This is a genomic window from Klebsiella sp. 141162 (assembly GCF_050600755.1).
GTDB classification, from domain to species: domain Bacteria; phylum Pseudomonadota; class Gammaproteobacteria; order Enterobacterales; family Enterobacteriaceae; genus Klebsiella; species Klebsiella aerogenes.
Map to the genome: position 1 here is coordinate 1 of NZ_JAQIRI010000014.1, position 56,841 is coordinate 56,841.

The 56,841-nt window shown below is 56.0% G+C and carries 53 protein-coding genes and 6 tRNA genes (1 of these 59 only partly in view); 42 read left to right on the top strand and 17 right to left on the bottom strand.

Features of this window, described 5'->3' with window-relative positions; all coding sequences use genetic code 11:
- The first annotated feature begins 12 nt into the window (after positions 1–12).
- Positions 13–89, top strand: a tRNA-Asp gene (locus tag PGR23_RS23245).
- A gap of 52 nt (positions 90–141) precedes the next feature.
- A tRNA-Trp gene (locus PGR23_RS23250) sits at positions 142–217 on the top strand.
- 102 nt (positions 218–319) lie between these two features.
- On the opposite strand, the gene hdfR is transcribed toward PGR23_RS23250, so the two are convergent.
- On the bottom strand, positions 320–1,141 hold the full coding sequence (hdfR, locus tag PGR23_RS23255) for an HTH-type transcriptional regulator HdfR (RefSeq protein WP_045395539.1): 822 nt from the start codon (positions 1,139–1,141) through the stop codon (positions 320–322).
- Positions 1,142–1,259: 118 nt separating this feature from the next.
- Here hdfR and PGR23_RS23260 point away from each other — a divergent pair, with 118 nt between their 5' ends.
- Entirely contained in the window at positions 1,260–1,598 is a 339-nt protein-coding gene (locus tag PGR23_RS23260; RefSeq protein WP_045362345.1) for a DUF413 domain-containing protein, read from the top strand.
- 23 nt (positions 1,599–1,621) lie between these two features.
- Here PGR23_RS23260 and PGR23_RS23265 read toward each other — a convergent pair whose 3' ends face one another.
- Positions 1,622–3,142 carry a YifB family Mg chelatase-like AAA ATPase gene (locus tag PGR23_RS23265; RefSeq protein ID WP_396280075.1) on the bottom strand — a complete coding sequence of 507 codons (1,521 nt, stop codon included), beginning with the start codon at positions 3,140–3,142 and terminating at the stop codon, positions 1,622–1,624.
- A 354-nt stretch (positions 3,143–3,496) separates the two neighbouring features.
- On the opposite strand from PGR23_RS23265, the gene ilvL reads away from it, so the two are divergent.
- The 6 genes from ilvL (at position 3,497) to ilvA (ending at position 10,043) form a co-directional block, all read left to right on the top strand.
- Positions 3,497–3,595: an ilv operon leader peptide gene (gene ilvL / locus PGR23_RS23270; RefSeq protein WP_001311244.1), complete on the top strand. Its 99-nt coding sequence runs from the start codon at positions 3,497–3,499 to the stop codon at positions 3,593–3,595.
- Positions 3,596–3,735: 140 nt separating this feature from the next.
- Positions 3,736–5,382, top strand: a complete 1,647-nt coding sequence (ilvG, locus tag PGR23_RS23275) for an acetolactate synthase 2 catalytic subunit (RefSeq protein WP_049056423.1) — start codon at positions 3,736–3,738, stop codon at positions 5,380–5,382.
- Positions 5,379–5,636 carry an acetolactate synthase 2 small subunit gene (gene ilvM / locus PGR23_RS23280; protein WP_015368897.1) on the top strand — a complete coding sequence of 86 codons (258 nt, stop codon included), beginning with the start codon at positions 5,379–5,381 and terminating at the stop codon, positions 5,634–5,636. The genes ilvG and ilvM overlap by 4 nt, the downstream gene beginning before the upstream one ends.
- Positions 5,637–5,655: 19 nt before the next feature.
- Positions 5,656–6,585: a branched-chain amino acid transaminase gene (locus PGR23_RS23285; RefSeq protein ID WP_008807980.1), complete on the top strand. Its 930-nt coding sequence runs from the start codon at positions 5,656–5,658 to the stop codon at positions 6,583–6,585.
- A 60-nt stretch (positions 6,586–6,645) separates the two neighbouring features.
- A complete protein-coding gene (gene ilvD / locus PGR23_RS23290) occupies positions 6,646–8,496 on the top strand; it encodes a dihydroxy-acid dehydratase (RefSeq protein ID WP_047045666.1) in 1,851 nt (616 codons plus the stop codon).
- Between the two features lie 2 nt (positions 8,497–8,498).
- The gene (gene ilvA / locus PGR23_RS23295; protein WP_015368895.1) at positions 8,499–10,043 is read left to right on the top strand and encodes a threonine ammonia-lyase, biosynthetic; all 1,545 of its coding nucleotides are present in this window, start codon (positions 8,499–8,501) and stop codon (positions 10,041–10,043) included.
- Here the strand turns inward: ilvA and ilvY are convergent.
- The gene (gene ilvY, locus PGR23_RS23300) at positions 10,040–10,930 is read right to left on the bottom strand and encodes an HTH-type transcriptional activator IlvY (RefSeq protein ID WP_015703964.1); all 891 of its coding nucleotides are present in this window, start codon (positions 10,928–10,930) and stop codon (positions 10,040–10,042) included. The two genes, ilvA and ilvY, sit on opposite strands and share 4 nt — an antisense overlap.
- Positions 10,931–11,085: 155 nt before the next feature.
- Here ilvY and ilvC point away from each other — a divergent pair, with 155 nt between their 5' ends.
- Positions 11,086–12,561 (top strand): ketol-acid reductoisomerase, encoded by a 1,476-nt coding sequence (gene ilvC / locus PGR23_RS23305; protein WP_015703965.1) that lies wholly within the window; start codon positions 11,086–11,088, stop codon positions 12,559–12,561.
- Between the two features lie 98 nt (positions 12,562–12,659).
- On the opposite strand, the gene ppiC (PGR23_RS23310) is transcribed toward ilvC, so the two are convergent.
- Entirely contained in the window at positions 12,660–12,941 is a 282-nt protein-coding gene (ppiC, locus tag PGR23_RS23310; RefSeq protein ID WP_002883180.1) for a peptidylprolyl isomerase PpiC, read from the bottom strand.
- A gap of 51 nt (positions 12,942–12,992) precedes the next feature.
- Positions 12,993–13,274: a peptidylprolyl isomerase PpiC gene (ppiC, locus tag PGR23_RS23315; RefSeq protein WP_032709514.1), complete on the bottom strand. Its 282-nt coding sequence runs from the start codon at positions 13,272–13,274 to the stop codon at positions 12,993–12,995.
- A gap of 112 nt (positions 13,275–13,386) precedes the next feature.
- Here ppiC (PGR23_RS23315) and rep point away from each other — a divergent pair, with 112 nt between their 5' ends.
- Positions 13,387–15,408, top strand: coding sequence for a DNA helicase Rep (gene rep, locus PGR23_RS23320; protein ID WP_015368891.1), 2,022 nt, complete (start codon positions 13,387–13,389; stop codon positions 15,406–15,408).
- Positions 15,409–15,412: 4 nt separating this feature from the next.
- On the opposite strand, the gene PGR23_RS23325 is transcribed toward rep, so the two are convergent.
- From PGR23_RS23325 to rhlB, 5 genes are all read right to left on the bottom strand, one after another.
- Positions 15,413–16,135 (bottom strand): DUF554 domain-containing protein, encoded by a 723-nt coding sequence (locus tag PGR23_RS23325; RefSeq protein ID WP_063414949.1) that lies wholly within the window; start codon positions 16,133–16,135, stop codon positions 15,413–15,415.
- A gap of 61 nt (positions 16,136–16,196) precedes the next feature.
- Positions 16,197–17,195 (bottom strand): amidohydrolase family protein, encoded by a 999-nt coding sequence (locus tag PGR23_RS23330; RefSeq protein ID WP_047045675.1) that lies wholly within the window; start codon positions 17,193–17,195, stop codon positions 16,197–16,199.
- 131 nt (positions 17,196–17,326) lie between these two features.
- Positions 17,327–18,244 (bottom strand): LysR family transcriptional regulator, encoded by a 918-nt coding sequence (locus PGR23_RS23335; RefSeq protein ID WP_047066620.1) that lies wholly within the window; start codon positions 18,242–18,244, stop codon positions 17,327–17,329.
- Between the two features lie 19 nt (positions 18,245–18,263).
- Positions 18,264–19,769 (bottom strand): guanosine-5'-triphosphate,3'-diphosphate diphosphatase, encoded by a 1,506-nt coding sequence (gene gppA, locus PGR23_RS23340; protein ID WP_396280074.1) that lies wholly within the window; start codon positions 19,767–19,769, stop codon positions 18,264–18,266.
- Between the two features lie 115 nt (positions 19,770–19,884).
- On the bottom strand, positions 19,885–21,150 hold the full coding sequence (rhlB, locus tag PGR23_RS23345) for an ATP-dependent RNA helicase RhlB (RefSeq protein WP_015368886.1): 1,266 nt from the start codon (positions 21,148–21,150) through the stop codon (positions 19,885–19,887).
- A 343-nt stretch (positions 21,151–21,493) separates the two neighbouring features.
- Between rhlB and trxA the strand changes: the two genes are divergently transcribed.
- The 20 genes from trxA (at position 21,494) to PGR23_RS23445 (ending at position 38,564) form a co-directional block, all read left to right on the top strand.
- Positions 21,494–21,823, top strand: coding sequence for a thioredoxin TrxA (gene trxA / locus PGR23_RS23350; protein WP_002883224.1), 330 nt, complete (start codon positions 21,494–21,496; stop codon positions 21,821–21,823).
- Between the two features lie 143 nt (positions 21,824–21,966).
- Complete coding sequence (locus tag PGR23_RS23355) at positions 21,967–22,068, top strand: rho operon leader peptide (RefSeq protein ID WP_131631697.1); 102 nt, start codon at positions 21,967–21,969, stop codon at positions 22,066–22,068.
- An 86-nt stretch (positions 22,069–22,154) separates the two neighbouring features.
- Positions 22,155–23,414: a transcription termination factor Rho gene (gene rho / locus PGR23_RS23360; RefSeq protein ID WP_002883293.1), complete on the top strand. Its 1,260-nt coding sequence runs from the start codon at positions 22,155–22,157 to the stop codon at positions 23,412–23,414.
- A 241-nt stretch (positions 23,415–23,655) separates the two neighbouring features.
- A complete protein-coding gene (wecA, locus tag PGR23_RS23365) occupies positions 23,656–24,759 on the top strand; it encodes a UDP-N-acetylglucosamine--undecaprenyl-phosphate N-acetylglucosaminephosphotransferase (protein ID WP_015368885.1) in 1,104 nt (367 codons plus the stop codon).
- A 13-nt stretch (positions 24,760–24,772) separates the two neighbouring features.
- Positions 24,773–25,819, top strand: a complete 1,047-nt coding sequence (gene wzzE / locus PGR23_RS23370) for an ECA polysaccharide chain length modulation protein (RefSeq protein WP_047045682.1) — start codon at positions 24,773–24,775, stop codon at positions 25,817–25,819.
- A gap of 55 nt (positions 25,820–25,874) precedes the next feature.
- The gene (gene wecB / locus PGR23_RS23375) at positions 25,875–27,005 is read left to right on the top strand and encodes a non-hydrolyzing UDP-N-acetylglucosamine 2-epimerase (RefSeq protein WP_072048022.1); all 1,131 of its coding nucleotides are present in this window, start codon (positions 25,875–25,877) and stop codon (positions 27,003–27,005) included.
- Positions 27,002–28,264: a UDP-N-acetyl-D-mannosamine dehydrogenase gene (gene wecC, locus PGR23_RS23380; protein WP_047066626.1), complete on the top strand. Its 1,263-nt coding sequence runs from the start codon at positions 27,002–27,004 to the stop codon at positions 28,262–28,264. The genes wecB and wecC overlap by 4 nt, the downstream gene beginning before the upstream one ends.
- The gene (gene rffG, locus PGR23_RS23385; protein ID WP_396280073.1) at positions 28,261–29,328 is read left to right on the top strand and encodes a dTDP-glucose 4,6-dehydratase; all 1,068 of its coding nucleotides are present in this window, start codon (positions 28,261–28,263) and stop codon (positions 29,326–29,328) included. Before wecC ends, rffG begins: the two co-directional genes overlap by 4 nt.
- 18 nt (positions 29,329–29,346) lie before the next feature.
- Positions 29,347–30,228 (top strand): glucose-1-phosphate thymidylyltransferase RfbA, encoded by an 882-nt coding sequence (gene rfbA / locus PGR23_RS23390; protein ID WP_087858709.1) that lies wholly within the window; start codon positions 29,347–29,349, stop codon positions 30,226–30,228.
- On the top strand, positions 30,206–30,880 hold the full coding sequence (gene rffC, locus PGR23_RS23395; protein ID WP_047078522.1) for a dTDP-4-amino-4,6-dideoxy-D-galactose acyltransferase: 675 nt from the start codon (positions 30,206–30,208) through the stop codon (positions 30,878–30,880). The genes rfbA and rffC overlap by 23 nt, the downstream gene beginning before the upstream one ends.
- 4 nt (positions 30,881–30,884) lie before the next feature.
- On the top strand, positions 30,885–32,015 hold the full coding sequence (rffA, locus tag PGR23_RS23400) for a dTDP-4-amino-4,6-dideoxygalactose transaminase (protein WP_045395563.1): 1,131 nt from the start codon (positions 30,885–30,887) through the stop codon (positions 32,013–32,015).
- A 1-nt stretch (position 32,016) separates the two neighbouring features.
- Positions 32,017–33,267, top strand: coding sequence for a lipid III flippase WzxE (gene wzxE / locus PGR23_RS23405; RefSeq protein ID WP_045378694.1), 1,251 nt, complete (start codon positions 32,017–32,019; stop codon positions 33,265–33,267).
- A complete protein-coding gene (locus tag PGR23_RS23410; protein WP_047045691.1) occupies positions 33,264–34,340 on the top strand; it encodes a TDP-N-acetylfucosamine:lipid II N-acetylfucosaminyltransferase in 1,077 nt (358 codons plus the stop codon). The genes wzxE and PGR23_RS23410 overlap by 4 nt, the downstream gene beginning before the upstream one ends.
- Positions 34,337–35,683: an ECA oligosaccharide polymerase gene (gene wzyE, locus PGR23_RS23415; RefSeq protein WP_396280072.1), complete on the top strand. Its 1,347-nt coding sequence runs from the start codon at positions 34,337–34,339 to the stop codon at positions 35,681–35,683. The genes PGR23_RS23410 and wzyE overlap by 4 nt, the downstream gene beginning before the upstream one ends.
- An 11-nt stretch (positions 35,684–35,694) precedes the next feature.
- Positions 35,695–36,435: a lipopolysaccharide N-acetylmannosaminouronosyltransferase gene (gene wecG / locus PGR23_RS23420; RefSeq protein ID WP_045395568.1), complete on the top strand. Its 741-nt coding sequence runs from the start codon at positions 35,695–35,697 to the stop codon at positions 36,433–36,435.
- Positions 36,436–36,640: 205 nt separating this feature from the next.
- Positions 36,641–38,026 carry a bifunctional threonine/serine APC transporter ThrP gene (gene thrP, locus PGR23_RS23425; protein ID WP_396280071.1) on the top strand — a complete coding sequence of 462 codons (1,386 nt, stop codon included), beginning with the start codon at positions 36,641–36,643 and terminating at the stop codon, positions 38,024–38,026.
- A gap of 102 nt (positions 38,027–38,128) precedes the next feature.
- Positions 38,129–38,205: transfer RNA gene (locus PGR23_RS23430), tRNA-Arg, on the top strand.
- A 55-nt stretch (positions 38,206–38,260) separates the two neighbouring features.
- Positions 38,261–38,336, top strand: a tRNA-His gene (locus PGR23_RS23435).
- A gap of 22 nt (positions 38,337–38,358) precedes the next feature.
- A tRNA-Leu gene (locus PGR23_RS23440) sits at positions 38,359–38,445 on the top strand.
- A 42-nt stretch (positions 38,446–38,487) separates the two neighbouring features.
- Positions 38,488–38,564: transfer RNA gene (locus tag PGR23_RS23445), tRNA-Pro, on the top strand.
- A gap of 466 nt (positions 38,565–39,030) precedes the next feature.
- On the opposite strand, the gene hemY is transcribed toward PGR23_RS23445, so the two are convergent.
- From hemY to hemC, 4 genes are read right to left on the bottom strand one after another with little or no spacing between them, the layout of a single operon-like run.
- Positions 39,031–40,227 (bottom strand): protoheme IX biogenesis protein HemY, encoded by a 1,197-nt coding sequence (gene hemY, locus PGR23_RS23450; RefSeq protein ID WP_042894676.1) that lies wholly within the window; start codon positions 40,225–40,227, stop codon positions 39,031–39,033.
- A 3-nt stretch (positions 40,228–40,230) separates the two neighbouring features.
- Positions 40,231–41,403 (bottom strand): uroporphyrinogen-III C-methyltransferase, encoded by a 1,173-nt coding sequence (hemX, locus tag PGR23_RS23455; protein ID WP_045395572.1) that lies wholly within the window; start codon positions 41,401–41,403, stop codon positions 40,231–40,233.
- Positions 41,404–41,424: 21 nt separating this feature from the next.
- Positions 41,425–42,165: a uroporphyrinogen-III synthase gene (gene hemD / locus PGR23_RS23460; RefSeq protein WP_045395574.1), complete on the bottom strand. Its 741-nt coding sequence runs from the start codon at positions 42,163–42,165 to the stop codon at positions 41,425–41,427.
- Positions 42,162–43,103, bottom strand: coding sequence for a hydroxymethylbilane synthase (gene hemC / locus PGR23_RS23465; RefSeq protein WP_396280070.1), 942 nt, complete (start codon positions 43,101–43,103; stop codon positions 42,162–42,164). The genes hemD and hemC overlap by 4 nt, the downstream gene beginning before the upstream one ends.
- 361 nt (positions 43,104–43,464) lie before the next feature.
- Between hemC and cyaA the strand changes: the two genes are divergently transcribed.
- Positions 43,465–46,017 carry a class I adenylate cyclase gene (gene cyaA, locus PGR23_RS23470; RefSeq protein WP_430915660.1) on the top strand — a complete coding sequence of 851 codons (2,553 nt, stop codon included), beginning with the start codon at positions 43,465–43,467 and terminating at the stop codon, positions 46,015–46,017.
- Positions 46,018–46,149: 132 nt separating this feature from the next.
- Here the strand turns inward: cyaA and cyaY are convergent, their stop codons facing one another.
- Positions 46,150–46,470, bottom strand: coding sequence for an iron donor protein CyaY (gene cyaY, locus PGR23_RS23475; protein ID WP_015368867.1), 321 nt, complete (start codon positions 46,468–46,470; stop codon positions 46,150–46,152).
- 146 nt (positions 46,471–46,616) lie between these two features.
- Here cyaY and lptM point away from each other — a divergent pair, with 146 nt between their 5' ends.
- From lptM to corA, 8 genes are all read left to right on the top strand, one after another.
- Positions 46,617–46,820 carry an LPS translocon maturation chaperone LptM gene (gene lptM / locus PGR23_RS23480; RefSeq protein ID WP_020077593.1) on the top strand — a complete coding sequence of 68 codons (204 nt, stop codon included), beginning with the start codon at positions 46,617–46,619 and terminating at the stop codon, positions 46,818–46,820.
- Between the two features lie 35 nt (positions 46,821–46,855).
- Positions 46,856–47,680: a diaminopimelate epimerase gene (gene dapF, locus PGR23_RS23485; RefSeq protein ID WP_032713809.1), complete on the top strand. Its 825-nt coding sequence runs from the start codon at positions 46,856–46,858 to the stop codon at positions 47,678–47,680.
- Positions 47,677–48,384, top strand: a complete 708-nt coding sequence (locus tag PGR23_RS23490) for a DUF484 domain-containing protein (RefSeq protein WP_396280068.1) — start codon at positions 47,677–47,679, stop codon at positions 48,382–48,384. Before dapF ends, PGR23_RS23490 begins: the two co-directional genes overlap by 4 nt.
- On the top strand, positions 48,381–49,283 hold the full coding sequence (xerC, locus tag PGR23_RS23495) for a tyrosine recombinase XerC (protein ID WP_045395583.1): 903 nt from the start codon (positions 48,381–48,383) through the stop codon (positions 49,281–49,283). The genes PGR23_RS23490 and xerC overlap by 4 nt, the downstream gene beginning before the upstream one ends.
- Entirely contained in the window at positions 49,283–49,999 is a 717-nt protein-coding gene (gene yigB / locus PGR23_RS23500) for a 5-amino-6-(5-phospho-D-ribitylamino)uracil phosphatase YigB (protein WP_047066633.1), read from the top strand. The genes xerC and yigB overlap by 1 nt, the downstream gene beginning before the upstream one ends.
- A 63-nt stretch (positions 50,000–50,062) precedes the next feature.
- Positions 50,063–52,225 carry a DNA helicase II gene (uvrD, locus tag PGR23_RS23505; protein ID WP_032709535.1) on the top strand — a complete coding sequence of 721 codons (2,163 nt, stop codon included), beginning with the start codon at positions 50,063–50,065 and terminating at the stop codon, positions 52,223–52,225.
- Between the two features lie 148 nt (positions 52,226–52,373).
- Complete coding sequence (ysgD, locus tag PGR23_RS23510; RefSeq protein ID WP_349815745.1) at positions 52,374–52,430, top strand: YsgD/CorL family protein; 57 nt, start codon at positions 52,374–52,376, stop codon at positions 52,428–52,430.
- A 150-nt stretch (positions 52,431–52,580) separates the two neighbouring features.
- On the top strand, positions 52,581–53,531 hold the full coding sequence (gene corA, locus PGR23_RS23515) for a magnesium/cobalt transporter CorA (RefSeq protein WP_045389308.1): 951 nt from the start codon (positions 52,581–52,583) through the stop codon (positions 53,529–53,531).
- A gap of 88 nt (positions 53,532–53,619) precedes the next feature.
- On the opposite strand, the gene rarD is transcribed toward corA, so the two are convergent.
- A complete protein-coding gene (rarD, locus tag PGR23_RS23520) occupies positions 53,620–54,513 on the bottom strand; it encodes an EamA family transporter RarD (RefSeq protein WP_045389280.1) in 894 nt (297 codons plus the stop codon).
- A 48-nt stretch (positions 54,514–54,561) separates the two neighbouring features.
- Positions 54,562–55,026, bottom strand: a complete 465-nt coding sequence (gene yigI / locus PGR23_RS23525) for an acyl-CoA thioesterase YigI (RefSeq protein ID WP_004097567.1) — start codon at positions 55,024–55,026, stop codon at positions 54,562–54,564.
- A gap of 153 nt (positions 55,027–55,179) precedes the next feature.
- Between yigI and pldA the strand changes: the two genes are divergently transcribed.
- Entirely contained in the window at positions 55,180–56,052 is an 873-nt protein-coding gene (pldA, locus tag PGR23_RS23530; protein ID WP_045389277.1) for a phospholipase A, read from the top strand.
- A gap of 67 nt (positions 56,053–56,119) precedes the next feature.
- On the top strand, positions 56,120–56,841 hold the 5' end (the start) of the coding sequence (gene recQ / locus PGR23_RS23535) for an ATP-dependent DNA helicase RecQ (protein ID WP_015368858.1). The gene runs 1,105 nt beyond the window's last position; only the first 722 of its 1,827 coding nucleotides appear in the window; the start codon lies at positions 56,120–56,122; its stop codon lies off the right edge, out of view.

The window sequence follows — 56,841 nt, forward strand, 5'->3', positions numbered from 1 at the left end:
AAAAAATTCGGTGGAGCGGTAGTTCAGTCGGTTAGAATACCTGCCTGTCACGCAGGGGGTCGCGGGTTCGAGTCCCGTCCGTTCCGCCACTTATTTATATTAAGCCTGCTATATTAGCGGGCTTAATAGCGAGAAAGATTTAGGGGCGTAGCTCAGTTGGTAGAGCACCGGTCTCCAAAACCGGGTGTCGCGAGTTCGAGTCTCTCCGCCCCTGCCATATATAATCCTTTGCTTCGGCAAAGGATTTTTTTTGTCTTTAATTTCTTCCCTCACACTGCCTTTCTTGCCTTTTGGTCACTCCATCCATGGAGTCAGATCGCTATTCCAGGATGCTGCTTTTCAGGATCTCGCGAATATGTGCCTGCTTATCGCTATTTTGTAGCCAGATGGCATACAGAGGACGTGAAAGCGTCGCGCTATCGGTCACCGTGTGCAGGCCGGTTTTCTGCTGTGCCCAACTAACGGGTAACCAGGTACAACCGTTCAGCGTACTGAGTTGCTGATAAGCCAGTTCGGCGGAGCTCGTTGTCAACAGCGGCACATCATCGCTACCGATCAAACCCGCTTCGTTTTGCTGGAAGTCTGGTCCCCATTCCAGGCGCAGGTAGTTCAAATCATTCTTATTTTTTCCCGGCGCGGCACAATAGAGCGCCAGGGTGAAATGACCCAATAACTGGCTGCTTAATTCATCCATCTTCGGTGATTCAGTGGTGATCAGGAGATCAAGCTGGCGTTCATGCAACTGCTTTACTAATGACTGGCGCTGGGCTATCCGCGCCTCAAATTGCAGGTTATAGGGATCGTTGTAGAGTGTCCCCAGCCAACCGTTCAACAGGCATTCCCACAGCGATGCGCTGGCGCCGATCGAAAATTCATTATGGCGAGAAGAGTGGGCGACCTCCTTACGCGCGGCCTGCCAGGTATTCATCAACGTTTCGGCATAGGGCAATAGTTTCTCGCCGGCTGACGTCAGGCGAATATTGTTACGATGACGGGTAAATAGATTCACGCCCAACTGGTTCTCCAGCTGACGAATGCGGAAGCTAACCGCTGATTGTGTTAAATAAAGCGCTTCCGCTGCCCGTCCAAAGTGGCGAGTTCTGCTCACTTCAAGGAAAGTTTTGAGCAATTCCGTGTCCACACTCTTCTCCGCAAAATTATTTGTCGTGATGATTTAAATGTTTTGTTTGACGCTCTGTCAAGCGTAACTAATACTCCGCGCCATAAATAGCTCGGCCAAAGAATCAGGAGCGTGTAGGATGGCGGAAAGCTTTACGACGACTAATCGTTTTTTCGACAATAAAAATTATCCACGCGGGTTCTCCCGTCACGGTGATTTCACCATCAAAGAGGCGCAACTGCTTGAACGTCATGGTTACGCCTTTAATGAGCTGGAATTGGGCAAACGCGAGCCTGTTACCGAAGATGAAAAACAGTTCGTTGCGGTATGTCACGGCGAACGTGAGCCAGTAACCGACGCGGAACGCGTTTGGATTAAGTATATGGCGCGAATCAAACGTCCGAAGCGTTTTCATACCTTATCTGGCGGCAAGCCGCAGGTTGAAGGCGCTGAAGACTACACTGAAAGCGACGATTAAAAAAAAGGGCGAAAGCCCTTTTTTTATGCCATCAGCGTCTGCAGGTGATTTAACATGCGGTCGATAGCCCGGTAGCTTAGCGCCTCCTGCAAATGATGACGTTCAATATCCCTATCCTCATTAAGATCGGCGATAGTACGCGCAACTTTCAGTAAACGTTGCCATGCGCGGATTGAAAGCCCTAATAGTGACAGCGTCTGTTCCAGCCATATCGCGTCGTCTTCTTTCAGCTTGCACCAGACTTTTATCTCCCCGCTATCCAGTTGCGCGTTCAGTTTATTCTGCCGTGCGAGCTGTCTGTCGCGCGCCGCTAATACCCGTAATCGGATGGTGGCGCTTCGCTCTTCACCGCCGCCACCCCGGCTTAATACGCCCGGCGGAGGGAGCGGAATTTCAAGCGAAAGATCGAAGCGGTCGAGAAATGGCCCTGATAATCGGCCCAGGTAGCGTAGGGTCTGTTCCGGCGTGGCCCGATTATGCTGACCCTGATAATGTCCTGTTGGGCTGGGGTTCATGGCGGCAATCAGCTGAAATCTTGCGGGATAATCAATCTTAGCCCGAGTGCGGGAAAGATGAATTTTTCCTGATTCGATGGGCTCTCGTAGTGCATCCAGAACCCGACGTTCGAATTCGGGTAGTTCATCAAGAAACAGAATACCGTTATGTGCAAGGGAGATCTCTCCAGGGGCCGGGATTGAGCCGCCGCCGACCATCGCCGCTAGCGAAGCGCTATGGTGAGGGGCGCGAAAAGGCCGCCGACGCCACTGGCGCGTGACGTAATGAGCATTGACGAGGCTGAGAATAGCCGCGCTTTCCAGCGCTTCCTGGTTGGTTAGCGGCGGTAAAAGCCCCGGTAAACGGCTGGCGAGCATCGTCTTTCCTGTCCCCGGCGGACCCATCAAGAGCAAATTGTGACCGCCAGCTGCGACTATCTCCAGCGCGCGTTTTCCCTGCTGTTGGCCAATGACATCGCCGAGATCGTCATAATCATTGTCGTCTGTCGCGATTTCGCCAGCTGGCGCCTGCAGAGTATGTTTCCCCTCCAGAAACGCGCAAACTTCCTGCAGGTGTCCGGCTATAAGGCACTCATTGCCGCCAATCAAACCGACCTCTTCGGCATTATCTCCGGCAACGATGATCTTCCTCCCGGCTTTTATTGCCTCCATAGCGCTGGATATAGCCCCTGGAACGCCGCGTAACGCGCCTGTAAGGGCTAATTCGCTAATAAACTCATACTGATTAAGTTTCGGTGCGGCAAGCTGCTGCGAAGCGACCAGGAGCGCGAGAGCAATAGGTAAATCATATCTCCCTCCTTCTTTGGGCAGATCGGCGGGTGCGAGATTGATGGTTATCTTCTTCGCTGGAAAGCTGTAGCCGCTGTTAATAATGGCGCTACGCACCCGATCGCGGGCTTCCTTTACCGTGGTTTCCGGTAGACCGACCATCGTCAAGCCGGGGAGTCCGTTGCTGATATGGACTTCGACGGTAATTAGCGGCGCGCTGACCCCGAGCGCCGCGCGGGTATAGACAATTGCGAGTGACATAACGCCTCCTGAGCGGAATGATTATGTCTATTCAAACGGTTTCATAAACCTGTGAATATTTAACTTTACGTTGCTTGTTCCAGACAATTACCTGCAAAGTTTTGCATTTTCATTGTCTTGGGAGTGCGCGCGCAAATCCGTCATGAAGCCGTTTTAATGCCGTGAAGCACTGAAGCAAACGCGAGAATAAGCTGAATTTTTTTCATTTTATTTTTTTCTTTTTAAAAACAACTGGTTTAATAAAAATTGTTAGCAAGATCAGAAAATGGAACATAAAAAAATCTTGTGCTTAATGTGATGTCTGTGGTAACTCTTTAGGTATTCCTTCGAACAAGAAGCCAGAAAGAACAGAAAATGACAGCCCTTCTACGAGTGATTAGCCTGGTCGTGATTAGCGTGGTGGTGATTATTATCCCACCGTGCGGGGCTGCACTTGGACGAGGAAAGGCTTAGAAATCAAGCCTTAACGAACTAAGACCCCCGCACCGAAAGGTCCGGGGGTTTTTTTATAACTTAAAAAACATAAGCGAGGAGCAGAAGATGGGTTTTAGCATAAAATTCTGTTTCTCCCGATCTATGGCGGGGAAGTAACTATGAACGGGGCGCAGTGGGTGGTACATGCTTTGCGAACACAGGGTGTCGATACGGTATTTGGCTATCCGGGTGGCGCGATTATGCCGGTCTACGATGCATTGTATGACGGCGGCGTGGAACACCTGCTGTGTCGACACGAGCAGGGCGCCGCAATGGCTGCCATCGGTTATGCCCGCGCGACCGGCAAAACCGGAGTCTGCATCGCCACTTCCGGCCCTGGCGCCACCAACCTGATCACCGGTTTGGCGGATGCGTTACTTGATTCTGTGCCTGTTGTTGCGATCACCGGTCAGGTGGCGGCGCCGTTTATCGGCACCGATGCTTTTCAGGAAGTGGACGTTCTCGGTTTGTCGCTGGCCTGCACCAAACACAGTTTCCTGGTGCAGTCGTTGGAAGAGCTGCCGCGCGTGATCGCGGAGGCTTTCCAGGTGGCAAACTCAGGCCGTCCTGGCCCGGTACTGGTTGATATCCCGAAGGATATCCAGCTGGCTAAAGGCGAATTAGATCCGCATTTCTCTACCGTTCCTGACGATGTTGAGTTTCCTCACGCAGAAGTCGAGCAGGCGTTAGCGATGCTTGCGCAGTCCCATAAGCCGATGCTGTACGTGGGCGGCGGCGTCGGAATGGCGCAAGCGGTACCGGCCGTGCGCGAATTTCTGGCGGTGACGCAGATGCCTGTCACCTGCACCCTGAAAGGGTTGGGCGCCGTTGCCGCGGATTATCCGTATTACCTTGGCATGCTCGGTATGCATGGCACCAAGGCGGCAAATCTGGCGGTGCAGGAGTGCGATTTACTGATTGCCGTCGGCGCCCGTTTTGATGACCGGGTGACCGGCAAGCTGAATACCTTTGCCCCGCACGCCAAAGTAATCCATATGGATATTGACCCGGCCGAGCTGAACAAACTGCGCCAGGCGCACGTCGCCTTAACTGGAGATTTAAACGCCATGCTGCCAGCGTTGCAGCAGCCGTTGGCCATCGATGCGTGGCGCGAGCACAACGCGCAGCTGCGCGCGGAGCACGCCTGGCGCTACGATCATCCCGGCGAAGCAATCTACGCGCCGCTGTTGCTCAAGCAGCTTTCCGATCGCAAACCGGCGGATTGCGTCGTGACGACCGATGTCGGCCAGCACCAAATGTGGTCGGCCCAGCACATGACCTATACCCGTCCGGAAAATTTCATCACTTCCAGCGGCCTGGGCACCATGGGCTTCGGCCTGCCGGCAGCCGTCGGCGCGCAGGTGGCCCGCCCGGACGATACGGTTATCTGTATCTCCGGCGATGGCTCTTTCATGATGAACGTGCAGGAGCTGGGCACCGTTAAGCGCAAGCAGTTACCGTTGAAAATCGTGCTGCTGGATAACCAACGTTTAGGTATGGTTCGCCAGTGGCAGCAGCTGTTCTTCCAGGAGCGTTACAGCGAAACCACGCTTACCGATAATCCTGATTTTCTTACGCTGGCCAGCGCTTTCGGCATTCCAGGCCAGCACATCACCCGTAAAGACCAGGTTGAAGCGGCACTCGACACCATGCTTTCGAGCCAGGGGCCATACCTGCTTCATGTCTCAATCGATGAACTTGAGAATGTCTGGCCGTTGGTGCCGCCCGGCGCCAGTAATGCAGAAATGCTGGAGAAATTATCATGATGCAACATCAGGTCGCTTTACAGGCTCGCTTCAACCCCGAAACCTTAGAACGCGTGCTGCGCGTGGTGCGCCATCGCGGTTTTCAAATCTGCTCAATGAATATGGAAACCGCGTCGGATGCGCAAAACATAAATATCGAACTGACCGTTGCCAGCCAGCGGCCCGTCGAATTACTGTTTAGTCAGTTACGCAAACTGGTCGACGTCGCCTGCGTCGAGATCCAGCAACCCACATCACAACAAATCCGCGCCTGAGCGCAGAGGAATAAAAAAAATGACGACGAAGAAAGCTGATTACATTTGGTTCAATGGCGAGATGACTCCATGGGGCGAGGCGAAAGTACACGTCATGTCCCACGCGCTGCACTACGGGACTTCGGTATTCGAAGGTATCCGCTGCTACGATTCTCACAAAGGGCCAGTGGTGTTCCGCCATCGTGAACACATGCAGCGTCTGCATGATTCAGCCAAAATCTACCGTTTCCCGGTTTCTCAGAGCGTTGACGAGCTGATGGAAGCCTGCCGCGAAGTTATCCGTACCAATAAACTGACCAGCGCTTATATCCGTCCGCTGGTGTTTGTTGGCGATGTTGGCATGGGCGTTAACCCGCCGGACGGTTACAAAACCGACGTTATCATCGCGGCGTTCCCGTGGGGTGCATACCTTGGCGCAGAAGCGCTGGAGCAGGGGATCGATGCGATGGTTTCTTCCTGGAACCGCGCGGCGCCTAACACCATCCCAACCGCAGCGAAAGCGGGCGGCAACTATCTCTCCTCTCTGCTGGTCGGCAGCGAAGCGCGTCGTCACGGTTATCAGGAAGGTATCGCGCTGGACGTTAACGGCTATATCTCCGAAGGCGCAGGCGAAAACCTGTTTGAGGTGAAAGATGGCGTGCTGTTTACTCCGCCGTTTACCTCTTCCGCGCTGCCGGGTATCACCCGCGACGCCATCATCAAGCTGGCGAAAGATCTCGGTATCGAAGTCCGCGAGCAGGTGCTGTCCCGCGAATCTCTGTACCTGGCGGATGAAGTGTTCATGTCCGGTACCGCTGCGGAAATCACGCCGGTACGCAGCGTTGACGGTATCCAGGTCGGCGCAGGCCGCCGCGGTCCGGTGACCAAACGCATTCAGGAAGCCTTCTTTGGCCTCTTCACCGGTGAAACGGAAGATAAATGGGGCTGGCTGGATCCGGTAAGTAAGTGATTAAAAATGGGACGGCACGCACCGTCCCATTGCATAAACAGAGATGGGAGTAAAAAGAGCATGCCTAAGTACCGTTCCGCCACCACCACACATGGCCGCAATATGGCGGGCGCCCGCGCGCTGTGGCGCGCAACCGGGATGACCGATGCCGATTTCGGCAAACCAATCATCGCCGTTGTTAACTCCTTTACCCAGTTTGTTCCAGGGCACGTGCATCTGCGCGATCTCGGCAAACTGGTTGCCGAGCAGATTGAAGCTGCGGGCGGCGTCGCTAAAGAATTCAACACCATCGCGGTGGATGATGGGATCGCCATGGGTCACGGGGGTATGCTCTATTCACTGCCATCCCGCGAGCTCATCGCCGATTCAGTCGAGTACATGGTTAACGCCCACTGCGCCGATGCCATGGTCTGTATCTCCAACTGTGACAAAATCACCCCGGGGATGCTGATGGCCTCCCTGCGGTTGAATATTCCGGTGATCTTTGTTTCCGGCGGCCCGATGGAGGCCGGGAAAACTAAGCTGTCTGACAAAATCATCAAGTTGGATCTGGTTGATGCCATGATTCAAGGGGCAGACCCGAAAGTCTCTGACGATCAGAGCGAACAGGTAGAGCGTTCCGCCTGTCCGACCTGCGGTTCGTGCTCGGGTATGTTCACCGCGAACTCAATGAACTGCCTGACCGAAGCATTAGGCCTGTCGCAGCCGGGTAATGGTTCTCTGCTGGCGACCCATGCCGACCGTAAAGCGCTGTTTCTCAACGCCGGTAAACGTATCGTTGAACTGACCAAACGCTACTACGAGCAGGACGACGCTTCCGCGCTACCGCGCAATATCGCCAGCAAGGCGGCATTTGAAAACGCCATGACTCTCGATATCGCAATGGGCGGCTCAACCAATACCGTACTGCACCTGCTGGCGGCGGCGCAGGAAGCCGAAATCGACTTCACCATGAGTGATATCGACAAGCTGTCCCGCAAAGTGCCGCAGCTGTGTAAGGTGGCGCCGAGTACGCAAAAATACCATATGGAAGACGTGCACCGCGCCGGTGGCGTGCTGGGTATCCTCGGCGAGCTGGATCGCGCGGGGTTACTCAACCGCGAGGTTAAAAACGTCCTTGGCCTGACGCTGCCGCAGACCCTGGAACAGTACGATGTGATGGTGACCCAGGACGACGCGGTGAAAAAAATGTTCCGCGCCGGTCCGGCGGGGATCCGTACTACCCAGGCGTTCTCGCAGGATTGCCGCTGGGATACGCTGGATGACGATCGCGCTGAGGGATGTATCCGTTCTCTGGAACATGCCTACAGTAAAGACGGTGGCCTGGCAGTACTGTACGGTAACTTTGCCGAAAACGGCTGTATCGTCAAAACCGCTGGCGTCGACGATAGCATCCTGAAATTTACCGGCCCGGCGAAAGTTTATGAAAGCCAGGACGAAGCGGTTGAGGCTATCCTCGGCGGCAAAGTCGTGGAAGGCGACGTCGTGGTTATTCGCTATGAAGGGCCGAAAGGCGGGCCGGGAATGCAGGAGATGCTCTATCCGACCACCTTCCTCAAGTCCATGGGTCTTGGCAAAGCGTGCGCGTTGATCACCGATGGCCGTTTCTCCGGCGGCACCTCCGGGCTTTCCATCGGCCACGTATCGCCGGAAGCCGCGAGCGGCGGCAACATCGCTATCATCGAAGATGGCGACATGATTGCTATCGATATTCCGAACCGCGGTATCCAACTGCAGCTCAGCGATGCCGAAATCGCCGCCCGTCGCGAAGCGCAAGAAGCGCGTGGCGATAAGGCGTGGACGCCGAAAGACCGCGAGCGCCAGGTCTCCTTCGCGCTGCGCGCTTACGCCAGCCTCGCGACCAGTGCCGACAAGGGCGCCGTGCGCGATAAATCAAAACTTGGGGGTTAATCATGGCCGAGTCGCAACCCCTATCCGCCGCCCCTGAGGGGGCGGAGTATCTCCGGGCGGTACTGCGCGCGCCGGTTTATGAAGCGGTGCAGAAAACCCCGCTGCAAAAAATGGACAAGCTCTCTTCGCGTCTCGATAACGTTATCCTGGTGAAACGCGAAGACCGCCAGCCGGTGCATAGCTTTAAGCTGCGCGGCGCCTACGCGATGATGTCCGGCCTGACGGCGGAACAAAAATCAAATGGTGTGATCACCGCTTCGGCGGGTAATCATGCGCAGGGCGTGGCGTTTTCTGCCTCCCGGCTGGGTGTTAAGGCGCTGATCGTGATGCCGGTAGCGACCGCCGATATCAAAGTCGATGCCGTTCGCGGCTTTGGCGGCGAAGTGTTACTGCACGGCGCCAACTTTGACGAAGCGAAAGCCCGCGCGATCGAGCTGGCGCAGCAGCAGGGTTTTACCTGGGTGCCGCCGTTCGATCACCCGATGGTTATCGCCGGTCAGGGAACGCTGGCGCTGGAGCTGCTGCAGCAGGATGCCCACATTGACCGCGTATTCGTCCCGGTTGGCGGCGGCGGTCTGGCGGCAGGCGTGGCGGTGCTGATCAAGCAGCTGATGCCGCAGATTAAAGTGATAGCGGTGGAAGCGGAAGACTCGGCGTGTCTGAAGGCGGCGCTGGATGCCGGCCACCCGGTGGATCTGCCGCGCGTCGGTTTGTTCGCTGAAGGCGTGGCGGTGAAGCGCATCGGCGATGAAACGTTCCGTGTATGCCAGGAGTATCTGGACGACATCATCACCGTTGATAGCGATGCTATCTGCGCGGCGATGAAAGATCTGTTCGAAGATGTGCGGGCGGTAGCGGAGCCCTCCGGCGCGCTGGCGCTGGCAGGGATGAAAAAGTATATCGCCCAGCATAATATCCGCGGTGAGCGTCTGGCTCACATCCTGTCCGGCGCCAACGTCAACTTCCACGGACTGCGCTACGTTTCGGAGCGTTGCGAGCTCGGGGAGCAGCGCGAAGCGCTGCTGGCGGTGACGATACCGGAAGAGAAAGGCAGCTTCCTTAAGTTCTGTCAGCTACTAGGCGGCCGTTCGGTTACCGAGTTCAACTACCGTTTTGCCGATGCCAAAGATGCCTGTATTTTCGTTGGCGTGCGGCTGAGCCGCGGGTTGGATGAGCGCAAAGAGATCCTCGATCTGCTAAGCGAAGGCGGCTACAGCGTGGTCGATCTTTCCGATGACGAAATGGCGAAACTGCACGTGCGCTATATGGTCGGCGGACGACCGTCTAAACCGCTGCAGGAGCGCCTGTTTAGCTTCGAGTTCCCGGAATCGCCTGGCGCGCTGCTCAAGTTTCTGCACACCCTGGGCACCCACTGGAATATTTCGTTGTTCCACTATCGCAGCCACGGCACCGATTTTGGCCGCGTTCTGGCGGCGTTTGAGCTTGGCGAGCATGAGCCGGACTTCGAAACCCGTCTTAATGAACTGGGCTACGAGTGTCATGACGAAACCCATAACCCGGCGTTCCGCTTTTTCCTCGCGGGCTAGTGGTTAGGCAGTATTTTCCAGAACGCATCAATAAGCGGCTCGTACAGCCGCTTTTTTTGTGCGCAGACGCCCAGCTCAAATGGCGTTTTCTCATCGCTGCGATCGAGGATCATCACGCGATTACGTACCGGCTCGGGGCTGTTTTCCAGCACCACTTCCGGCAGTAGCGCCACGCCGCAGCCGAGGGCGACCATAGATACCATGGCTTCATGGCCGCCGACGGTGGCGTAAATGGATGGATTGCTGATTTTATGGCGGCGGAACCACAGCTCGATGCGGCGGCGCACCGGCCCCTGATCGGCCATGATAAACGGCACCGTTGCCCAGTCGGGATGCTCGACCGTGACCTGATTGCGCACCGGGCAGGGTAACGCCGGGGCAATCAGCACCACCGCAAGATTTTCCAGCATCGAAAACGCCACCGAGCCCGGCAGCGTCTCCGGCTTACCAGCAATGGCCAGATCGGCTTCTCCAGTGACCACTTTTTCCATCGCATCAGCGGCGTCGCCGGTCGATAACTTTATCTCTACCGAAGGATGCGCGGCGCGAAAGCGGTCGAGAATCGGTGGCAGATGGCTGTAAGCGGCGGTCACGGAGCAGAAAATATGTAGCTCGCCGGAGAGTGACGGCCCCTGCTGGTCGATGGCGTGGCGCAGTTGCTGATACTGCAATAAAGTCTGCTGGGCAAAGGTGCGGAGTTCTTCGCCGGCCTCGGTTAGGGTCACGGTGCGATTATCGCGAACGAACAGCGGCTGGCCGAGGTCCTCTTCCAGGCGTTGAATCTGCCGCGAAAGCGTGGAGGGACTGACATGCATAGCCCGCGCGCTGCGGCCAAAATGGCGGCTTTCCGCCAGATGCAGAAAGGTTTTCAGATCGCGTAAATCCATGGCTCAATCCCCTGAGAATAACGTTGCAGTTATTGCAATGTGATGTTGTGAATATATCAATTTTCGCAACGAAATTCCTGTCATATAGTGGGTTCATTCTCGCAAAACGCGAACCGAACAATAAGCACGACAACACAACATCACGAGGTATCACCATGGCTAACTACTTCAACACACTGAATCTGCGCCAGCAGCTGGCTCAGCTGGGCAAATGCCGCTTTATGGGGCGCGATGAATTTGCCGATGGCGCAAGCTATCTTCAGGGTAAAAAAGTAGTCATCGTCGGCTGTGGCGCGCAGGGCTTGAACCAGGGTCTGAACATGCGTGACTCCGGCCTGGATATCTCCTATGCGCTGCGTAAAGAAGCGATCGCCGAGAAGCGCGCATCCTGGCGTAAAGCGACGGAAAACGGCTTCAAAGTGGGTACCTATGAAGAGCTGATCCCGCAGGCTGACCTGGTCGTCAACCTGACTCCGGACAAACAGCACTCTGACGTTGTGCGTTCCGTACAGCCGCTGATGAAAGACGGCGCGGCGCTGGGTTACTCCCACGGCTTCAACATCGTTGAAGTGGGCGAGCAGATCCGCAAAGACATCACCGTGGTGATGGTGGCGCCTAAGTGCCCGGGTACCGAAGTTCGTGAAGAGTACAAACGCGGTTTCGGCGTACCGACGCTTATCGCCGTCCACCCGGAAAACGATCCGAAAGGCGAAGGCATGGCGATTGCCAAAGCCTGGGCAGCGGCGACCGGCGGCCATCGTGCGGGCGTTCTGGAATCCTCCTTCGTGGCGGAAGTGAAATCTGACCTGATGGGCGAGCAGACCATCCTCTGCGGCATGCTGCAGGCGGGTTCTCTGCTGTGCTTCGATAAGCTGGTGGCTGAAGGTACCGATCCGGCCTACGCGGAAAAACTGATTCAGTTCGGTTGGGAAACCATCACCGAAGCGCTGAAGCAAGGCGGTATCACCCTGATGATGGATCGCCTGTCTAATCCGGCGAAACTGCGCGCTTACGCACTGTCCGAACAGCTGAAAGAGATCATGGCGCCGCTGTTCCAGAAACATATGGATGACATCATCTCCGGCGAATTCTCTTCCGGCATGATGGCTGACTGGGCGAACGACGACAAAAAACTGCTGACCTGGCGTGAAGAGACCGGTAAAACCGCGTTCGAAACCGCGCCGCAGTATGAAGGTAAAATCGGCGAGCAGGAGTACTTCGATAAAGGCGTACTGATGATTGCAATGGTGAAAGCGGGCGTTGAACTGGCCTTCGAAACCATGGTTGATTCCGGCATCATCGAAGAGTCCGCTTACTATGAATCGCTGCACGAGCTGCCGCTTATCGCCAACACAATCGCCCGTAAGCGTCTGTATGAAATGAACGTGGTTATCTCCGATACCGCAGAATACGGTAACTACCTGTTCTCTTATGCATGCGTACCGCTGCTGAAAGAGTTCATGACCACTCTGCAGACCGGCGACCTGGGCAAAGCGATTGCCGAAGGCGCGGTAGATAACGCTCAGCTGCGCGACGTGAACGAAGCGATTCGCAGCCACGCTATCGAAGCGGTGGGTAAAAAACTGCGCGGGTATATGACCGATATGAAGCGTATCGCGGTTGCCGGCTAATAAAACAAAAGGTGCGGGCGGATGCCCTCACCCCAACCCTCTCCCACAGGGAGAGGGGGCAAACATTAAAGGCCTTCTCTTTGAGAAGGCCTTGTTGTTTATTTCCGGTACAGCACTTTGATGATGTGGTAACCGAACTGGGTATGCAGCGGGCCGGTTGGCTCCAGTTCCGGGCAGGAGAAAACCACTTTATCGAATGCCGGAACCATCTGGCCCTGGCGGAATTCGCCCAGATCGCCGCCGCGTTTTCCTGACGGGCAGATAGAGTGTTTTTTCGCCAGCTTGCCGAAGTCGGCGCCGTTTTTGAGCTGCTCAAGCAGATCGAGAGCCAGTTTCTCTTCTTTTACCAGGATATGCAGTGCTGCCGCTGTTTTAGCCATGATTGCGCCTTGATTGAGTTGGGATAAATCAGGGCGCCATAGTAACACGCGCTAGCGGCGATACAGCACCTTGATGATATGGTAGCCAAATTTGGTTTGTACCGGGCCATAGGGTTTGAGCAGCGGACAGCTGAACACGGCTTTATCAAACGGAGCGACCATCGCGCCCTGCTGGAACTCCCCCAAATCGCCGCCATGGCGTCCGGACGGACATTTTGAGTAGCGCTTCGCCAGATGATCGAAGCTGACGCCCCGTTCCAGCTTGGCGAGGATCTCGTGTGCCAGTTTTTCTTCTTTGACCAGAATATGCAGGGCCGCTGCGCTTTTTGCCATTACCGGAGCCTCGGGATGAATTGCGTGGCTGACACTTTACCATCAGCCGGTAAATCTCGGCCTCGCTTTCTGCTACAATCCACACCCCGTTCGAAGATTGAGCAATATTCCCATGCGTTTAAACCCTGGCCAACAACAAGCCGTCGAATTCGTTACCGGACCGTGCCTGGTGCTGGCGGGCGCCGGTTCCGGTAAGACCCGCGTTATTACGAATAAAATCGCCCACCTGATCCGCGGCTGCGGCTATCAGGCGCGCCATATCGCGGCCGTCACCTTTACTAACAAGGCCGCGCGCGAAATGAAAGAGCGCGTCGGGCAAACGCTGGGGCGCAAAGAGGCGCGCGGGCTGATGATTTCCACCTTCCACACCCTGGGGCTGGATATCATCAAACGCGAATACGCCGCGCTGGGAATGAAATCCAACTTTTCTTTGTTCGATGATACCGACCAGGTCGCGCTGCTGAAAGAACTCACCGAAGGGTTGATCGAAGATGACAAAGTGGTGTTGCAGCAGCTGATCTCGACGATCTCCAACTGGAAAAACGATCTGAAAACGCCGGCGCAGGCGGCGGCTGGCGCGAAAGGCGAACGGGACCGCATCTTCGCCCACTGCTATGGGCTCTATGATGCGCATATGAAGGCCTGCAACGTCCTCGATTTTGACGACCTGATCCTGCTGCCGACGCTGCTGCTGCAGCGTAATGAAGAGGTGCGCGAGCGCTGGCAGAATAAGATCCGTTACCTGCTGGTGGATGAGTATCAGGATACCAACACCAGCCAGTATGAGCTGGTGAAGCTGCTGGTGGGGCAGCGCGCGCGCTTTACCGTGGTGGGTGATGATGACCAGTCGATCTACTCATGGCGCGGCGCGCGGCCGCAGAACCTGGTGCTGCTAAGCCAGGATTTTCCGGCGCTGCAGGTGATCAAGCTTGAACAGAACTACCGTTCATCAGGGCGTATTCTGAAGGCCGCCAATATTTTGATCGCCAATAACCCACACGTCTTTGAAAAGCGGCTGTTCTCTGAACTTGGCTACGGCACCGAGCTGAAAGTGCTCTCCGCCAATAACGAAGATCATGAAGCGGAGCGCGTCGCTGGCGAACTGATAGCCCATCACTTTATTAATAAAACCAACTACAAAGATTACGCCATCCTTTATCGCGGTAATCACCAGTCGCGGGTTTTTGAAAAGATGCTGATGCAAAACCGCATCCCGTACAAAATCTCGGGCGGCACGTCGTTCTTTTCGCGCCCGGAAATTAAAGATTTGCTGGCCTATCTGCGCGTACTTACCAACCCGGATGACGACAGCGCCTTCCTGCGCATCGTCAATACGCCGAAACGCGAGATTGGCCCGGCGACCTTGCAAAAGCTGGGCGAATGGGCGATGAGCCGTAACAAAGGCTTATTCACCGCCAGCTTTGATATGGGGTTAAGCCAGACGCTGACCGGGCGCGGGTATGAATCTCTCACTCGTTTCACCCATTGGCTGCGGGAAATTCAGCAACTGGCCGAGCGTGAACCGGTCAATGCCGTGCGGGATTTAATTCGCGGGATTGATTATGAGTCCTGGCTATATGAAACCTCGCCGAGCCCGAAAGCCGCGGAAATGCGGATGAAAAACGTCAACCAGCTGTTCACCTGGATGACCGAGATGCTGGAAGGCAGTGAGATAGACGAGCCGATGACGCTGACGCAGGTGGTTACCCGCTTTACCCTGCGCGATATGATGGAACGCGGCGAATCGGATGAAGAGCTGGATCAGGTGCAGTTGATGACCCTGCATGCCTCAAAAGGGCTGGAGTTCCCGTATGTTTACCTGGTAGGAATGGAAGAGGGATTGCTGCCGCATCAGAGCAGTATTGATGAAGATAACGTCGATGAAGAACGGCGGCTGGCCTACGTCGGTATCACTCGCGCCCAGAAAGAGCTGACTTTCACGTTGTGCAAAGAGCGCCGACAGTATGGCGAGCTGGTGCGCCCGGAACCGAGCCGTTTCCTGCTCGAGCTCCCGCAAGACGATCTGATTTGGGAGCAGGAGCGAAAAGTCATCTCTGCGGAAGAACGCATGCATAAAGGCCAGGCCAACGTCGCGAATATCAAGGCGATGCTGGCGAAGGCGAAAAAGGGCTAACGCTTCAGGCGACAAACTGCTGCCAGGCGGTGGAAAATGGCATCACCAGCAGCAGTGACGGTAGCATGTTGGCGGTAGGGAAATGGCGCATACCGCAAAGCCGAAAACCGGTCGCCAGCATAATAATTCCGCCGCAAGCAGTAAAATCAGCGATCATCGATGGGCTTATCAACGTCATAATAAACGTGGCGGCGAAGAACAGAATCACGAAGATGATCAACTGGGGAATAAAAATCGCGGTGATAATGTAGCCCAGCGTGGACGCGAAAATAGCGGCGGTGAAAAAGTCGAGTATCGACTTGGTCAGCAGAATGGTCGGGTCGCCGGTCATCCCTTCGGTTAGGGCGCCAAAAATACCGGTACCGCTGGCGCAGAACAGGATCAGCACCGCGATAAACTGGTTCATAAAATCCTCCGCTTCTACGCCTGCGTTGTTTTGGCCTGGAAAAATGCGCTCGATGGGCGTTCGCAGCTGTGTTCCCGCCCGCTCAATCCACTTCTCAATATTCAACAGGCCGCCAATAATCGTGCCGATGATAACGGCCAGCGCAATGGGTGGCAGATTGATGAGTTTGTTAAGGAAGAACACGCCCATACTGATAGAGATTAAACCGGAAATAAGCGGTAGCGTTTTCTTAAAGTGATCCGGGATAAATCGGTTGAGTGAGGCGCCTGCAATCGCGCCGACGAGTAATGAACCGCTGCAAACAAAAATACCTACCGGCATAGTATATTCTCCCTGTAATAAAATCAGGGCCTGAGAACAGGCCCTGTCGATTTATTTTTTATTATTTGATATTAAATACGCGGCTGGCATTGCCCCAGGCTATTTTATCTTTCAGCCCCGCATCCATTTCTAACGGATCAAACCAGTCGCAGGCCTGATGAATATCTTCATAAGGGTAATCTACGGAGAACATCACGCGATCGGCACCCATTACTTCAATCGCATTATTTAGCGAGTGAGTATTAAAATGACCGCTGGTGGTGACAATAAAGTTATTTTGCAGATAGTGCATTAACGGTTTTTCCGCCTTACCCAAACCGCAGCCGAAACGCTGACGATAGAGGCGATGCTGAGTGCGCGGCAGCATGTGTACCAGCCCTTCACCGAGGTGTCCCAGCACCAGGTTAAGATTCGGATAACGGTCGAACAGGCCGCTCATCATCAGGCGAATAGCGTGAACGGCGGTTTCCTGCGCAAAGCCCCAGGCGGAACCGATCAGGCTTTCGTAACCGGTATAAATCCCGCGCGCCGGGCCTTCCAGCGGTTCACGCGGATGCAGGTACACCGGCACGTTTAGCTCGTTAACTTTATCCCAGAATACCAACATGGATTCATCATCAAGATACAGGCCATGTTCGCTGTCTTTGACGTTGGTATAGCCGTTAATCAGCGCGCCTTTCATGCCCAGTTTTTTCACCGCGCGCTCCAGCTCTTCCGCCGCTGCTTCCGGGTTTTGTAACGCCAGCGTGGCGAACGCGCTAAATTTATCTGGATTCGGTTTTACATAATTATCAACAATAAAATCATTAGTGTCGCGAGCGAAAGAGACCGCTTTAGCTTTATCTAAAATAGATTGCGCGCCGGGCGAAGTCAGAGAAAGAATGACGTGGTCAATATTACGTTGCGCCATCTCTTCGAGCTGAATGCTGCGGTCAAGCAGACGGCGTTCAACGTCTTGCATATATTCGCTACCGTTACGATTAGCTTCGCCGGTCGAATCCCACAAACGATTATTTTCAGGAGTAGATACATGTTCTTCTAAAGCGATTTTTCCGCGCATGATAGGTTCCTCTATTTATTCGGTCGATATGAACTGATGCGAGGAGATTAAAATGTTTGACGTATTGACAGCAATAAACCAAATAGAATACGGCGTATCAGGAATACTAATACAGCCGATTCTTTGATGATTTAAATGTTAATAGAACCACCTGAGGCGGCAAGGGCTACAATCTGCGTGCGCAGCCAGATATGCCCGGGATCGCGGTGCAGGCGCTGGTGCCAGACCTGGCGAATCGCGATGTTAGCCAGTGAGAAAGGCAGTGGCCAGCTGCGGCAGGGGTAACGTCTGGTGATATGGCGCGCCAGCTGTTCTGGCACCACCGCCAGCATCTCGCTGCCGGCAACCAGCTCGCCCGCGCCTAAAAAGCTGGGCAGCGTCAATGCGATGCGCCGCGGCATACTGTGTTCCGCCAGTAGTTTATCAATGTCGCCGTGGGCGGTGCCGTTGACGCGAACCGCAAGGTGCTTTTCCTGACGCCAGTCTTCGGCGCTGAACCGATGACGAATGCGCGGGTGATTTTCCGCTGCCAGACACACATACGATTGATCGAACAAGTGCTGCTGATAGACGCTATCCGGCAACTGGGTAAGATATCCGATCGCCAAATCGCATTTCCCGGATTCCAGCGCGCTAAGCGTTTGATCGTCAATATTCAGCACCGTAAAAGTGATGTCGCTGGCTTCCAGCCGCTGGAGCTGGCTTTGCAGCAAAGGAAGAAGCGTCATCTGGCTGATATCGGTCATGCCGATGGTGAAGTTACGGTTGCTCTCCTGCGGAATAAATTCCGGCTTAGCCGCCAAATCGGTATCGACCATTTGCAGCAGAGTAAAAATGGTGGGGGCGATAGCGTCCGCGCGCGGCGTTGGCGCCATTCGTTGACCAACGCGCACAAACAGCGGGTCGTCAAAGTGCTCGCGTAGCTTTTTTAGCAGCAGGCTACCGGTTGGCTGGCTGATATCGAGCGCTTCCGCCGCCGGAGAGACATTCCCCAATCGGTAGAGCGCGGAGAAAAAGCGTAGTGATTTGAAATCCAGTTCTTCCCGCATGCGCCCTCCTGGCCGGAAATTACCTCGCCGCGTCGTCGTCGATCAGCAGCGCCCAGTGGACATAACTTTGCCACTGGCACTCTTGCTCGACCATTTCCCGGCCCAGCGGGTGTTCTTCCAGCCAGTCATCCGGCAGCGTCAGCGTCAGTTTTTCGTCGTCGGCGGTAAGCTGGATGGTTGGCAGGAGATCGTCGCGCCGGCGGCTGGCAAACAGAATCGCCAGTCGCAGCAGGCGACACAGATGTTCGGCAACGCGCGGCGGTACCGCGTTTTGCTGATGGAGCGAAGAAAGATCGATGGCGTTAGTCTGGTTGAGCAGCAGCGTGGCGATGAGCTTCTTTTGCGCCGGGGTAAAACCGGGCAGGTCGAGGTTATTGACCAGATAGGCGGCGTGCTGCGGCGCGCGTTTGAAATCGACGCTCAGGCCAATTTCATGCAGCGCGCAGGCGCTGACGAGTAAATCGCGGCTTAGCGGATCCAGCTCCCAGCCGCTGTCCAGTTGATCCACCAGATGGGTGGCCAGATTCGCTACCCGTTGCGCCTGCTCGGTATCGATCATAAAACGTCGCTGAATATTACGCAGCGTGCGGCTACGAATATCCTGATCGACGGAAAGGTGCAGCATGCCGTAGACCAGCCCTTCGCGTAATGCGCCGCCTGCCAGCGTCATGCACTGAATATTCAGTTCGCTAAAGATAGCAATCAGAATGGCCAGGCCGCTCGGAAAAACCAGTGCGCGTTCGAGCGTCAGCCCTTCGATTTCCAGCTCTTCAAGCCGACCGCACTGGATAGCGCGCTGCCTAAGCTGCTGCAGTTTGCTGAGGGTGATGCGTTCATCCATTCCCTGCGCCATCATGATTTCCTGCAGCGCCTGCACGGTGCCTGAGGCGCCAACGCACACTTTCCAGCCGTGGTAGCGCAGGACATCAGCGATCGGACGCAGCACATCGCGCGCCGCCGCTTCAGCGAGAGCGAAGTTTTCTTTCGTCAGGCTACGGTCGGCGAAGTAGCGTTCAAGCCAGGTGACGCAGCCCATCGACAGGCTGAACAGAGAAGTGGTTTGCGCGCCGGTGCCGGTCACCAGTTCGGTGCTGGCGCCGCCGATATCCACCACCAGGCGCTGATCGGCGCCGCCGGTGGTATGGGCTACACCCTGGTAGATCAGGCGGGCTTCTTCTTCACCGCTAATCACCTGGACGGGGCAACCGAGGATTTCCTGCGCTTTCGCCAGAAACTCGCCGGCGTTGACCGCCAGCCGCAGGGTGGCGGTAGCCACGACGCGAATTTGCGCTGAAGGAATATCCTGCAAACGCTCGGCAAACAGGCGTAAGCACTGCCAGCCGCGCTCCATCGCTTCCGCGGAGAGCGCATTATCGCTATTCAGGCCAGCGGCCAGACGCACCTTGCGCTTAATGCGGCTCAGCGTTTGAATACTGCCGGCCACCTCGCGCACCACCAACATATGAAAACTATTGGAGCCAAGGTCGATGGCGGCATACAGCGAGGTGGAACTCATACTCTTCATCTTTCAGGTCGCTCCTGTGTCGACTGGGCGTCGTTGCCCATTCCACTTACCTGAACGCATTGCCTGGGATTATCTCCATGGCGCATCCTGAAAGATTTCGCGTATGGCATAGATGTTAACCTGAACGACGACGATTACGTGGCGGGCCGTTACGGCGCGGGCCATTACCTGGGCGGGTGCGCGTTAAACGCAACGGCTTAGGTAAGTCGGTCATCAGCGCGTCCGGATTGTACTTGCTGACCGGGATCGAATGGCCGATATAGGTTTCGATTGCCGGCAGGTTCAGCGCGTACTCTTCGCAGGCCAGGCTAATAGAATGCCCGCTTGCGCCCGCGCGGCCGGTACGGCCGATACGGTGGACATAGTCTTCGCAGTCATCCGGCAGGTCATAGTTAAAGACATGGGTGACGGCTGGGATATGCAGGCCGCGAGCGGCTACGTCGGTCGCAACCAGAATATCGAGATCGCCGCGGGTGAACTCTTCGAGAATACGCAGGCGTTTTTTCTGCGCTACGTCGCCGGTCAGCAGGCCGACGCGATGTCCGTCTGCGGCCAGATGGCCCCAGATATCTTCGCAGCGATGCTTGGTGTTGGCGAAAACGATAGCGCGGTCGGGCCACTCTTCTTCCAGCAGCGTCTGCAGCAGGCGCATTTTTTCGTCGTTGGAAGGGTAGAACAGCTCTTCTTTAATACGGTGGCCGGTTTTCTGTTCCGGTTCGACTTCAACGTACTCGGCGTTGTTCATCTGTTCGAACGCCAGTTCGCGTACGCGATAAGACAGCGTAGCGGAGAACAGCATGTTCAGGCGCTGAGTGGCTGGCGGCATGCGGCGGAATAGCCAGCGGATATCTTTAATAAAGCCGAGATCGTACATGCGATCGGCTTCGTCCAGCACGACAACCTGAATGGCGCCGAGGTTAATATGGTTTTGTTTGGCGTAATCGATCAGGCGACCGGTGGTGCCGATCAGAATATCGACGCCGCTTTCCAGCACTTTCAGCTGTTTATCGTAGCCGTCGCCGCCATAAGCCAGGCCCAGTTTCAGGCCCGTTGCCTGCGCCAGCGGTTCGGCGTCTGCGTGAATCTGCACCGCCAGCTCGCGCGTCGGCGCCATGATCAGCGCGCGCGGTTGGTTAACCTGGCGGTCTGCGATGGCCGGGTGAGAGAGAAGATAATGAAACGTTGACGTCAGAAACGCCATCGTTTTACCGGTACCGGTTTGCGCCTGCCCGGCGACATCGCGACCTTCCAGCGTTAGCGGAAGGGCGAGAGCCTGAATGGGTGTGCAATTATGAAACCCTTTTTTTTCAAGGGCTTCGACAACTGCCGGGTGCAGGGCGAAGTCGGAAAACTTCTGTTCTGTCAAATGTGTTTTGCTCATAGTGTGGTAGAATATCAGCTAACTATTGCATTAAGAAAGCGTATCCGGTGAAATAACGTCAACCTTTCGTTGGCGATATACGAAATTATTCAAGGTGCGTCTCCGGCTACTGAACGGATCCCGGAAAGCTTAGACTACTAAGCGCAACGGGGGCGGTAAATCTGCCGCAGGTAGATTTGCAGACAGTGCGCTTAAGCATCGGCGGTGGTGGTCCATGGTGGATCCATTTCCGCAGGTAGCTTATAAAAGAGGCATCCTGAAGAATAGCGTGCATAACGTAGCATCAACACGTCGTTGATGACTGCGACACCAACACACCAGGCTTATTCCTGTGGAGTTATATATGAGCGATAAAATTATTCACCTGACTGACGACAGTTTTGACACGGACGTACTCAAGGCTGACGGGCTGACCCTCGTCGATTTCTGGGCAGAGTGGTGTGGTCCGTGCAAAATGATCGCCCCGATTCTGGATGAGATCGCTGAAGAGTATCAAGGCAAACTGACCGTGGCTAAACTGAACATTGATCAGAACCCGGGCACGGCGCCGAAGTACGGCATCCGCGGCATCCCGACGCTGCTGCTGTTCAAGAACGGCGAAGTCGCGGCGACCAAAGTCGGCGCGCTGTCCAAAGGCCAACTGAAAGAGTTCCTCGACGCCAACCTGGCGTAATCGGTTTGCCATTCCGGCGTCCGGATTCCTATTTTTTGTGGAACTCTGGACGCCCGGCCTGAGTCGTGCTAAGTTAATTCCAGACTTCGTTTTAAACATACCTATTGTTTGAATCTTGTTTTACCCAAAGCGTCCCGCAGACTATGCGCGTGAGGCTAATAATTCTGGGCTTATCACTCATTCCGTCTTGTCGTTTCAGTTCTGCGTTCTTTCCTGTGACCAGGCAACGTACAGACACGAGATGAAGCCGCTAACAGGCATGGATGTTCCTGCCATACCATTCACAACATTAAGTTCGAGATTTACCCCGAGTTTAAGAACCCACACCACTATGAATCTTACCGAATTAAAGAATACGCCGGTTTCTGAGCTGATTACTCTCGGCGAAAATATGGGGCTGGAAAACCTGGCTCGTATGCGTAAGCAGGATATTATTTTTGCCATCCTTAAGCAGCATTCAAAGAGTGGCGAAGATATCTTTGGCGATGGCGTACTGGAGATACTGCAGGATGGATTTGGATTCCTCCGCTCAGCAGACAGCTCCTACCTCGCCGGTCCAGACGACATCTACGTATCCCCCAGCCAAATCCGCCGCTTCAACCTCCGCACTGGTGACACCATTTCCGGTAAGATTCGTCCTCCTAAAGAGGGTGAACGTTACTTCGCGCTGCTGAAAGTTAACGAAGTTAACTACGACAAGCCGGAAAACGCGCGTAATAAGATTCTGTTCGAGAACTTAACGCCGCTGCACGCGAATTCGCGCCTGCGTATGGAGCGTGGTAATGGTTCTACCGAAGACTTAACCGCTCGCGTACTGGATCTGGCATCGCCGATTGGTCGCGGCCAGCGTGGCCTGATCGTCGCGCCGCCGAAAGCCGGTAAAACCATGCTGCTGCAGAACATCGCGCAGAGCATCGCGTACAACCATCCTGACTGCGTGCTGATGGTGTTGCTTATCGACGAACGTCCGGAAGAAGTAACCGAGATGCAGCGTCTGGTTAAAGGCGAAGTTGTTGCTTCTACCTTTGACGAACCCGCATCTCGCCACGTGCAGGTTGCCGAAATGGTTATCGAGAAAGCGAAACGTCTGGTTGAGCACAAAAAAGACGTTATCATCCTGCTCGACTCCATCACCCGTCTGGCTCGTGCCTACAACACCGTGGTTCCGGCTTCCGGTAAAGTACTGACCGGTGGTGTGGACGCCAACGCCCTGCATCGTCCGAAGCGCTTCTTCGGTGCGGCGCGTAACGTGGAAGAGGGCGGCAGCCTGACCATCATCGCTACCGCGCTTATCGATACCGGCTCTAAAATGGATGAAGTTATCTACGAAGAGTTCAAAGGCACCGGTAACATGGAACTGCACCTCTCCCGTAAGATTGCGGAAAAACGCGTCTTCCCGGCTATCGACTACAACCGTTCCGGTACTCGTAAAGAAGAGCTGCTGACCACCCAGGAAGAGCTGCAGAAAATGTGGATCCTGCGCAAAATCATCCATCCAATGGGTGAAATCGACGCAATGGAGTTCCTCATTAATAAGCTGGCGATGACCAAAACTAACGACGACTTCTTCGATATGATGAAGCGTTCGTAAGACGGAATACGCCGAAAAAACGCCACGCGATTGCGTGGCGTTTTGTTTTGTAGCTTTGTATGATCCAGGCGGGAAAAGCGCCGCTAGCGTTGCCGTATGATATGCGCGGCGGGTAAGGCAGAAAGGACTTTAACAGTCTAAAATATATACAATAAATTTGTAATGTTCTGCTTTTCCCCTTCAGGAGTGGAGACATCATCGTTATACTCCCCGGATTAACTATGCTGAGAGCACATGTGTTGTGAATTTACTCACTGCTATTACTGAATTAATCAGTGTTTTCTTATTCACGACCCTCTTTATATTTGTTGCCCGTAAAGCAGCGAAAAAAATTGGGTTAGTGGATAAGCCAAACTATCGGAAACGGCATCAAGGTTTGATTCCGTTAGTTGGTGGTATCTCAGTTTATGCCGGTATTTGTTTTACCTTTGCGATTGCCGATTATTATATCCCTCATGCCACGCTGTATCTGGCCTGCGCGGGCGTGCTGGTGTTGGTCGGCGCATTAGATGACCGATTTGATATCAGCGTAAAAATTCGTGCGGTTATTCAGGCCGCGATAGCCGTTATCATGATGACGGCGGGTAATCTGCATCTCAGCAGTCTCGGCTATATTTTCGGTTCGTGGGAGTTAGTCCTCGGCCCATTTGGTTTTTTCCTCACCCTTTTCGCCGTTTGGGCGGCAATCAACGCCTTCAATATGGTAGATGGCATTGACGGACTGCTCGGCGGGTTATCGTCCGTCTCCTTTGCCGCAACCGGCATCATCCTGTGGTTTGACGGCCAGTACAGCCTGGCAATGTGGTGTTTTGCGATGATTGCCGCCATTCTGCCCTATATTTTACTTAATCTCGGCGCGCTTGGACGTCGCTATAAAGTGTTTATGGGTGATGCCGGCAGCACCATGATTGGCTTCACCATTATCTGGATCCTGCTGGAAACGACGCAGGGCAAAACGCATCCCATCAGCCCGGTGACGGCGCTGTGGATTATTGCGATTCCATTGATGGATATGGTGGCGATTATGTATCGCCGCCTGAGAAAGGGGATGAGCCCGTTCTCGCCAGACCGTCAGCATATTCATCATTTGATCATGCGTGCCGGGTTTACTTCCCGGCAGGCCTTTGTCCTGATTACGCTGGCTGCCGCTTTATTGGCGCTGGTCGGCGTAGTGGCGGAATACACCCGTATTGTTCCTGAATGGGTGATGTTAATACTCTTTTTGTTTGCTTTTTTACTTTATGGCTACTGCATTAAGCGCGCATGGAAAGTGGCGCGTCTGGTTAAGCGCATTAGACGCAGAATTCGGCGACACAGCGGCAATAATCCAAATTTAACCAAGTAAAACTGGGGACGTGATGACTCAACCATTACCGGGAGCACAAGCAGTGAACGTTGAGAACGAACTGGATATTCGCGGGCTGTTTCGCGCCTTATGGGCAGGAAAAGGCTGGATAGTCGGCATCGCCGTGCTATTCGCGCTGATCGTTCTTATTTATTCCTTTTTTGCTCGCCAGGAGTGGAGCGCGACGGCAATTACCGACCGGCCGACCGTCAATATGCTGGGTGGATACTATTCGCAACAGCAGTTCTTACGTAACCTGGATATCAAAGCCGATCTGGCTTCGGTAGACCAACCTTCCGCCATGGATGAGGCATACAAAGAGTTTATTATGCAACAGGCGTCATGGGATACCCGCCGTGACTTCTGGCTGCAGACCGACTACTACAAGCAGCGTCAGTCAGGCAACGCGCGCGCGGATGCCGCGATGCTTGACGATCTGATCAACGATATTCAGTTTATCCCGGGCGACCCGCTGAAAAGCGTCAATGACAGCATCAAGCTGACGGCGGAGACCGCGCCAGATGCCAATAATCTGCTGCGTCAGTACGTCGCTTTCGCCAGTCAGCGTGCCGCCGGTCATCTTAATGATGAGCTGAAGGGCGCCTGGGCGGCGCGTACCGTACAGATGAAAGCGCAGGTGAAGCGTCAGGAAGAGGTGGCGAGCGAGATCTACAACCGCCGCGTGCAGAGCGTCGAGCAGGCGTTGAAAATCGCCCAGCAGCATAACATTTCACGCAGCGAGACCGATGTTCCGGCGGAGCAGCTGCCGGCCTCCGAACTCTTCTTACTGGGCCGGCCGATGCTGCAGGCGCGCCTCGAAAATCTGCAGGCCGTAGGGCCGGAATACGATCTCGACTATGACCAGAACCGCGCCATGCTGAACACGCTAAACGTTGGCCCGACGCTGGATCCACGTTTTCAGACTTACAGATATTTGCGTACGCCGGAAGAACCTGTAAAACGCGATAGCCCGCGGCGCGTATTTCTGATGATCATGTGGGGGATTGTGGGCGCGCTCATCGGCGCAGGCGTGGCGTTAGCACGTCGTCGTGTCCAGTGAATGGGGCCTGTGATGAAGGCTCCGCGCCATCATCACCTAATCGAAGAGAATCGATGTGAAAGTACTAACTGTATTTGGCACGAGACCAGAAGCCATCAAGATGGCGCCGCTGGTCCATGCGCTGGCAAAGGATCCTCATTTTGAGGCAAAGGTTTGCGTAACCGCGCAGCATCGGGAGATGCTCGATCAGGTGTTGAAACTGTTTTCGATTACGCCGGACTACGATCTGAACATTATGCAGCCGGGGCAGGGATTAACCGAGATTACCTGCCGTATTCTGCAAGGTTTAAAGCCGGTACTGGAGTCGTTTAAGCCGGACGTGGTGCTGGTACATGGCGATACCACGACGACGATGGCGGCCAGTCTGGCGGCGTTTTATCAGCGTATCCCGGTGGGCCACGTAGAAGCGGGCCTGCGTACCGGCGATCTGAACTCGCCGTGGCCGGAAGAGGGCAACCGCACGCTGACCGGGCGCCTGGCGATGTACCATTTCGCCCCGACCGCCACCTCGCGCGATAACCTGCTGCGGGAAAATATTGACGCAGAACGTATTACCGTCACCGGCAATACGGTGATCGATGCGCTGTTCTGGGTTCGCGATCGTGTCCTTGGCGACGAGGCGCTGCGCAATGAACTGATGCAGCGCTACCCGTTCCTCGAAGCGGATAAGAAATTAATTCTGGTGACCGGCCACCGTCGCGAGAGCTTTGGTCTCGGCTTCGAGCACATTTGCCATGCGCTGGCGGATATCGCCAGCCATCATCCTGATGTGCAGATTGTTTACCCGGTTCACCTGAACCCGAATGTCAGTGAACCGGTTAATCGTATTCTCGGCCATGTCGCCAACGTGAAATTAATTGAACCGCAGGATTACCTGCCGTTCGTCTGGCTGATGAATCGCGCGTGGCTGATTCTGACCGATTCCGGCGGGATTCAGGAAGAGGCGCCGTCGCTGGGTAAACCGGTACTGGTGATGCGCGAAATGACGGAACGTCCGGAGGCGGTCGCCGCCGGCACCGTGCGGCTGGTCGGCACCGACAGACAGCGTATCGTTGATGAAGTCACCCGGCTGCTGCAGGATGATGCCGCCTGGCAGGCGATGAGCCGGGCCCATAATCCTTACGGCGATGGACAGGCATGCGATCGTATTTTATCCGCCCTTAAAAATAATCAGGTAACGCTATGAGTTTTTCTACCATTTCAGTGATTGGCCTTGGATACATTGGTCTGCCAACCGCTGCCGCATTTGCGTCCCGGCAACGGCGGGTGGTTGGCGTGGACATCAATCAACACGCCGTAGAGACCATTAACCGTGGTGAGATTCATATCGTCGAGCCGGATTTAGCGAGCGTCGTAAAAACGGCGGTTGAACAGGGATATTTAAGCGCCACCACCGTGCCGGTGGAGTCTGACGCCTACCTGATTGCCGTCCCGACGCCGTTTAAAGGCGGACATGAGCCAGATATGGCCTTTGTCGAATCCGCCGCTAAATCTATTGCGCCGACCCTGAAGAAAGGGGCATTGGTGATCCTGGAATCCACTTCGCCGGTCGGTTCGACCGAACAGATGGCCGAGTGGCTGGCGGCGATGCGCCCCGATCTCAGCTTCCCACAGCAGGTGGGCGAGGCGGCTGACGTTAATATCGCCTACTGTCCGGAGCGCGTGCTGCCGGGGCAGGTGATGGTTGAACTCATCAAAAACGACCGCGTAATTGGCGGTATGTCGCCGGTCTGTTCGGCGCGCGCCAGTGAGCTATATAAAATTTTCCTTGAAGGCGAATGCGTAGTGACTAACTCGCGCACTGCGGAAATGTGCAAGCTGACGGAAAACAGCTTCCGCGACGTCAACATCGCCTTTGCTAACGAACTATCGCTGATTTGCGCCGATCAGGGGATCAACGTCTGGGAACTGATCCGCCTGGCGAACCGCCATCCGCGCGTCAATATTCTGCAGCCGGGTCCGGGCGTCGGCGGCCACTGTATCGCCGTCGATCCGTGGTTTATCGTGGCGCAAAACCCGCAGCAGGCGCGTCTGATTCGCACCGCGCGCGAGGTAAACGACCACAAGCCGGAATGGGTTATCGAACGGGTGAAAGCACAGGTTGCCGAGTGCCTGAATGCCAGCAATAAACGCGCCAGCGAACTGACTATTGCCTGCTTCGGCCTGGCCTTTAAGCCTAACATTGATGATCTACGTGAAAGCCCGGCGATGGAAATTGCCGCGCAGATCGCCCGCTGGCACAGCGGCGCGACGCAGGTGGTTGAGCCCAACATCCACGCGCTGCCGAAGAAACTTGATGGCCTGTGTACGCTGGCGACACTTGATGACGCGCTGGCGAGCGCCGATGTGCTGGTGATGCTGGTCGATCACAAAGAGTTTAAAGCCGTTAGCGGCGATAGCGTTGCTCAGGCCTATATCATCGACACCAAAGGAGTGTGGCGGTGAGAACGATTCTGGTCACCGGCGGCGCGGGCTTTATTGGCTCCGCGGTAGTGCGTGAAATCATCCAGCGCACCGCCGATCGCGTCGTGGTCGTGGATAAGCTGACCTACGCCGGCAATTTGATGTCGCTGGCGCCGGTGGCGCAGGATGCGCGTTTTGCCTTTGAACAGGTGGATATCTGTAACCGGGCTGAGCTGGATCGCGTCTTTCGCCAGCATCAACCCGATACGGTGATGCATCTGGCGGCGGAAAGCCATGTCGATCGTTCCATCGATGGCCCGGCGGCGTTCATCGAAACCAATATCGTCGGTACCTATACGCTGCTGGAAGCCGCGCGCAGCTGGTGGAATACGCTGACGGCGGAGCAAAAATCGGCGTTTCGCTTCCATCATATCTCGACGGACGAAGTGTATGGCGATCTGCACGGCAGCGATGATTTCTTTACCGAGACCACGCCTTATGCGCCAAGCAGCCCCTATTCGGCCTCGAAAGCCAGTAGCGACCATCTGGTACGCGCCTGGCAGCGTACCTATGGCCTGCCGACGCTTATCACTAATTGCTCGAATAACTACGGCCCGTATCACTTCCCGGAGAAGCTGATCCCGTTGATTATTCTCAACGCGCTGGCGGGAAAACCGCTACCGGTTTACGGTAACGGCCAACAAATTCGCGACTGGCTGTATGTCGAAGACCACGCCAGAGCGCTGTATCTGGTGGCAACCCGCGGCGAACCGGGCGAAACTTACAATATCGGCGGCCATAACGAGCGCAAAAACATCGAGGTGGTGGAAACCATTTGCGAATTGCTCGAAGAGCTGGCGCCGCAAAAGCCGCAGGGCGTGGCGCACTATCGCGATCTGATTACCTTTGTCGCTGACCGGCCGGGCCACGATCTGCGTTATGCGATTGATGCGGCGAAGATTGCACGCGAGCTGGGCTGGACGCCGGATGAGACCTTTACTTCCGGCATGCGCAAGACCGTCCAGTGGTATCTGGCAAATGAGGCATGGTGGCGGCAGGTTCAGGACGGTAGCTATCAGGGCGAGCGTCTTGGGCTGCACGGCTAACTGGCCCAGGAGGGCATGATGAAAGGTATTATTCTGGCAGGCGGTTCCGGTACGCGCCTGCATCCCATCACGCGCGGCGTGTCGAAACAGCTGCTGCCGATTTACGACAAGCCGATGATTTACTACCCGCTTTCGGTGTTAATGCTGGCCGGGATCCGTGAAATCCTTATCATCACCACGCCGGAAGATCAGCGCGATTTCCAACGCCTGCTCGGCGATGGTTCCGAGTTCGGTATCCAATTGCAGTATGCCGTTCAGCCGACGCCTGATGGTTTAGCCCAGGCATTTATTATCGGGGAAGCGTTTCTCAACGGCGAACCGGCGTGCCTGGTGCTGGGCGATAATATCTTCTTTGGCCAGAGCTTTAGCCCTAAGCTGCGTAGCGTCGCAACCCGCACCGAAGGGGCGACGGTATTTGGCTATCAGGTGATGGATCCTGAGCGCTTCGGCGTAGTGGAGTTTGATGACAACTTCCGCGCCTTGTCGCTTGAGGAAAAGCCGAAACAACCCAAGTCGAACTGGGCGGTCACCGGGCTTTATTTCTACGATGGAAAAGTGGCCGAATACGCCAAACGGGTCAAACCGTCCGAGCGCGGCGAGCTGGAAATTACCTCCATCAACCAGATGTATCTTGAGGATGGCGCGTTAACCGTCGAGCTGCTTGGGCGCGGCTTTGCGTGGCTGGATACCGGCACGCACGATAGCCTGATTGAAGCCAGCATGTTTGTACAGACGGTAGAGAAGCGGCAGGGCTTTAAAATCGCCTGTCTGGAAGAAATAGCCTGGCGTAACGGCTGGCTTGATGATGACGGCGTCAAACGCGCCGCGAAGCGGCTGGAAAAAACCGGCTATGGCCAATACTTGCTGGATCTCCTCCGTGCCCGCCCGCGCCAGTATTGAAGCGCTGGAGTGGGAAAACCGCTTCTTCGCCGTTAATAGCGGCATCGTTCGCTTTGACGAACGCGCGCCGCTGCTCACCGCTGAAGCCCTGGCGGGATGGTCGCGAGTGCAGGCGAAAGTCGCCGCCAGCGACACCGTCCGGCTGGATGCGCTACAGGAGATCGGTTTTCAACTGGTGGAAGGCGAGGTCGATCTGGCGTTGCCGGTAGGCGAGCCGGCTGATGCTGGCGCCGAATGGGCCGTTGAAGGCGATATTGCGCGACTGCGCGAACTGGCGGCGCAGGCCTTTGCCATGAGCCGTTTTCGCGCTCCCTGGTACGCCGCTGACGCCAGCGGCCGTTTCTACGCGCAATGGATTGAAAACGCGGTACTGGGAACCTTTGATCACCAGTGTCTGTTATTTCGCGCGTCCGATGGCGACATCCGCGCATTTGTTTCTTTGCGTCAGCTCAATGACACCGACGCGCGTATCGGCCTGTTGGCCGGGCGCGGCGCTGGCGCCGAGCTTATGCAGGCGGCGCGCCACTGGGCGGCGCAACGCGGGCTTTCTACACTGCGGGTGGCGACCCAAATGGGCAACACCGCCGCGCTTAAACGTTATATTCTCAGCGGTGCGAATGTGGAAAGCACCGCGTACTGGTTATACAGGTGACACGATGATTCCATTTAACGCACCGCCGGTGGTGGGAACCGAGCTCGATTACATGCAATCGGCGATGAACAGCGGCAAGCTTTGCGGCGACGGCGGTTTTACCCGTCGCTGCCAGCAGTGGTTTGAACAGCGCTTCGGCACCGCGAAGGCGCTGCTGACGCCATCCTGCACCGCGTCTCTGGAAATGGCGGCGCTGCTGCTGGATATTCAGCCGGGCGATGAAGTCATCATGCCCAGCTATACCTTTGTTTCCACCGCCAATGCCTTTGTGCTGCGCGGGGCGAAAATCGTCTTCGTCGATATCCGTCGCGATACGATGAATATTGATGAGTCGTTGATAGAAGCGGCGATCACCGATAAAACCCGGGCGATCGTGCCGGTGCATTATGCGGGCGTGGCCTGTGAGATGGACACCATCATGGCGCTCGCCGCCAAATATAACCTGTACGTGGTGGAAGACGCCGCGCAGGGCGTGATGTCCACCTATAAGGGCCGCGCGCTGGGCACTATCGGCCATATTGGTTGCTTTAGTTTCCATGAGACGAAAAACTACACCGCTGGTGGTGAAGGCGGCGCAACGCTTATCAACGATCCTAAATTGGTGGAACGCGCGGAGATCATTCGCGAAAAAGGCACTAACCGTAGCCAGTTCTTCCGCGGTCTGGTGGATAAGTACACCTGGCGCGATATCGGTTCCAGCTATTTGATGTCCGATCTGCAGGCCGCCTATCTCTGGGCGCAGCTGGAAGCCGCTGAGCGGATTAACCAGCAGCGCCTGATGCTGTGGCAAAATTATTATGACGCGCTGCTGCCGCTGGCGCGCGCGGGCCGTATCGATCTGCCGGCGGTGCCAGCGGATTGCGGGCAAAACGCGCATATGTTTTACATTAAGCTGCGGGATAACGATGACCGGGCGGCGCTGATTAACTGGCTGAAAGAGGCAGAAATTCTGGCGGTGTTCCATTACATTCCGCTACATAGCTGCCCGGCTGGCGAACAGTTCGGCGAGTTCTGCGGCGAAGATCGTTATACCACCCAGGAGAGCGAACGCCTGTTGCGTTTACCGCTGTTCTACAACCTGTCTGCGGTAAACCAACGGACGGTGATTAACTCGCTGCTGAGCTACTTCTCCTGATATGTCGTTGGCAAAAGCATCACTGTGGACCGCGGCGTCCACGTTAGTCAAAATAGGCGCCGGTCTGCTGGTGGTAAAGCTGCTGGCGGTCTCATTCGGCCCGGCGGGCGTAGGCCAGGCCGGTAACTTCCGGCAACTGGTCACCGTCCTTGGCGTACTGGCTGGCGCCGGGATTTTTAATGGCGTCACTAAGCTGGTTGCCCAACATCACGACGATCCGCTACGCCTGAAGCAGGTGGTCGGGACGTCGTCATCAATGGTGCTCGGTTTTTCCACTCTGCTGGCGCTGGTCTTTTTGCTGGCGGCGGCGCCAATAAGCCAGGCGCTGTTCGGCCATTCGCACTATCAGAATCTGGTACGTCTGGTGGCGCTGGTGCAGATGGGGATCGCGTGGGCCAACTATCTGCTGGCGCTGATGAAAGGTTTTCGCGATGCGGCGGGTAACGCTTTTTCGCTGATTGCCGGTAGCCTGATTGGCGTGGCGGCCTATTACGCCTGTTACTACTTCGGTGGTTATCAGGGGGCGCTGTTAGGGCTGGCGTTAGTCCCCGCGCTGGTGGTGGTTCCGGCCGCCATTATGCTATGGCGACGTGGCGCGATCCCGCTGAGCGCGCTACGTCCGCGTTGGGATAACGGCCTTGCAGGGCAGCTATCGAAATTTACCTTGATGGCGCTGATTACCTCGGTGACGCTGCCGGTGGCCTATGTGATGATGCGTAACCTGCTGGCGGCGCATTACGGCTGGGAGGCGGTCGGCATCTGGCAGGGGGTGAGCAGTATCTCGGATGCCTACCTGCAGTTTATTACCGCTTCCTTTAGCGTATATCTGCTGCCGACGTTGTCGCGGCTGAGCGCCAAAACGGACATCACGCGTGAAATAGTGAAGTCGTTGAAATTCGTCCTGCCGGCGGTGGCGGCGGCGAGCCTGACGGTCTGGCTGCTGCGCGATTTTGCCATCTGGTTACTGTTTTCCGCGCGCTTCACCGCTATGCGCGACCTGTTCGCCTGGCAGTTAGTGGGCGATGTTTTAAAAGTTGGCGCTTACGTTTACGGCTATCTGGTGATCGCCAAAGCGTCATTGCGTTTTTATATTCTGACGGAAATCAGCCAGTTCACGCTGCTGACCGCATTTTCACACTGGCTTATTCCGGCGCACGGCGCACTTGGCGCGGCGCAGGCGTATATGGCCACTTATATTGTTTATTTCGCCCTTTGTAGTGGCGTGTTTTTACTCTGGCGTAAACGGGCATGACAGCACTGATACACGTACTGGGATCGGATATCCCGCACCACAACCAGACCGTATTGCGGTTCTTTAACGACGAACTGGCCGCCGACGCGCGGGCCAGGACGTTTATGGTCGTGGGTGATGCGACAGGTATGCGCGAGGCGTATCCGGCGCTGGAAATTACCTGCTACCCGGGTAAAAAATCGCTGGCGCAGGCGGCGATCGCCAAAGCGAAAGCCGATCGCCAGCAGCGCTTTTTTTTCCACGGTCAGTTTAATACCGGTCTGTGGCTGGCGCTGTTGAGCGGCGGGATCCGCCCGTCGCAGTTTAACTGGCATATCTGGGGCGCGGATCTGTATGAAAACTCAGCCAGCCTGAAATTCCGTCTGTTTTATCCTCTGCGCCGCATGGCGCAAGGGCGAGTAGGACGCGTTTTCGCCACCCGCGGCGATCTCAGCTGGTTTGCGAACCGCCATCCGCGAGTGCCGGGCGAACTGCTGTACTTCCCGACCCGCATGGATCCATCGCTAAATTCCCTTGCCGATACCGCCCCGCGCGGTGACACCCTGACCATTCTGGTCGGAAATTCCGGCGATCGTAGTAATGAGCATATTGCAGCGCTAAAGGCGATTTATCAGCAGTTTGGCGATACGGTGAATGTCATCGTACCGATGGGCTATCCGGCCAACAATGAAGCCTACATTGATGAAGTTCGTCAGGCGGGAGCGGCGCTGTTTAGTCGCGAGCATCTGCAGATCCTCAGCGAGAAGCTTGAGTTTGATGATTATCTGGCGCTGCTGCGCCGCTGCGATCTGGGTTATTTCCTGTTTGCGCGCCAGCAGGGTATCGGCACGCTGTGCCTGCTGGTTCAGGCGGGTATTCCCTGCGTGCTCAATCGCGAAAATCCGTTCTGGCAGGATATGACCGAACAACAGATCCCGGTGCTGTTTACCAGCGATACTCTGAATGTCGACGTGGTGCGTGAAGCACAGCGCCAGTTAGCGAGCGTTGATAAAACGCAAATCGCTTTCTTCCGCCCGAACTATCTGGCGGGCTGGCAGCGGGCGTTACAGCTGGCAGCGGAGGATCGGGTATGACGTTAATGCAATTTAGCGGGCTATTGGTGGTCTGGCTGCTGTCGACGCTGTTTATCGCCACCGCCACCTGGTTTGAGTTCCGCCGCGTGCGCTTTAACTTCAACGTCTTTTTCTCGTTGTTGTTCCTGCTCACCTTTTTCTTCGGCTTCCCGTTAACCAGTATCCTGGTGTTCCGCTTTGACGTCAGCGTGGCGCCGCCGGAGATTTTGCTGCAGACGCTACTGGTTGCGGTGTGCTTCTACGCCATCTACTACGTGACCTACAAAACGCGACTGCGTCCGGCATCGCGTGATGTTCCACGTCGCCCGTTGTTCACCATGAACCGGGTTGAAACCCATCTGGCCTGGGGGATTATGATGGGGCTGGCGCTGCTGTGCGTCGGTATCTTCTTCGCCCACAACGGTTTTCTGCTATTTAAGCTCAATTCATACAGCCAGATATTCTCTGCGGAAGTGTCCGGCGTGGCGTTGAAGCGCTTCTTCTACTTCTTTATTCCGGCGATGCTGGTGATCTATTTCCTGCGTCAGGATTACAAGGCGTGGATTTTCTTCCTGGTGAGCACCGTCGCCTTTGGCCTGCTGACCTACGCGATCGTCGGCGGCACCCGCGCCAATATCATTATCGCTTTCGCTATCTTCCTGTTTATCGGCATTATTCGCGGCTGGATCAGCCTGTGGATGCTGGCGGCGGCGGGCGTGCTGGGTATTGTCGGCATGTTCTGGTTGGCGTTGAAGCGCTACGGGATGAACGTTAGCGGCGATGAAGCGTTTTATACTTTCCTCTATCTCACGCGTGATACCTTCTCGCCGTGGGAGAACCTGGCGCTGCTGCTGCAGAACTACGACAAGATTGAGTTCCAGGGGCTGGCGCCGATGATCCGCGACTTCTACGTCTTTATCCCCAGCTGGATGTGGCACGGTCGCCCGACAATGGTGCTGAATACCGCCAATTACTTCACGTGGGAAGTATTAAACAACCATTCGGGGCTGGCGATATCGCCGACGCTGATTGGTTCGCTGGTGGTGATGGGCGGCGTATGGTTCGTACCGCTGGGCGCCGTCGCGGTAGGGCTTATCATTAAATGGTTTGACTGGTTGTACGAACTTGGCAATCGGGAGAGCAATCGCTACAAAGCGGCTATCCTGCACAGTTTCTGTTTCGGCGCTATCTTCAACATGATAGTGCTGGCACGCGAAGGGTTGGATTCGTTCGGCTCCCGCGTGGTGTTTTTCCTCGTGATCTTTGGTATCTGCTTGTTAGCGGCGAAATTGCTGTACTGGCTCCTGGACAGCGCAGGATTGATTCATAAGCGGGTGAAGCCGCTTTCGCAACCGCAGGTATGATAAGGATGAACATGACTGATAACACTTCCGCGCCGCAGTATGCGCTGCGAGGGCTGCAGCTTATTGGCTGGCGCGACATGCAGCATGCGCTCAACTATCTCTTCGCCGACGGCGAACTGCGTCAGGGAACGCTGGTCGCGATCAACGCCGAAAAAATGCTGGCGGTAGAGGATATCCCGGAAGTGCGTGCGCTGATTGAGGCCGCCGAGTTTAAATATGCCGACGGCATCAGCGTCGTGCGCTCATTACGCAAAAAATATCCGCAGGCTGAGGTGTCGCGCGTTGCCGGCGCCGATCTGTGGGAGGCCTTAATGGAGCGCGCCGGGGCGCAGGGAACGCCGGTGTTTCTGATTGGCGGCAAGCCCGAGGTGCTGGCGGAGACGCAAGCGAAGCTACGTGAACGCTGGAAGGTGAATATCGTCGGCAGTCAGGACGGCTATTTTTCCGCCGATCAGCGCCAGCAGCTGTTTGAACGGGTACGCGACAGCGGGGCGAAAATTGTCACCGTCGCGATGGGATCGCCGCGCCAGGAAATTCTGATGCGCGACTGCCGACTGGTGTATCCCGCCGCGTTGTATATGGGCGTTGGCGGCACTTATGACGTCTTTACCGGCCACGTTCACCGGGCGCCAAAATTCTGGCAGAACCTGGGGCTGGAGTGGTTTTATCGCCTGCTCCTGCAGCCGAGCCGCATCAAAAGACAGTTCCGTCTACTGCGCTATTTACGTTGGCATTATTCCGGCAAGCTCTGATATTCCACTGCAACCAGACGAGATTGCATACATATTCTGTGTAATCTCTTCACTCGCCTGATACTTTATTTGCCATTTCCGTAAAATTAATTAACCATTCGCATGCTTCAAACGCGTGGGGGAGACCTGCGCGCCGGCAAGGCTATGGTTTCAATGAATAACAATAACCGGGAGTACCCGGAATACAGCAAACACAAGAGGCTTTATGACTGAGAAAAAAGCGGAACTCCAGCGTGGACTGGAGGCCCGACATATTGAGCTAATCGCGCTAGGCGGGACGATTGGCGTAGGGTTATTCATGGGCGCGGCAAGTACGCTGAAGTGGGCCGGTCCGTCCGTCCTGCTGGCGTATATTATCGCCGGTTTATTTGTCTTCTTTATCATGCGTTCGATGGGCGAGATGTTGTTCCTCGAACCAGTAACCGGCTCATTCGCCGTTTACGCACATCGCTACATGAGCCCGTTCTTCGGCTATCTCACGGCCTGGTCATACTGGTTTATGTGGATGGCGGTGGGGATATCTGAGATCACCGCCATCGGGGTATACGTGCAGTTCTGGTTCCCGGAGATGGCGCAGTGGATCCCGGCGCTAATTGCCGTCGGACTGGTGGCGTTGGCTAACCTGGCGGCAGTGCGTCTGTACGGCGAGATCGAGTTCTGGTTTGCGATGATTAAAGTCACCACCATTATCGTGATGATTGTCATCGGCCTGGGGGTCATCTTCTTTGGTTTCGGCAACGGCGGACAGTCGATCGGTTTTGGCAACCTTACCGAGCACGGCGGCTTCTTCGCCGGCGGCTGGAAAGGCTTCCTGACGGCGCTGTGTATTGTCGTCGCCTCTTATCAGGGCGTTGAACTTATCGGTATCACCGCCGGGGAAGCGAAAAACCCACAGGTCACGTTGCGTAGCGCGGTAGGCAAGGTGCTGTGGCGTATCCTGATTTTCTACGTGGGGGCGATTTTCGTTATCGTGACTATCTTCCCGTGGAACCAGATTGGCTCGACCGGTAGCCCATTCGTTCTCACCTTCGCCAAAATCGGCATTACCGCGGCGGCGGGGATTATCAACTTCGTGGTGCTGACCGCCGCGCTGTCGGGCTGTAACAGCGGGATGTATAGCTGTGGACGCATGTTATATGCGCTGGCGCGTAATCGTCAGCTACCGGCGGCAATGGCCAAAGTGTCGCGTCAGGGCGTACCGGTAGCGGGCGTTGCGCTGTCGATCGTGATTCTGCTAATCGGTTCGTGCCTGAACTACATTATTCCTAACCCGCAGCGCGTGTTTGTCTATGTCTATAGCGCCAGCGTGTTGCCGGGGATGGTGCCGTGGTTTGTGATCCTGATAAGCCAGCTGCGTTTCCGCCGCGAGCATCAGCAGGCGATGTCCAGCCATCCGTTCCGTTCGCTGTTGTTCCCGTGGGCGAACTATTTGACGATGGCATTCCTCGTTTGTGTGCTGATCGGCATGGGAATCAACGATGAAACCCGGATGTCGCTCTTTGTCGGGATTATTTTCCTTGCCGCGGTGACCCTTATTTATAAGGTTTTCGGCCTCGGCAAGCGGGGAAATCTCGATAAAACGGCGGAATAAGCGCCAAAGCGCACAAACTGTGAGCAAATAGAAATTTTATTTAAAAAGGCACTAGACAGGGGTGGGGGAAGTCCGTATTATCCACCCCCGCAACGGCGCTAAGCGCCCGTAGCTCAGCTGGATAGAGCGCTGCCCTCCGGAGGCAGAGGTCTCAGGTTCGAATCCTGTCGGGCGCACCATTTACCCGGTGCTGGAGCTGCGGTGGTTTTAATACCGCGTAAAAGAATTGTTGTGGTGGCTATAGCTCAGTTGGTAGAGCCCTGGATTGTGATTCCAGTTGTCGTGGGTTCGAATCCCATTAGCCACCCCATTATTTGATAGAGTTGTGAATTGCGAAGGTGGCGGAATTGGTAGACGCGCTAGCTTCAGGTGTTAGTGTTCTTACGGACGTGGGGGTTCAAGTCCCCCCCCTCGCACCACGACTTTAAAGAATTGAACTAAAAATTCAAAAAGCAGTATTTCGGCGAGTAGCGCAGCTTGGTAGCGCAACTGGTTTGGGACCAGTGGGTCGGAGGTTCGAATCCTCTCTCGCCGACCAATTTTGAACCCCGCTTCGGCGGGGTTTTTTGTTTTCCGGTTTTCTCCAGTCGTCTTTTATCCCGCTGATCTTCCTCGTAAAAAATAGGTTCCACGTCTGCGAATTATTGTCCGGAATTGTCCCAAATGATTGCTGCGATAGATGCAATCTCGCTGGATCCTGTGCGATAATAACCGGGTAGATGCTCATTCCATCTCTTATGTTCGCCTTTGTGCCTCATAAACTCAGGAATGATGCAGAGCCGTACTTACGGTGCTTATCGTCCACTGATAGATGTCGCATTTCATATGTCTCATCAAACACCATGGACATAACGTTGAGTGAAGCACCCAATTTGTTGTCAAACAGACCTGTTTTAACGCCTGCCCTGATTTCAGCGCAGGCGTTTTTTTCTTTCAGGGGTAGGCTATTTTTTCGCGAGAGAAGGGCGCTATCGCCCCGAACGAGGCGATAGCGTTATCGTGAATTACTGCTGAGGGTTATTGTGTAGCGTCAACAGCAGGCCGTCACGACGCATGGTCGCCGCTTCTTCCGGCTGGTGCAGGCGGTCGAGCGCATCGGCAAGCCACGCGTAATCAAAGGCATCCGGGCGCTGCTTAAGCGCGGCGCGGAAAGCGATACTGGCCTCCTGCCATTCACCGTGACGCATCAGCGACTGGCCCAGGGTGCTCCACAGCAGCGGACGGTCGCCGACGGCTTTGATCTGCTGGCGCAGCACTTTCTCCAGTTGTTCAGGATTATTGGTCTTCAGCCGCGGGATTGGCATAACCAGGCGGTCGTCGTACTGTTTCTTCAGACCATCGATAATAATCTGCTGTGCGGTGTCGTGATCGTCGCTCTCGATCAGGCGTTCGGCCATCGCCACCTGCAGCGGTATCAGGGCGCGCGTTTTACGGCTCTGGTTGCGCCACCACTCGCGTAGCCCTTCGCTACCGCCGTCGGCCAGCGCTTTGTCCATCAGGCCAATCCACGCCAGCTGTTCCAGCGCGGCGCGGTGCTCTTCATCCCCCACGTTGGCTTTCGCCATGGATGGAATGATGTCCAGCAGCGAATTCCACGCGCCGGTACGGGTATAGGCCTGCTCGGCAAGACGCAGCACCTCCGGATGACGCGGGGTCACTTCCAGTAGCTTATCGATGCCGTGACGGGCGGCGTGGTTTTCATTACGCGCCAGCTGTAGGCGCACGCGGGTGATTTCAACCGGGATCAGGTCATCGCCAGCCAGTTCGGCGGCGCGCTCAAGATGCTGATTGGCGCGAGCTTCATCACCGCGCTGTTGGGCCGCTTCCGCCGCTAACAGATAGTTCACTACCGGTTGTTCGGCGTGATCGGCATTTTTCGCCATCAGCTTTTCAACCTGTTGGTAATCGCCTTCCGCCAGTTTCAGCAGCGCTTGCTCGGTTTGCTTACGCGCGCGGCGGCGCTTACGGCCGACGAACCAGCCGCGCGTGTGCGCGCCGGTACGGAAAATGCGGCGCAACAGCCATTCAATGGCGAACAGCACCACCATTGCGAGGATCAGGATGATCACAAGGCCCGTCACGCTGGTTTCGATATTGTAGTTATCGGTCTGGATCAGAACGTAGCCCTGGTGGCCAGCGATCATCGGGCCGACGACGATCCCGGCGATCAGCAGTGCGAAAAGCAGGAGAATTTTCAGCATCGGTTATTCTCCTTGTGGCGCAGGGGCTGGCGCGGTCGGTGCTGGCGTCGGCGTCGGAGCGGCTGCCGCAGGCTGGGCCATTAAATTACGCACCCGAGTTTGCATCAGCTTTTCCAGCAGGCTCTGGCTCTGCAACGTTTCCGGTACGCTCATGGTGATACTTTGCTGACTGAGCTTATCCACCTCTTCAAGGAAAGCCTTGGTAGTGGCGTCTTCAGTATCGTAATAGGCGCGTACCCAGGTGGAGACGTTTTCCAGCGCCTGCTTATAGGTTTCTTCCTGATGACGCGGCACCGCCTGCGCGGCAACCAGCAGACGAGAGCGGATATTTTCGCGCAGATAGACATCCTGATTCGGCGCTAACAGCGGCACCGCCGTTTCGTCACGGCGACGTATGGTAATGAAGCTATCCATAAAGTTCTGCCAGCTTTTCTGCAGGTTAACGCGCCATTCGCCGATGGAGCTGGAGAGCTCGTCGCTGTCGGCATCCATCGGAGAATCATCGTCGTTATTATCAGCCAGACGCAGATTGTCGATTTGGTTCGCCAGCTGGTTAACCTTAAGGATAATGCCGTCGTAATCGACCTGACTTACCGCCGACAGCGAAGCGATGTCATCGGTGATGGCGCGGCGCGCGCCGATAAGGCTTGGGTCGTTCATGTCGGCGAGACTGGCATCGGCGCTTTTCAGCAGCGCGGCGGCGGTCGTCACATCCTGATCGCTCCACAGCTTACGTCCCGCCAGCTTAACCAGGAAATCAGCCTGCGCCAGCAGCCAGGTTTTGGCGTCGCTGCCGGAAATCACTGCAACTTTTTGCTGTAGCTCATCAAGCTGTTTCGTCAGGGTTTCCTGTTCGCGTTTGGCCTCGCTCAACCGATCGGCCTGCTGTTTGATAATGCCTTCCAGCTCGCTCTTCTGGCTATCCTGCGCTTTTTGCAGCGCTGCGATCTGGCTTGATAATTCCGAGCTGGTTTCATTTTGGCGCGTGGATTGCTGTTTATTCAAACCATACAGGCCAATACCGGCGGCGAGGGCGATAGCGATAGCTATCGCGCTGAGCGCCAGGCTGGTTTTGTTGCCGGCCTTTTTCTTCTCGTTGTTTTCTGGCTGTGGCGTGGTTTCCACGGCCTCCCTGGTCTCTTCAACCACGGCGGATTGATTTTGTTGTTCCGTCATTATGGCTTCCAATGTTGAGAGTTATTGTAATGCGCGTAGCAGCGCATCGTTGTCGGCGTTATCGGCAACCTGAATATCCTGCCAGCCCAATTCCCGGGCCTGAAGGGCCAGACGTTCGCTGACAACGACAAGGCTACAGTGCAGCAGCCACCGTTCGCGATACCACTGGGGTATTAACGACCACAGCTGCTGCAGCATCTCGCCGCTGGTGACCACCAGCGTAGTGACTCCACGAGATTGCCAGCGCATAGCCTCTTCCGCACCATCATAGTACTTCGCACAACGTTGATAACATTCACAAAATGTTACTTCGGCGCCGCGTTCACGCAGCGTGTCGCCTAATAATTCCCGCCCGCCGTTGCCGCGCAGAATCAGGGCTTTCTTGCCTGCAATGTTTTGTAATTCAGGTAATTGTAGCAAGACTTCGCTGATTTCCCGATCTAACGGGTAACGGATATTTTTACCACTGACCGTATGCAGAGCCAGCGCGGTGGTGCGGCCTATCGAGAAATAGGCCGGATCGGAGGGCCAGCGTTGGCTCTCCTGCAGCAGACGGGCATGGGCGAATTCCACCGCATGCTGCGATAGCGCAAACAACAAATCGTCCGCGCCTAATGCCGCCAGCTGGCGCGGGAGCGCTGCCAGCTCCCGCCCCGGCGTGAATTCAATCAGCGGAAAGCTCCAGGCCACGCGTCCCAGCGCGCGCAGGCGGCTGACTAACTCTTCACCTTGCGGTAGCGGACGGGTGACCAGGATGCTCATCGTGGGGCTTCTCCATCATAGACCGCCGCGAGGATGTCGCGGGCGCCGTTATCCAGTAGCTCTTCCGCCAGCGAGACGCCGAGCGCCTCTGCCTCTTCCGGCCGGCCGCGGCGTTCACCGCGCACGACCAGCGACCCATCCGGCGCGCCCACCAGCGCCCGTAGCCACAGCTCACCATCGCGCAGTTCGGCATAGCTGCCAATCGGCACCTGACAACCGCCTTCGAGACGGGTGTTCATCGCCCGCTCGGCGCGCACGCGCACGGCGGTTTCCGTATGGTTAAGCGGCGCTAACAGCGCTTTGGTCCATTCATCGTCAAGGCGGCATTCGATACCTACCGCGCCCTGGCCGACGGCCGGCAGAGATTGCTCAGGCGAGAGCGGCTGGCGAATACGCGCTTCCAGTTTCAGCCGCTTCAATCCGGCGGCGGCGAGGATAATAGCGTCATACTCGCCGTTATCGAGTTTGCCTAATCGCGTGCCAACGTTGCCGCGTAGCGAACGGATCACCAGATCGGGGCGCTCTGCCGCCAACTGGCATTGGCGACGTAAACTTGACGTGCCAACGATGCTGCCGGCCGGCAGATCGTCAATTGAGGCATAGTGATTGGAAACAAATGCGTCGCGCGGATCTTCACGCTCGCAGATGGTGACCAACCCCAGGCCTTCCGGGAATTCGACCGGGACATCTTTCATCGAATGGACGGCGATATCGGCGCGCCCTTCAATCATGGCGAGCTCTAGCTCTTTCACAAATAAGCCCTTGCCGCCCACCTTTGCCAGCGGGGTATCAAGGAGCACGTCGCCGCGGGTGACCATGGGCACCAGCTCAACGGAAAGCCCCGTATGACACGACTCCAGGCGCTCTTTCACATAATGTGCCTGCCATAGCGCAAGCGGGCTTTGCCGTGTGGCAATTCTCAAAACTTTGTCTAACATGCTTGTTACCGTCATTGTCGACCACGAGCCATCCTAACATTGTTGCTTTAGGGATGTTAGTTTCACGGTTGTTTCACGGTTAATGTGGGATGCTGGCACGATGTCCTTTAGCGTTTCATGCGGCTGCGGTTGCCGCAAGCGTAGTGGGGAATTTACACCCGGCAAACGGTGCTACACTTGTATGTAGCGCATCTTTCTTTACGGTCAAACAGCAAGGTGTTAAATTGATCACGTTTTAAACCATTTGTCAGCCAGCAGTTCATCACAACCACACCGATGACGAATGGTGACGGTTCTTGTTGAAATACTGAAATCCTCCGTACTATTGTACGTCGGATTTTTGAACATCAGGCGATATGTCTTGTACCTCTATATTGAGACACTGAAACAGAGACTGGATGCCATCAACCAACTGCGCGTGGATCGCGCGCTTGCTGCCATGGGACCCGCTTTCCAGCAGGTTTACAGTCTTCTGCCGACATTACTACATTATCATCACCCGCTGATGCCGGGTTACCTTGACGGTAACGTTCCCCGCGGCATTTGCCTCTACACGCCTGATGAAACCCAACGCCACTACCTTGACGAACTCGAACTGCACCGCGGCCTGCTGACGCAGGAGCCGCCGAAAGGCGAACTGCCGATTACCGGCGTTTATTCGATGGGCAGTACCTCCTCCGTTGGGCAAAGCTGCTCTTCCGATCTGGATATCTGGGTATGCCATCAGGCCTGGCTGGATAACGAAGAACGCCAGCTGCTGCAGCGTAAATGCAGCCTGCTTGAAAACTGGGCGGCGTCGCTCGGCGTCGAGGTCAGTTTCTTCCTGATCGACGAAAACCGCTTCCGCCATAACGAAAGCGGCAGCCTCGGCGGCGAAGACTGCGGTTCGACCCAGCATATTTTGTTGCTCGATGAATTTTACCGCACCGCCGTGCGTCTCGCCGGGAAGCGTATTCTGTGGAATATGGTGCCGGGTGATGAAGAAGACCATTACGATGACTACGTGATGGGGCTGTATGCCCAGGGCGTGCTGACGCCAAACGAATGGCTCGATCTCGGCGGCCTCAGTTCGCTGTCGGCGGAAGAGTACTTCGGCGCCAGCCTGTGGCAGCTGTATAAGAGTATCGACTCCCCGTATAAAGCGGTGCTGAAAACGCTGCTGCTGGAAGCCTACTCCTGGGAATACCCCAACAACCGCCTGTTGGCGAAAGATATTAAACAGCGCCTGCACGATGGCGAGATTGTCTCGTTCGGTCTCGACCCCTACTGCATGATGCTGGAGCGCGTTACCGGCTATCTGCAGGCTATCGAAGACGACACCCGTCTCGATCTGGTACGCCGCTGCTTCTACCTGAAAGTCTGTGAAAAACTCAGCCGCGAGCGCGCCTGCGTGGGCTGGCGTCGTGAAGTCGTCAGCCAGTTGGTGAAAGAGTGGGGCTGGGATGAAAAGCGTCTGATGATGCTTGATAACCGCGCTAACTGGAAAATCGATGAAGTGCGCAAAGCGCACAACGAACTGCTCGACGCGATGATGCAGAGCTATCGTAATCTGATCCGTTTCGCCCGGCGCAATAACCTCAGCGTCTCCGCCAGCCCGCAGGATATCGGCGTGCTGACGCGTAAGCTGTATGCCGCCTTTGAAGCCCTGCCGGGCAAAGTTACCCTGGTAAACCCGCAAATTTCACCGGACCTGTCGGAACCGAATCTGACCTTTATCCACGTGCCGCCGGGCCGCGCTAACCGTACCGGTTGGTATCTGTATAACCGCGCGCCGGATATGGAATCGATCATCAGCCATCAGCCGCTGGAATATAACCGTTATCTTAATAAGCTGGTGGCCTGGGCCTGGTTTAACGGCCTGCTGACCTCACGCACCCGTCTGTTTATTAAGGGCAACGGTATCGTCGATTTGCCGAAGCTGCAGGAGATGGTGGCCGACGTGTCGCACCACTTCCCGCTGCGCCTGCCGGCGCCGACGCCAAAAGCGCTGTACAGCCCGTGCGAAATTCGCCACCTGGCGATTATCGTCAACCTCGAATATGACCCGACGGCGGCATTCCGCAATCAGGTGGTGCATTTCGACTTCCGTAAGCTCGATGTTTTCAGCTTTGGCGAAGAGCAAAAATGCCTGATTGGCAGCGTCGACCTGCTGTATCGCAACTCGTGGAACGAAGTGCGCACGCTGCACTTTAACGGTGAGCAGGCGATGATCGAAGCGCTGAAAACTATTCTCGGCAAAATGCATCAGGACGCCGCGCCGCCGGATAGCGTGGAGGTGTTCTGCTATAGCCAGCACCTGCGCGGCCTTATCCGCACCCGCGTGCAGCAGATGGTCTCCGAGTGCATCGAACTGCGTCTCTCCAGTACCCGTCAGGATACCGGGCGCTTCAAAGCGCTGCGCGTCTCCGGCCAGACCTGGGGCCTGTTCTTCGAGCGCCTGAACGTGTCGGTGCAGAAGCTGGAAAACGCCATTGAGTTCTACGGCGCTATCTCGCACAACAAGCTCCACGGCCTGTCGGTACAGGTAGAAACCAATCACGTTAAGCTGCCGGCGGTGGTGGATGGCTTCGCCAGCGAAGGGATAATTCAATTCTTCTTTGAAGATGCGGATAACAATGACAGCGGCTTTAACATCTACATTCTCGACGAAAGCAACCGCGCAGAGGTCTATCACCACTGCGAGGGCAGCAAAGAAGAGCTGGTGCGCGACGTCAGCCGCTTCTACTCGTCATCGCACGATCGCTTCACCTACGGCTCAAGCTTCATTAACTTCAACCTGCCGCAGTTCTATCAGATAGTCGAAGTTGACGGACGCACGCAGGTGATCCCGTTCCGCAGTCAGGCGATTGCCGCCGCGGTGCCGCCGGGCCAGGAAGCGGTCGCCTCACCGGTGCTGCAGCAGCGCTACTCGTAGATTTGCCCCGGATAAGGCGCGAGCCGCTATCCGGAGATATTCCCTGCTGGCGCTGCGCTTAGCAGGGCTACGGTTCTATGTCGTCGGGTAACCGGACAAGGCGCGATGCGCCGCCATCCGGGAAAGACGTCATTAACGGAAGCTCACCGTCTCGCCGGCCTGATTGCTCGCCGCCTGCTCCAGCAGATCCCAGAAGCGTTCGCCGCTACGATCGCAGATCCACTCGTCGCCTTGCAGATCGAAGTGATAGCCGCCTTGCTTGGTCGCCAGCCAGACCTGATGCAGCGGTTCCTGACGGTTGATGATGATTTTACTGCCATTTTCGAAGCTGATGGTCAGCACGCCGCCGTTGATTTCGCAGTCGATATCGCTGTCGCCGTCCCAGTCGTCCAGACGTTCTTCGATGGTCATCCACAGGCTATCGGCCAGGCGATGGAATTCACTGTCGTTCATAGTTATATTCTGCTTTTTTGATTTTTGAAGATGGCCGCAGTATAGCGCGAAACAAAAGCGCGCGCAGTCAGATGCTAAACGCTTGCTTTTACGTCTTCTCCTGCGATGATAGAAAGCAGTAACGAATGAATCATGGGCAACTATCAATGAAAAACGTTTTACCCACGCTTGCCGTTCTGTTTGCAATCTTCAGCCTGACCGGCTGCGGTTTGAAAGGGCCGCTGTATTTCCCGCCGGCAGACAAAACCGCGCCGCCGCCGACCAAGCCGGTTAACCCAGGCATTCAGAGCGCGACGCCGGATCGTAACGATCGCGGCGATAATGGCGGTCCGACCCAGGTTAACTATTAACGATAACGTTCTGTTCCGCGCAATTGGAGTAGATAATGCAGTTCTCTAAAATGCATGGCCTCGGCAACGACTTCATGGTTGTTGATGCGGTAACGCAGAATGTTTTCTTCTCACCGGAGCTGATTCGTCGCCTTGCGGATCGGCATCTTGGCGTCGGCTTCGACCAGCTGTTGGTTGTCGAGCCGCCGTACGATCCCGATCTGGACTTCCACTACCGTATCTTCAATGCTGACGGTAGCGAAGTCTCGCAGTGCGGCAACGGCGCGCGCTGCTTCGCCCGCTTTGTCCGTTTAAAAGGCCTGACCAATAAACGTGATATCCGCGTGAGCACCGCCAACGGTCGTATGGTATTAAGCGTAACGGAAGATGATCTGGTGCGCGTTAACATGGGCGAGCCGAATTTCGAGCCGTCTCAGGTCCCGTTCCGCGCTAACAAAGCGGAAAAGACCTATATTATGCGCGCGGCTGAACAGACAATATTGTGCGGCGTCGTCTCAATGGGCAACCCGCACTGCGTGATTCAGGTCGATAACGTGGACACCGCCGCGGTTGAAACCCTCGGTCCGGTAATGGAAAGCCACGAACGTTTTCCGGAACGCGCCAATATCGGTTTTATGCAGGTAGTGGAACGCTCCCATATTCGTCTGCGCGTCTATGAACGCGGCGCAGGCGAAACGCAGGCCTGCGGCAGCGGTGCCTGTGCGGCGGTGGCAGTCGGTATCCAACAGGGGTTACTCGCCGAAGAGGTACGCGTGGAATTGCCAGGCGGGCGTCTCGACATCGCCTGGAAAGGTCCGGGTCAACCGTTGTATATGACTGGCCCGGCGGCACACGTCTACGACGGATTTATTCATCTATGAAACAGATCGGGGAAGAACAGCAGGAACTCGCCACAGCGCTCGACGACAGCGCGGTAGTAGATTATCTGCTGCAAAATCCTGAGTTCTTTATTCGTAATGCGGCGCAGGTTGAGCATATCCGCGTCCCGCATCCGGTGCGCGGCACCATCTCGCTGGTAGAGTGGCATATGCTGCGGGCGCGTAACCATATCAACGTGCTGGAAGAGAACATGACGCTGCTGATGGAACAGGCGACGGCCAATCAAAGCCTGTTTCAGCGCCTGTTCCATCTGCAGACGCGGCTGGCGTCCGCCGATAGCCTGGATGAAATGCTCAACCGCTTTCATCGTTGGGCGCGCGAGCTTGGCCTGGCGGGCGCAACGGTGCGCCTGTTTCCGGACAGCTGGCATCTCGGCGCGCCGTCTAAATTCACCCATCTGGCGCTGAGCCGGCAGGCGTTCGAACCCATTCGTATTCAGCGGCTGGGCCAGGCACGCCACTATCTTGGGCCGCTGAACGGGCCAGAGTTGCTGGTAGTCATGCCGGAGGCGAAAGCTATCGGCTCGGTGGCGATGTCGCTACTGGGCGATGACGACGCGCCGGGGGTGATGTTCTTCAGCAGCCGCGATCCACAACATTATCAGCAAGGCCAGGGAACACAGCTACTGCAGGAGATTGCGCGCATGCTGCCCGGCCTGCTGGAGCGCTGGATTGAACGCGCATGACCGACTCCCCGCTATTCGCCTGCGTCGACCGCTTCCTGCGCTATCTCGGCGTTGAGCGCCAGCTTAGCCCGATTACGCTCACGAATTACCAGCGTCAGCTGGAAGCGCTGATCGCGCTGGCGGATGATGCTGGCTTAAAAAGCTGGCAGCAGTGTGACGCCGCTCAGGTACGTAGCTTTGCGGTGCGTAGCCGCCGCGCGGGCTTAGGCCCGGCGAGCCTGGCGCTGCGGCTTTCCGCCCTGCGCAGCTTTTTCGACTGGATGGTCAGCCAGGGCGAGCTGGCCGCTAACCCGGCGAAAGGGATTGCGGCGCCGAAGATCCCCCGCCATTTGCCGAAAAATATCGACGTTGATGATGTGAATCGGCTACTGGATATCGACCTCAACGACCCGCTCGCGGTGCGCGACCGGGCGATGCTGGAAGTGATGTACGGCGCGGGGCTGCGTCTTTCTGAGTTAGTTAACCTTGATATTAAGCACCTTGACCTGGAGTCAGGGGAAGTGTGGGTGATGGGGAAAGGCAGCAAAGAGCGCCGCCTGCCAATTGGACGCAACGCGGTGGCGTGGATCGAACACTGGCTGGATTTGCGCGGCCTGTTCGGCGGCGATGACGATGCGCTGTTTTTGTCGAAGCTGGGTAAGCGCATTTCAGCGCGCAACGTGCAGAAGCGGTTTGCCGAGTGGGGAATCAAGCAAGGACTCAATAGCCACGTGCATCCGCATAAGCTGCGGCACTCCTTCGCGACGCATATGCTGGAGTCGAGCGGCGATCTGCGCGGCGTGCAGGAGCTGCTGGGGCATGCCAATCTCTCCACCACCCAAATCTATACCCATCTCGATTTTCAACACCTTGCCTCGGTGTACGATGCCGCGCATCCGCGCGCTAAACGGGGGAAATAATGCGTTTTTACCGACCTCTGGGCCCGATCTCCGCGCTGACGTTCGACCTGGATGACACCCTTTACGATAACCGCCCGGTGATTGACCGGACGATGCAGGAATCGCTGACATTTGTGCGTAATTACCATCCGGCGCTGAGCCAGTTTGATGCAAGCGATCTCAACCGCCTGCGCCAAACGTTATTGACCTCAGAACCCGAGATTTATCACGATGTCACCGTCTGGCGCCACCGCGCGCTGGAGTTAGGGATGCGTAATGCCGGGCTCTCCGCCGCCGAGGCGAAAGCCGGCGCCGATGCGGCGATGGAAAATTTCGCCCACTGGCGCAGCCGCGTCGATGTGCCGCAGGAGACGCACGATACGCTGGCGAAGCTGGCGCAGAAATGGCCGCTGGTGGCTATCACCAACGGTAACGCTCAGCCAGAACTGTTCGGGCTGAATGACTATTTCCGTTTCGTGCTGCGCGCAGGTCCGGATGGCCGCTCCAAGCCGTTTGCCGATATGTACCATCTGGCGGCGGAGCGTCTGGATTTGCCGCTCGGGCAGATTCTGCATGTCGGCGATGATCTGACCACCGACGTGGCGGGCGCTATTCGCTGTGGAATGCAGGCCTGCTGGATCAAGCCGGAGAACGCCTCGTTGATGAAAACCGCCGATAGCCGCCTGCTGCCGCATATTGAAATTTCACGGTTGGCATCTCTGACCTCGCTGATATAATCACCAGTAACTCTGTATATATTAACAGGGGTTCGTGGAACCCCTTCTCTTCCGGCGGTGCCAATGGACGTTTCTTACCTGCTCGACAGCCTTAATGACAAACAGCGTGAAGCCGTAGCGGCCTCGCGCACCAATATGCTGGTTCTGGCAGGGGCGGGCAGTGGTAAGACGCGCGTACTGGTGCACCGTATCGCCTGGCTGCTGAGCGTGGAGAACTGCTCGCCGTATTCCATTATGGCGGTGACCTTTACCAACAAAGCGGCGGCGGAGATGCGCCACCGTATCGGCCAACTGATGGGCACCACCCAGGGCGGTATGTGGGTCGGCACCTTCCACGGCCTGGCCCATCGCCTGCTACGCGCCCATCATCTGGATGCCAACCTGCCGCAGGATTTCCAAATCCTCGATAGCGAAGATCAGCTGCGCCTGCTGAAGCGCCTGATTAAGGCGATGAACCTGGATGAGAAGCAATGGCCGCCGCGTCAGGCGATGTGGTACATCAACAGCCAAAAAGATGAAGGGCTGCGCCCGCACCATATTCAGAGCTACGGCAACCCGGTCGAACAGACCTGGCAGAAGGTGTATCAGGCCTATCAGGAAGCCTGCGATCGCGCCGGGCTGGTGGACTTTGCCGAGCTGTTGCTGCGCGCGCACGAACTGTGGCTGAACAAACCGCATATCCTGCAGCACTACCGCGAGCGCTTCACCAATATTCTCGTCGACGAATTCCAGGATACCAACAACATTCAGTATGCCTGGATCCGCCTGCTGGCGGGCGATACCGGCAAAGTTATGATTGTCGGCGATGATGACCAGTCGATTTACGGCTGGCGCGGCGCGCAGGTCGAAAACATTCAGCGCTTCCTGAATGACTTCCCGGGCGCGGAAACTATTCGTCTGGAGCAGAACTATCGTTCAACCAGCAATATTCTCAGCGCCGCCAACGCCCTGATTGAAAACAACAACGGGCGGCTGGGCAAAAAACTGTGGACCGACGGCGCCGACGGCGAGCCCATTTCGCTGTACTGCGCCTTCAACGATCTCGATGAAGCGCGTTTCGTGGTTAACCGAATTAAAACCTGGCAGGAGAACGGCGGGGCGCTGGAGCAGTGCGCCATTCTCTACCGTAGCAACGCCCAGTCGCGCGTGCTGGAAGAGGCGCTGCTGCAGGCCAGCATGCCGTACCGTATTTATGGCGGCATGCGCTTCTTCGAACGTCAGGAAATCAAAGATGCGCTCTCTTATCTGCGCCTGATTGCCAACCGCAACGACGACGCGGCGTTTGAGCGTGTGGTCAATACGCCTACCCGCGGCATCGGCGATCGGACCCTGGATGTGGTGCGCCAGACCTCGCGCGATCGTCAGCTGACGCTGTGGCAGGCCTGCCGCGAGCTGCTGAAAGAGAAAGTGCTGGCAGGCCGCGCTGCCAGCGCTCTGCAGCGCTTTATGGAGCTTATCGACGCGCTGGCGCAGGAAACCGCCGATATGCCGCTACATGTCCAGACTGACCGGGTCATTAAAGATTCCGGCCTGCGTATGATGTACGAGCAGGAAAAAGGCGAGAAGGGCCAGACCCGTATCGAAAACTTAGAGGAACTGGTGACGGCGACGCGCCAGTTCAGCTACAACGAAGAAGATGAAGATCTGATGCCGCTGCAGGCGTTCCTCTCCCACGCCGCGCTGGAAGCGGGCGAAGGGCAGGCGGATACCTGGCAGGATGCGGTACAGCTGATGACTCTGCACTCGGCGAAAGGGCTGGAGTTCCCGCAGGTGTTTATCGTCGGCGTTGAAGAGGGGATGTTCCCGAGCCAGATGGCGCTTGATGAGGGCGGTCGTCTGGAGGAAGAGCGTCGTCTGGCCTACGTCGGCGTGACGCGCGCGATGCAAAAACTGACGCTGACCTACGCCGAAACCCGCCGTTTGTACGGTAAAGAGGTTTACCATCGCCCATCGCGCTTTATCGGCGAGCTGCCGGAAGAGTGCGTGGAAGAGGTGCGGCTGCGAGCGACGGTGAGCCGCCCGGTTAACCATCAGCGTCTCGGTACCCCGGTGGCGGAGAACGATACCGGCTATAAGCTGGGCCAACGAGTGCGGCATCCGAAGTTCGGTGAAGGCACCATCGTCAACCTTGAGGGCAGCGGTGAGCATAGCCGGCTGCAGGTGGCTTTTCAGGGGCAGGGAATTAAATGGCTGGTCGCCGCCTACGCACGCCTGGAAACGGTGTAACTTTAAGAAAAATATAATTTTTTTGTAATAATCTGCTAGCCTTATATGCTAAATGGCAGGATTTGCTCTTTAGCGTTCCCTTGCGTGTTGACGCCGTTTTGGCGCTGGCGTAACATGCGCGCACGATTACGCTAAGAGGACATTCGCCTTGGACACACCCAGTAGATGCTGGCTCAACTTCCTGTCATTCAGGAACAACTCCTAAGGCTATCCCCTTATGCCGATAGCCTTAGCGGTTGTCGGCGACCCGTCCCATTCCCGTCGCTCTGAGTCAGGCTTAATGGTCTGAAACCCAAATAGTTTCTGTGTGCCCATCGAACTGTCCGATAAATTTTTTGTATTGGGAGTCCCGGTCATGCTGAGCGCATTTCAACTGGAAAATAATCGTTTAACGCGCCTTGAGGCCGATGAGATCAAGCATCTTGCCAGCTCGGTGTGGGTCGACCTGGTCGAGCCTGACGATGATGAACGTAGCCGTGTGCAAACGGAGTTAGGCCAGAACCTGGCGACGCGCCCGGAACTGGAAGACATCGAAGCGTCAGCGCGTTTCTTTGAAGACGAAGATGGTTTACACATCCACTCCTTTTTCTTTTTCGAAGATGCTGACGATCACGCCGGTAACTCAACCGTGGCGTTTACCATCCGCGAAGGTCGCCTGTTTACCCTGCGCGAGCGTGAACTACCCGCTTTTCGCCTGTACCGCATGCGCGTGCGTAACCAGACGCTGATTGATGGCAACGCCTACGAGCTGCTGTTAGATCTGTTCGAGACCAAAATCGAACAGCTGGCGGATGAGATAGAAAACATCTACAGCGACCTGGAAAAGCTGAGCCGCGTGATTATGGAAGGCCACCAGGGCGACGAGTACGACGAAGCGCTGTCGACGCTGGCGGAACTGGAAGATATCGGCTGGAAAGTACGTCTCTGTCTGATGGATACCCAGCGCGCGCTAAACTTCCTCGTGCGCAAGGCGCGCCTGCCGGCAGGCCAGCTGGAACAGGCGCGAGAGATCCTGCGAGATATCGAATCCCTGCTGCCGCACAACGAATCGCTGTTCCAGAAGGTGAACTTCCTGATGCAGGCGGCGATGGGCTTTATCAACATCGAGCAGAACCGCATTATCAAGATCTTCTCGGTGGTTTCGGTCGTGTTCCTGCCGCCGACGCTGGTGGCGTCCAGCTATGGGATGAACTTTGAGTTTATGCCGGAACTCCACTGGAGCTTTGGTTATCCGGGAGCCATCGTGTTTATGATGTTGGCCGGCCTGGCGCCGTATCTCTACTTCAAGCGTAAAAACTGGCTGTAGTTGTTGTGCCGGATGCGCTTCGCTTATCCGGGCCTACGTGTTGTGCTTTTGTAGGCCGGATAAGGCGTAGCCGACATCGGGTAATATCCTATCCCCGACGCCCCCTTCTTTGCGTATATACCGCATCCATCACGAATATCGCCAGCGCCACCCAGATAAAGGCGAAGGTGACCATTTTATCCGTGCCCGGCACTTCACCGTAGAACGTTACCGCCAGCAGGAACATCAGCGTCGGGCCGATGTACTGGAAAAAGCCCAACGTCGACAAGCGCAGGCGGGTCGCCGCGCCGGTGAAGCACAGCAGGGGGATGGTGGTTACCACACCCGCTGCCATTAGCAGTAAATTGAGCGACCAGGGGTTGTCTCCCATATGGCTGGTTGGGCTATCGGTGATGCCGAAAAGCCAGATCGCCGCCACTGGCAGCAGCCATAGCGTTTCCACCAGCATACCGGTCTGCGCATCGACGGCGATTTTCTTACGTACCAGGCCATAAAAGGCAAAGCTAAATGCCAGCCCCAGGCCGATTACCGGCAGTGAGCCGAAGGTCCACAACTGCACCAGCACGCCGCAGAAGGCGAGGATCACCGCTAACCACTGTAGGCGGCGAAAGCGTTCGCCGAGGAAAATCATTCCCAACAGAATATTCACCAGCGGGTTAATGAAGTAGCCGAGGCTAGCTTCCAGCATATGGTGGTTATTGACTGCCCAGATAAAGAGCAACCAGTTGCCGCCGACCAGCACCGCAGAGAGCGCCAGCAGGAAGATCTTGCGCGGGGTTTTTAGCAGTTTTTTTACCTGCGGCCACTGGCGGCTGACGCTGATGAGCGCCACCATGAAAAAGAAAGACCAGATCACGCGATGCGTCAGGATTTCATCGGCGGGAACGTAGTAAATAAGTTTGAAGTACGCCGGCGCGATACCCCAGATAAAGTAGGCGGCCAGCGCCAGCATAACGCCCAGCCGCGTTTGTTTTGCGTCCATTGGTAGAATCCATTGCCAAAAAGAGTGATGTTACTCGATCTGCGGCAATCAACCCACCATATAGGTAGCCGTGGCGCTGGCGATATAAACCTGCTCTTCGTTATGCAACTCGACGCGGGCCACGGCGACTTTGTTTCCGGCGCGCAGCAGGCTGCTGGTGGCGGTAAAACGCTCGCCGCGGCCAGGGCGTAAGTAATCGACGCGCAAATCGATAGTTCCCATCCGCGAGAGGCGCTGGCGCAGCTCTTCTTCATTGATAGTGTCATGGCGAGTCAGGGTGCTGCCGACGCAGACCAGTCCAGCGGCGACATCCAGCGCAGAGGCGATAACGCCGCCGTGCAGAATACTCTGCGCCCAATTGCCTACCATCATCGGCTGATTATTAAAGCTGAGCTGGGCAAACTCTTTTTCATAACGTTCCAGCTCAAGCCCCAGCGCACGGTTAAAAGGCATGTGATAAACAAAAATCTCTCCCACCAACTTTAGTGCGGCGGCGGCGGTCAGTTCAGACATAGCAGAAGTCCATTCGTTAATGAAATGTTGATTTTATGCTTCAAAAATATTGATTTCCACTTTCGGAGGCGATAACGCAGCGGGAGGCAGATAAACAGGTAGAATGGCAGCAGGACAAAACATTAATAAGAACCCTTCTTCAGGAGAACAGTAATGCGTATCTCTTTGACCTGGCTGCTGGCGCTTAGCGCGCTGCCGGCCAGCGTTCTGGCGCAGGACGCGCCGCTTAATCAAGCCGTTCATGACAAACCCGCGGTGCGGGGCAGCATTATCGCCAACCTGCTGCAGGACCATGATAATCCGTTCCTGCTTTATCCTTATGAGAGCAACTATCTGCTCTATACGTGGACCAGCGATCTCAATAAAGAGGCCATCCGCAGTTACGACTGGGCCGATGACGCGCGTAAGGATGAGGTGAAGTTCCAGCTCAGCCTGGCATTCCCGTTATGGCGCGGCATCCTTGGCGATAATTCGCTGCTTGGCGCCTCCTATACGCAAAAATCCTGGTGGCAGCTCTCTAACAGTAAAGGCTCGGCGCCGTTTCGCGAAACCAACTACGAGCCTCAGCTCTTCCTTGGCTTCGCGACGGATTATGAGTTTGCCGGCTGGACTTTGCGCGATATCGAAGTCGGCTATAACCACGATTCCAATGGCCGTTCCGATCCAACGTCACGTAGCTGGAACCGCCTGTATACTCGCCTGATGGCGCAAAACGGTAACTGGCTGGTTGAAGTGAAGCCGTGGTATGTGGTCGGCAGTACCGATGATAACCCCGATATCACCAAATACATGGGTTACTACCGCCTGAAGATTGGCTACCAGCTGGGGGAGGCTATTTTTAGCGCTCAGGGGCAATATAACTGGAATACCGGCTACGGCGGCGCGGAAATCGGGGTCAGTTACCCTATTACCAAGCACGTGCGCGCCTATACTCAGGTGTACAGCGGTTATGGCGAGTCGCTCATCGACTATAACTTCAATCAGACACGCGTCGGCGTCGGCGTGATGCTCAACGATCTGTTTTAATCGTTGCACTCTGGCTCTCAGGCGCTGAAAATAGCGCCTGTTTTCTTTTCAGGCGGATGGGGTCAACGTGGCACAGGCGGAAGTATTAAATCAGGAATCGCTGGCTAAGCAGGTTTTACAAGAGACCTTCGGCTACCAGCAGTTCCGCCCGGGCCAGGAATCGATTATCGCCACGGCGCTGGAAGGCCGCGATTGCCTGGTGGTGATGCCGACCGGCGGCGGTAAATCGCTGTGCTACCAGGTACCTGCATTGGTCCTCGGCGGCCTGACGGTTGTCGTGTCGCCGCTGATTTCGCTGATGAAAGACCAGGTCGATCAGCTGCTGGCAAACGGCGTCGCCGCGGCCTGTCTTAACTCGACGCAGAGCCGCGAGCAGCAGCAAGAGGTGATGGCGGGGTGCCGCAGCGGGCAGATTCGTCTGCTGTATATCGCGCCGGAACGCCTGATGCTGGATAACTTCCTGGAGCATCTGAGCCACTGGAACTTAGCGATGCTGGCGGTGGATGAGGCGCACTGTATCTCGCAGTGGGGCCATGATTTCCGCCCGGAATATGCCGCGTTGGGCCAGCTGCGCCAGCGGATGCCGCATATTCCGTTTATGGCGCTCACCGCCACCGCTGATGACACCACTCGCCGCGATATTGTTCGCCTGCTGGGGCTTAACGATCCGCTGATTCAGGTTAGTAGCTTCGATCGCCCCAATATCCGCTATATGCTGATGGAGAAATTTAAGCCGCTCGATCAGTTGATGCGATACGTCCAGGATCAGCGCGGTAAATCAGGGATTAT

Excerpts from the sequence above, each read along its gene's own strand:
- PGR23_RS23260 (WP_045362345.1), top strand. The coding sequence starts at position 1,260 with ATGGCGGAAAGCTTTACGACGACTAATCGTTTTTTCGACAATAAAAAT.
- PGR23_RS23265 (WP_396280075.1), bottom strand. The coding sequence starts at position 3,142 with ATGTCACTCGCAATTGTCTATACCCGCGCGGCGCTCGGGGTCAGCGCG.
- ilvL (WP_001311244.1), top strand. The coding sequence starts at position 3,497 with ATGACAGCCCTTCTACGAGTGATTAGCCTGGTCGTGATTAGCGTGGTG.
- ilvG (WP_049056423.1), top strand. The coding sequence starts at position 3,736 with ATGAACGGGGCGCAGTGGGTGGTACATGCTTTGCGAACACAGGGTGTC.
- ilvM (WP_015368897.1), top strand. The coding sequence starts at position 5,379 with ATGATGCAACATCAGGTCGCTTTACAGGCTCGCTTCAACCCCGAAACC.
- PGR23_RS23285 (WP_008807980.1), top strand. The coding sequence starts at position 5,656 with ATGACGACGAAGAAAGCTGATTACATTTGGTTCAATGGCGAGATGACT.
- ilvD (WP_047045666.1), top strand. The coding sequence starts at position 6,646 with ATGCCTAAGTACCGTTCCGCCACCACCACACATGGCCGCAATATGGCG.
- ilvA (WP_015368895.1), top strand. The coding sequence starts at position 8,499 with ATGGCCGAGTCGCAACCCCTATCCGCCGCCCCTGAGGGGGCGGAGTAT.
- ilvY (WP_015703964.1), bottom strand. The coding sequence starts at position 10,930 with ATGGATTTACGCGATCTGAAAACCTTTCTGCATCTGGCGGAAAGCCGC.
- ilvC (WP_015703965.1), top strand. The coding sequence starts at position 11,086 with ATGGCTAACTACTTCAACACACTGAATCTGCGCCAGCAGCTGGCTCAG.
- ppiC (WP_002883180.1), bottom strand. The coding sequence starts at position 12,941 with ATGGCTAAAACAGCGGCAGCACTGCATATCCTGGTAAAAGAAGAGAAA.
- ppiC (WP_032709514.1), bottom strand. The coding sequence starts at position 13,274 with ATGGCAAAAAGCGCAGCGGCCCTGCATATTCTGGTCAAAGAAGAAAAA.
- rep (WP_015368891.1), top strand. The coding sequence starts at position 13,387 with ATGCGTTTAAACCCTGGCCAACAACAAGCCGTCGAATTCGTTACCGGA.
- PGR23_RS23325 (WP_063414949.1), bottom strand. The coding sequence starts at position 16,135 with ATGCCGGTAGGTATTTTTGTTTGCAGCGGTTCATTACTCGTCGGCGCG.
- PGR23_RS23330 (WP_047045675.1), bottom strand. The coding sequence starts at position 17,195 with ATGCGCGGAAAAATCGCTTTAGAAGAACATGTATCTACTCCTGAAAAT.
- PGR23_RS23335 (WP_047066620.1), bottom strand. The coding sequence starts at position 18,244 with ATGCGGGAAGAACTGGATTTCAAATCACTACGCTTTTTCTCCGCGCTC.
- gppA (WP_396280074.1), bottom strand. The coding sequence starts at position 19,769 with ATGAAGAGTATGAGTTCCACCTCGCTGTATGCCGCCATCGACCTTGGC.
- rhlB (WP_015368886.1), bottom strand. The coding sequence starts at position 21,150 with ATGAGCAAAACACATTTGACAGAACAGAAGTTTTCCGACTTCGCCCTG.
- trxA (WP_002883224.1), top strand. The coding sequence starts at position 21,494 with ATGAGCGATAAAATTATTCACCTGACTGACGACAGTTTTGACACGGAC.
- PGR23_RS23355 (WP_131631697.1), top strand. The coding sequence starts at position 21,967 with ATGCGCGTGAGGCTAATAATTCTGGGCTTATCACTCATTCCGTCTTGT.
- rho (WP_002883293.1), top strand. The coding sequence starts at position 22,155 with ATGAATCTTACCGAATTAAAGAATACGCCGGTTTCTGAGCTGATTACT.
- wzzE (WP_047045682.1), top strand. The coding sequence starts at position 24,773 with ATGACTCAACCATTACCGGGAGCACAAGCAGTGAACGTTGAGAACGAA.
- wecC (WP_047066626.1), top strand. The coding sequence starts at position 27,002 with ATGAGTTTTTCTACCATTTCAGTGATTGGCCTTGGATACATTGGTCTG.
- rfbA (WP_087858709.1), top strand. The coding sequence starts at position 29,347 with ATGAAAGGTATTATTCTGGCAGGCGGTTCCGGTACGCGCCTGCATCCC.
- rffA (WP_045395563.1), top strand. The coding sequence starts at position 30,885 with ATGATTCCATTTAACGCACCGCCGGTGGTGGGAACCGAGCTCGATTAC.
- wzxE (WP_045378694.1), top strand. The coding sequence starts at position 32,017 with ATGTCGTTGGCAAAAGCATCACTGTGGACCGCGGCGTCCACGTTAGTC.
- PGR23_RS23410 (WP_047045691.1), top strand. The coding sequence starts at position 33,264 with ATGACAGCACTGATACACGTACTGGGATCGGATATCCCGCACCACAAC.
- wzyE (WP_396280072.1), top strand. The coding sequence starts at position 34,337 with ATGACGTTAATGCAATTTAGCGGGCTATTGGTGGTCTGGCTGCTGTCG.
- wecG (WP_045395568.1), top strand. The coding sequence starts at position 35,695 with ATGACTGATAACACTTCCGCGCCGCAGTATGCGCTGCGAGGGCTGCAG.
- thrP (WP_396280071.1), top strand. The coding sequence starts at position 36,641 with ATGACTGAGAAAAAAGCGGAACTCCAGCGTGGACTGGAGGCCCGACAT.
- hemY (WP_042894676.1), bottom strand. The coding sequence starts at position 40,227 with ATGCTGAAAATTCTCCTGCTTTTCGCACTGCTGATCGCCGGGATCGTC.
- hemX (WP_045395572.1), bottom strand. The coding sequence starts at position 41,403 with ATGACGGAACAACAAAATCAATCCGCCGTGGTTGAAGAGACCAGGGAG.
- hemD (WP_045395574.1), bottom strand. The coding sequence starts at position 42,165 with ATGAGCATCCTGGTCACCCGTCCGCTACCGCAAGGTGAAGAGTTAGTC.
- hemC (WP_396280070.1), bottom strand. The coding sequence starts at position 43,103 with ATGTTAGACAAAGTTTTGAGAATTGCCACACGGCAAAGCCCGCTTGCG.
- cyaY (WP_015368867.1), bottom strand. The coding sequence starts at position 46,470 with ATGAACGACAGTGAATTCCATCGCCTGGCCGATAGCCTGTGGATGACC.
- lptM (WP_020077593.1), top strand. The coding sequence starts at position 46,617 with ATGAAAAACGTTTTACCCACGCTTGCCGTTCTGTTTGCAATCTTCAGC.
- dapF (WP_032713809.1), top strand. The coding sequence starts at position 46,856 with ATGCAGTTCTCTAAAATGCATGGCCTCGGCAACGACTTCATGGTTGTT.
- PGR23_RS23490 (WP_396280068.1), top strand. The coding sequence starts at position 47,677 with ATGAAACAGATCGGGGAAGAACAGCAGGAACTCGCCACAGCGCTCGAC.
- xerC (WP_045395583.1), top strand. The coding sequence starts at position 48,381 with ATGACCGACTCCCCGCTATTCGCCTGCGTCGACCGCTTCCTGCGCTAT.
- yigB (WP_047066633.1), top strand. The coding sequence starts at position 49,283 with ATGCGTTTTTACCGACCTCTGGGCCCGATCTCCGCGCTGACGTTCGAC.
- uvrD (WP_032709535.1), top strand. The coding sequence starts at position 50,063 with ATGGACGTTTCTTACCTGCTCGACAGCCTTAATGACAAACAGCGTGAA.
- corA (WP_045389308.1), top strand. The coding sequence starts at position 52,581 with ATGCTGAGCGCATTTCAACTGGAAAATAATCGTTTAACGCGCCTTGAG.
- rarD (WP_045389280.1), bottom strand. The coding sequence starts at position 54,513 with ATGGACGCAAAACAAACGCGGCTGGGCGTTATGCTGGCGCTGGCCGCC.
- yigI (WP_004097567.1), bottom strand. The coding sequence starts at position 55,026 with ATGTCTGAACTGACCGCCGCCGCCGCACTAAAGTTGGTGGGAGAGATT.
- pldA (WP_045389277.1), top strand. The coding sequence starts at position 55,180 with ATGCGTATCTCTTTGACCTGGCTGCTGGCGCTTAGCGCGCTGCCGGCC.